This is a genomic window from Kitasatospora sp. NPDC033851, from assembly GCF_055576085.1.
In genome coordinates, this window is sequence record NZ_JBVIRL010000004.1 from 168,657 (window position 1) to 226,327 (window position 57,671).

Genomic DNA, 57,671 nt, shown 5'->3' on the forward strand with positions numbered 1-57,671 from the left:
CGGCAGAGCGAGGAGCTCGTGGTCGGCACGAGCGGGACCCCGTCCGACGTCCAGGTGTACGTCGAGGTCCAGATGTTCCCGGGCCGCACGCCGGAGGCGAAGGCGGCGCTGGGCGCGGGTGTCCTGGCGCTGCTGGCCGAGCACGTGAAGCCGGCGCCGGGCGCCCGGCTGTTCACCGCCGTCAACCTGGCGGACATCGAGCGGGAGAGCTACCGGAACGCGGTCGTGGCCGGCTGACGCCGGTCGGGCCGGCCGGTGACACCCGGTAACGTAGCGGCCCGTGACTACCTGGATCTGGGCCGCCGTGGCCGTGGTGCTCTTCGGCATGTACCTGAGTTGGACGGCCGGTCGCTTGGACCGGCTGCACGCCCGGATCGACGCCGCGCGGGCGGCGTTGGACGCGCAGCTGGTCCGCCGGGCCTCGGTGGCCATCGAGCTGGCGACGTCCTCGCTGCTGGATCCGGCGGCCTCGCTGCTGCTGCTGGACGCGGCGCACGCGGCCCGGCAGGCCGAGGACGAGCATCGCGAGGTGGCGGAGAGCCAGCTGAGCCTGGCGCTGCGGGCGGTGCTCGAGGAGCCGGAGCAGGTGGCGGCGCTGGTGGCCGAGCCGGGCGGCGATGACGCGGTTCGTGACCTGACGGCCGCGGTGCGCCGGGTGCCGATGGCCCGCCGGTTCCACAACGACGCGGTGCGGGCGGCGCGCGCGGTGCGCGAGCACCGGCTGGTGCGGTACTTCCGGCTGGCCGGGAAGGCCCCGTTCCCGATGGCGTTCGAAATGGACGACGCCCCGCCGCCCGCTCTCACGCCGGAAGGGGCGCCTGCTTAGGGTGTCCACGGATACGGCCCGTTTGTCGTATCCCTTCGCCCTGGCTGGACTCGGTGGCGCATGGAGGGGCCACCCGTTCCGCCTACCATAGGGCGATAGCACTGGTTCATCTTCGAGTGAGGTCTCACGTGTCCACCACCCCCACCACCGCAGACCAGCCCCAGATCGGCACCGCCCGGGTCAAGCGGGGCATGGCCGAGCAGCTCAAGGGCGGTGTGATCATGGACGTGGTCAACGCCGAGCAGGCCAAGATCGCCGAGGACGCCGGCGCGGTGGCCGTCATGGCGCTCGAGCGGGTTCCGGCCGACATCCGCAAGGACGGCGGCGTGGCCCGCATGTCCGACCCGAACATGATCGAGGAGATCATCGCCGCGGTCTCCATCCCGGTGATGGCCAAGTCCCGCATCGGCCACTTCGTCGAGGCCCAGGTCCTGCAGTCGCTCGGTGTCGACTACATCGACGAGTCCGAGGTGCTCACCCCGGCCGACGAGGTCAACCACTCGGACAAGTTCGCCTTCACCACCCCCTTCGTCTGCGGCGCCACCAACCTGGGCGAGGCGCTGCGCCGCATCGCCGAGGGCGCGGCCATGATCCGCTCGAAGGGTGAGGCCGGCACCGGCAACGTCGTCGAGGCCGTCCGCCACCTGCGCCAGATCAAGAACGAGATCGCCAAGCTGCGCGGCTTCGACAACAACGAGCTGTACGCCGCCGCCAAGGAGCTGCGCGCCCCGTACGAGCTGGTCAAGGAGGTCGCCGAGCTCGGCAAGCTGCCGGTCGTGCTGTTCTCCGCCGGTGGCGTGGCCACCCCGGCCGACGCCGCGCTGATGCGCCAGCTGGGCGCCGAGGGCGTCTTCGTCGGCTCCGGCATCTTCAAGTCGGGCGACCCGGCCAAGCGCGCCGCCGCCATCGTGAAGGCCACCACCTTCTTCGACGACCCGAAGATCATCGCGGACGCCTCCCGCAACCTCGGCGAGGCCATGGTCGGCATCAACTGCGACACCCTGCCGGAGACCGAGCGCTACGCCAACCGCGGCTGGTAGTCGCCCCGCAGGTTCCGAGGGCCCGGGCCCGCCCCAGCGCTTCGGCGCTGCGGCGGGCCGTGCCACGTACTTCCGTAGTAACGATCGATTGAGGTTGAAGACCGTGAGCACTCCAGTCATCGGTGTCCTCGCCCTGCAGGGCGACGTCCGCGAGCACCTGGTGGCGCTGGCCGAGGCCGACGCGCTCGCCCGTCCGGTGCGCCGTGCGGAGGAACTGGCCGAGGTCGACGCGCTGGTGATCCCCGGCGGGGAGTCCACCACCATGTCCAAGCTGGCGCTGCTGTTCGGCGTGATGGACCCGGTGCGCGAGCGGGTCGCCGCCGGCATGCCGGTGTACGGCACCTGCGCGGGCATGATCATGCTGGCGGACAAGATCCTGGACGGCCGCGAGGACCAGGAGAGCGTCGGCGGCATCGACATGACGGTGCGTCGCAACGCCTTCGGCCGCCAGAACGAGTCCTTCGAGTCCGGGATCGCCTTCAAGGGCCTGGACGACGCGCCGGTGCACGGCGTCTTCATCCGCGCCCCCTGGGTCGAGGCGGTCGGCGCGAGCGTCGAGGTGCTGGCCGAACTGCCCGCCGCGGACGGTCCGGACAGCCGGATCGTGGCCGTGCGCCAGGGCAACCTGCTGGCCACCTCGTTCCACCCGGAGCTGACCGGTGATCACCGGGTGCACGCGTACTTCGTCAAGATGGTCGAGGAGCACCTCGCGGCGGCCGCGCGCTGAGCGCGTCCTGACAGCGTGCTGACCGTGTGCGCCTTACCGGTGACGACACCGGTAAGATCTCATCTGTTCATTTCCCTTTGGCGACGTAAAGGAGCTGGCGATGTCCGGCCACTCTAAGTGGGCTACCACCAAGCACAAGAAGGCCGTGATCGACGCCAAGCGCGGCAAGCTCTTCGCCAAGATGATCAAGAACATCGAGGTGGCGGCGCGCACCGGCGGACCCGACCCGGCGGGCAACCCGACCCTCTACGACGCCATCCAGAAGGCGAAGAAGAGCTCGGTCCCGATCGACAACATCAACCGCGCCGTCAAGCGCGGTGGCGGTCTGGAGGCCGGCGGCGCCGACTACCAGACCATCATGTACGAGGGCTACGGCCCGAACGGTGTCGCCGTCCTGATCGAGTGCCTCACCGACAACCGCAACCGGGCCGCCTCCGACGTGCGCGTCGCGATGACCCGCAACGGCGGCTCGATGGCCGACCCGGGCTCGGTGTCGTACCTGTTCACCCGTAAGGGTGTCGTCATCGTCCCCAAGGCCGACGGCGTGGACGAGGACAAGCTGTTCGAGGTCGTCCTCGACCAGGAGCCCGAGGAGATCAACGACCTCGGCGACTCGTTCGAGATCGTCTCCGAGGCCTCCAAGATGGTCGCCGTGCGCACCGCGCTGGTGGACGCCGGCGTCGACTACGACTCGGCCGAGGCCAACTTCCTCCCGAGCATGCAGGTCGAGCTGGACGTCGACGGCGCCCGCAAGATCCTCAAGCTGATCGACGCCCTCGAGGACAGCGACGACGTGCAGAACGTCTTCGCCAACTTCGACATCTCCGACGAGGTCGGTGCGGAGCTCGACGCCGAGTGATCCTCGGCGGCTGATCCTCGCTGAGTGATCGTTCCCACTGCCCGGCCCGGTGGTCCCAGGACCGCCGGGCCGGTGTCGTCGGTCGGGTTGTCGGACCCGGACGGTAGCCTTCGCAGGTCGGAGACGGAAGGCGGGGCGAGTGGTGCGGGTACTGGGTGTGGACCCGGGGCTGACCAGGTGCGGGGTCGGCGTGGTCGAGGGCGCGCCGGGCCGGCCCCTGCGGATGGTCGGGGTCGGGGTGGTTCGCACCCCCGCCGAGGCCGAGATCGGGCAGCGGCTGCTCCAGATCGAGGAGGGCATCGAGGCCTGGCTGGACGAGCACCGGCCCGATCTGGTCGCGGTCGAGCGGGTCTTCGCCCAGCACAACGTGCGCACCGTGATGGGCACCGCCCAGGCCAGCGCGGTCGCGATGCTCTGCGCCACACGCCGCGGCATCCCCGTCACCCTGCACACCCCCAGCGAGGTCAAGGCGGCCGTCACCGGCTCCGGCCGGGCCGACAAGGCCCAGGTCACGGCCATGGTGCAGCGCCTGCTGCGGCTGGACGCCCCGCCCAAGCCCGCGGACGCCGCCGACGCGCTGGCGCTCGCGATCTGCCACATCTGGCGCGGCGGGGCGACCAACCGCCTGGAGGCCGCCGTCCGGGCCGCCCGCGCCACAACGCGCTCCACCCCCGTGAAAGGAACCTTCCGGTGATCGCCTTCGTGCAAGGGCCCGTGGCGGCCATCTCCTCCGGGCTCGCGGTGGTCGAGGTCGGCGGGGTGGGCATGGCGGTGCAGTGCACCCCGAACACGCTGGCCGGCCTGCGCCTGGGCGAGCCGGCCCGGCTGGCGACCTCCCTGGTGGTCCGGGAGGACTCGCTGACCCTGTTCGGCTTCGCGGACGACGACGAGCGCGCGGTCTTCGAGATCCTGCAGGCCGCGCCGGGCGTCGGCCCCAAGCTGGCGCAGGCGATCCTCGGCGTGCACAGCCCGGACGCGCTGCGGGCCGCGGTCGCGAACGGCGACGAGAAGGCGCTGGTCGCCGTCCCGGGCATCGGCAAGGCGAAGGCGGCCAAGCTGCTGCTGGAGTACAAGGACAAGCTGGGCGCCCCGCACGGCTCGGTGCCGGCGCAGAAGCCGGTCGCGGCCGGCCCGGCGCCGTGGAGCGAGCAGCTGCACTCCGCGCTGACCGGCCTCGGCTACGCCCCGCGCGAGGCGGACGACGCGGTCGCGGCCGTCACCCCGGAGGCGGAGGCCCAGTCGACGCCGGACGTCGGCGCCCTGCTCCGACTCGCGCTGCGCGGCCTCAACCGCGCCCGCTGAGGCCATCTGACGATCTGTCCGTTTGTCGACTCTGGAGACTTGGGAGCCCGTAACGATGTACGACTCGGAACCCGCCGACCGGCTGGTCACGGCCGCCGCCGACGGTGAGGACCAGGCGGTCGAGGCGGCGCTGCGCCCCAAGCTGCTGGACGAGTTCATCGGTCAGGAACGGGTGCGCGAGCAGCTGTCCCTGGTGCTCCAGGCCGCCCGCAAGCGCGGCAGCGCGCCCGACCACGTCCTGCTGAGCGGGCCTCCCGGGCTGGGCAAGACCACCCTGTCCATGATCATCGCGGCCGAGCTGGGCGCCCCGATCCGGATCACCTCCGGCCCGGCCATCCAGCACGCGGGCGACCTCGCGGCGATCCTCTCCTCGCTCACCGAGGGGGAGGTGCTCTTCCTCGACGAGATCCACCGGATGTCCCGGCCCGCCGAGGAGATGCTCTACATGGCGATGGAGGACTTCCGGGTCGACGTGATCGTCGGCAAGGGCCCGGGCGCCACCGCCATCCCGCTGGAGCTGCCGCCCTTCACGCTGGTCGGCGCCACCACCCGGGCCGGCCTGCTGCCGCCCCCGCTGCGTGACCGCTTCGGCTTCACCGGCCACATGGAGTTCTACGCCCCGGCCGAGCTGCAGCGGGTGGTGCACCGCTCGGCCGCGCTGCTGGACGTGGAGATAGACACGGCCGGCGCCGCCGAGATCGCCGGGCGCTCGCGCGGCACCCCGCGCATCGCCAACCGGCTGCTGCGCCGGGTCCGCGACTACGCGCAGGTCCGGCACGACGGCCAGGTCGACGCCGGGATCGCCGCCCAGGCGCTGGCCGTCTACGAGGTGGACGCCCGCGGCCTTGACCGGCTGGACCGTGCGGTGCTGGACGCGCTGCTGCGGCTGTTCGGCGGCGGACCGGTCGGTTTGTCGACACTCGCGGTCGCGGTGGGGGAGGAGGCCGAGACGGTCGAGGAGGTCGCCGAGCCCTTCCTGGTCCGCGAGGGCCTGCTCGCCCGGACTCCGCGCGGGCGGATCGCCACCGCCGCCGCCTGGCAGCACCTCGGCCTGACTCCTCCGGCGCAGACCTCGCGGGCGCAGACCCCGCCGCTCCAGGCGACCCGCGTCGGCGTCCCGCCCCAACCGGAGCTCTTCCCGGCCGACGAAAGTTGACCGTCATCGGCTGAACGGGTGAGCCGTACCGGGCCGTCCCCGCCCGTGCAGCCGCCGCACCGCAAGGAGGAGTCACGAGGGAAGCCCGGGGAATCTGTGCAGGCGGAGGCTCGCCACTTTCGGCAACAGGATGCGATGCTTGGCGTTGTCCGATCGATTCGGGGTTGCATAGACTCCGCCGGACCGCCCCTCTCACCTGACGGGCCGACCAATACCACACAGGCCGCCGGCCGGCGGCCCGTAAAGGACCCTGGCTGCAGTGAACCTCATCATCCTTCTCCTCCCGGTCGTCGCGATCGTGCTCATGTTCCGATCGCAGAAGAAGCGCCAGCAGCAGCAGCAGAGCATGCAGACCGCGCTGGAGCCCGGGGCTGGAGTGCGCACCATCGGCGGTCTGTACGCCCAGGTGAAGGCGGTCAACGAGGAGACCGTCGAGCTGGAGATCGCGCCCGGCGTGGTCACCCACTTCACCAAGAGCGCGATCGCGGCCGTCCTGGACCCCCAGGAGTACGACGCGATCATCAACGGTCGCCCCGCCGACGACGAGCTTCCCGAGCCGGAGGCCGAGGACGCCGACGCCGAGCCGGTCGAGGACAAGCCGCTGTCGCTCACCAAGGACGGCGCCGAGAAGGGCGACGTCGAGGGCGGGGCTCCCGCGAGCAAGTAGTACGGCCGGGCAATCCGCTCGGCCGCGCGGCGCAGTGCCGCGAGCCCACAGGACCTCAGGGCCGCAGAACCTCCGTACCCCCGTTCAGCCACGAGCCGGACGGGGGTCCGGTCGGGGAGGTGGCATGGACAGGGAGAAACGAGCAAGGTGGCAACACCCAAGTCGCGCCCGCGCGACGGCTACCCAGGGCGGGCGCTGGCCCTCATCCTGGTCGTCACCGTCGGACTGGTCGCCCTCATGTTCGGGACGGGCAACACCAAGCCCCGACTCGGGATCGACCTCGCAGGCGGCACCAGCATCACGCTGACCGCGAAGTCGACCGACCCCAAGGCGATCACCAAGTCCAACATGGACATCGCCACCGGGATCATCGAGCGCCGTGTCAACGGTATGGGTGTCTCCGAGGCGGAGGTCCAGACCCAGGGCGACAACACGATCATCGTGAACATCCCCAAGGGCGGCAACCAGCAGAACGCGGCGGACCAGGTGGGTACCACCGCCAAGCTGTTCTTCCGCCCGGTCCTGGCCGTGGCTCCCAGCGGTGTCACCGCTCCGACGCCCACCGGCACCCCGTCCGCCGCCGCCACCGGCACCCCGGGCGCGACCCCGTCGGCCGGTGCCACCCCGCCGGCCGGTGCCGCGACCGGCACGCCGTCCGCGACCGCGAGCGCCACCAAGCAGGGCCGCACCGTCGGCGAGGCGCTGGCCGCCGAGGGCGCCAGCCCGTCCGCCCCCGCCACCGGCAGCGCCGCCCCGGCCGCCACCGGCGCTCCGAGCGCCCCGGCCACCCCGCCGAGCGCCGCCGACCTGAGCGCCGCGATGACCCAGGGCACCGTCCCGCCGGAGCTGTCCGCCGCCTTCGCCGCCCTCGACTGCACCAAGCCCGAGGTCCGCGCCACCCAGACCGGCCCCGAGGACAAGGCCGTCGTCGCCTGCTCCCAGAAGGCCGAGAACGGCTACTACGAGAAGCTGGCCCTCGGCCCCGTGGCCGTGAAGGGCTCGGACGTCACCAAGGCCCAGCCCTCGCTCGACACCCAGACCGGCGCCGGCTGGCAGGTCCAGCTGCAGTTCAACGGCACCGGTACGGACGCCTTCTCCAAGATCACCGGCCAGCTGGCCACCCAGGCCCCGCCGACCAACCAGTTCGCCATCGTGCTGGACAACCAGGTCGTCTCGCACCCGCAGGTCAACGGCCCGATCCCGGGCGGCAGCGCGGTCATCACCGGTCGCTTCTCGCAGACCGAGGCGCAGGACCTCGCCAACGTGCTGGGCTACGGCGCCCTGCCGCTGGAGTTCGCCAAGAGCGACATCACCACCGTCTCCCCGGCGCTCGGCAGCGACCAGCTCAAGGCCGGCCTGGTGGCCGGCGCGATCGGCATGCTGCTGGTCGTCGCGTACTCGCTGGTCTACTACCGCGGCCTCGGCCTGGTCTCGATCGCCGGTCTGATCGTCTCCGCGATCCTGACCTACTCGATCATGAGCCTGCTCGGCGGCGGGATCGGCTTCGCGCTGAACCTGCCCGCGGTCTGCGGTGCGATCGTCGCGATCGGTATCACCGCCGACTCCTTCATCGTGTACTTCGAGCGCATCCGCGACGAGGTCCGCGAGGGCGCCCCGCTGCGCCCGGCGGTCCAGCGGGCCTGGCCGCGCGCCCGGCGCACCATCCTGGTCTCGGACTTCGTCTCCTTCCTCTGTGCCGCCGTGCTCTACGTGGTCTCGGTCGGCAAGGTCCAGGGCTTCGCGTTCACCCTGGGGCTGACCACCGCGCTCGACGTCGTGGTGATCTTCCTCTTCACCAAGCCGCTGATCACACTGCTGGCCCGCCGCAAGTTCTTCCTGAACGGCCACCCGTGGTCCGGCCTGGACCCCAAGCGGCTGGGCGCCCGCCCGCCGCTGCGCAGCAGCCGTCGCCGTAACTCCTCCTCTGCCGCCGTGAAGGAGGCCTGACACCGTGTCGCGCTTCTCCAATCTGGGTCACCGGCTCTACCAGGGCGAGGTCAGTTTCGACTTCGTCGGGCGCCGCAAGCTCTGGTACTCCATCTCCGGTGCGATCGTGCTGGTCGCGGCGATCGGCCTGGCCATGGGCCTGCACCTGGGCATCGAGTTCAAGGGCGGCTCGGTCTACACCGTGGCCAAGCCCGGCCTGTCCGTCTCGCAGGCGCAGGAGAAGGCCGACCAGGTCGTCTCCTCGCACCCGCTGGTGCAGTCGACCGACAACGGCAAGATCCGCATCCAGGTCAGCACCGAGGAGCCGAAGAGCTCGGACGAGGTGCGCTCGCAGCTCGCCGAGAAGATCGGCGTTCCGCTGGACACCGTCGAGGCCCAGGTGATCGGCCCCAGCTGGGGCAAGCAGATCTCCAACAAGGCGCTCACCGGTCTGATCGTCTTCATGATCCTGGTGACGGTCTACCTGGCGATCGCCTTCGAGTGGCGGATGGCGGTGGCCGCCCTGGTCGCCCTCATCCACGACCTCCTGATCACCATCGGCGTCTACGCCCTGGTGGGCTTCGAGGTCACCCCCGGTACGGTGATCGGCTTCCTGACGATCCTCGGTTACTCCCTCTACGACACGGTCGTCGTCTTCGACACCGTGAAGGAGAACACCAAGGGGCTCACCAAGCAGAACAAGCTCACCTACAGCGACGCGGCCAACGCGGGTCTCAACCAGACCCTGGTGCGCTCGCTCAACACCACCGTGGTGGCGCTGCTGCCGGTGGCCGCGCTGCTGTTCATCGGCGGCGGCTTCCTGGGCGCCGGCACGCTGAACGACATCTCGCTCGCGCTGTTCATCGGTCTCGCGGCCGGTGCCTACTCCTCGATCTGCGTCGCCACCCCGCTGCTGGCGCAGCTCAAGGAGGAGCAGCCGACGATGAAGGCGCTGCGCAAGCGGGTCCTGCAGCACCGGGCCTCGGCCGCCAAGGCCGAGGACGCGGTGCCCGCGGACGAGCTCGCGGACGAGGGCCAGCCTGCGGGTATGGTCGGTCAGCGTGGTCGCTCGGCCGGCACCCGTGCCAAGGGCCGTCCGTCCACCAAGAGCTGAGCCCCGACCCTAAGGACCGACACCGTGACCACCGCCGACACCGCACTGGCCGAGCTGCTGAACAGCCGGATCCGGGACGTCCCGGACTACCCGAAGCCGGGTGTGCTGTTCAAGGACATCGCGCCGCTGCTCGCCGACGCCGCGGCCTTCGGCGCCCTCACCCGGGCGCTGGCGGACCGGGCGAAGGAGCTCGGGGCGACCAAGGTGGTGGGCCTGGAGGCGCGCGGCTTCGTGCTGGCGGCCCCGGCGGCCTTCGCGGCCGGGCTCGGCTTCGTGCCGATCCGCAAGCAGGGCAAGCTGCCCGGCGAGGTGTTCCGGCGCTCGTACGAGCTGGAGTACGGCGCGGCGACGCTGGAGGTGCAGTGCGACGCCTTCGCACCGGGTGAGCGGGTGCTGGTGGTGGACGACGTGCTGGCCACGGGCGGCACCATCGGCGCCTCGCTGGACCTGGTGAAGGAGGCCGGCGCCGAGCTGGCGGGCGTCGTGGTGCTGATGGAGCTGGGCTTCCTGGACGGCCGCGCGCGGCTGGCCGGGCACCTGAACGGTGCTCCGCTGGAGACGCTGGTCACGGTCTGAGGCAACTGCGGAAGGGCGGCGGTCGGAACATCCGACCGCCGCCCTTCCGTTTCGTGGCCCGGCCGGATGAACACCGGGGCGCCCGGCTCGGTACCATGAAGATTCATCCCCTCCCGGTTGTGTCCGTCCGTTCGGGCCACGGCAGGGGTCGGCCCGGTGCCCCGAGGAGTAGTCCTTGCCCGACGAGGTTGTGCCCACGGCCGCAGCGGCCGCCCCCGAAGACAGTCCCACGCCCTCGGGGGCCACCCCGGCACGCCCGGCGCCGACCTCCTCGCGTTCGCTCGCCCCGTCCGGCCGGGGCTCCACCGGTGGCATGCGCGCCCGCCTGGCCCGCCTCGGCGGCCAGCGCACCAGCGTGCTCAACCCCGTCCTGGAGCCGCTGTTCCGCTCGATCCGGGCCAACGACCCCAAGGCCGACCCGGCGCTGCTGCGTGACATCGAGAAGGCGTACGCGGTGGCCGAGAAGTGGCACCGCGGGCAGAAGCGCAAGAGCGGCGACCCGTACATCACGCACCCGCTGGCCGTCGCGACGATCCTGGCCGAGCTCGGCATGGACGCCCCGACCCTGATGGCCGGGCTGCTGCACGACACCGTCGAGGACACCGACTACGGCCTGGAGACCCTGCGCAAGGACTTCGGCGACTCGGTGGCCCTGCTGGTCGACGGCGTCACCAAGCTGGACCGGGTCAAGTTCGGCGAGGCCGCGCAGGCCGAGACCGTCCGCAAGATGGTCGTGGCGATGGCCAAGGACCCGCGCGTCCTGGTGATCAAGCTGGCCGACCGCCTGCACAACATGCGCACGATGCGCTACCTCAAGCGGGAGAAGCAGGAGAAGAAGGCCCGCGAGACGCTGGAGATCTACGCTCCGCTGGCGCACCGGCTGGGCATGAACACCATCAAGTGGGAGCTGGAGGACCTCGCCTTCGCGATCCTCTACCCCAAGATGTACGACGAGATCGTCCGGCTGGTCGCCGAGCGCGCCCCCAAGCGGGACGAGTACCTGGCGACCGTGATCGACCAGGTCCAGGCGGACCTGCGCGGCGCCCGGATCACCGCCTCCGTCACCGGTCGGCCGAAGCACTACTACTCGGTCTACCAGAAGATGATCGTCCGGGGCCGGGACTTCGCCGAGATCTACGACCTGGTGGGCATCCGGGTCCTGGTCGACACCGTCCGCGACTGCTACGCGGCGCTGGGCACCATCCACGCGCGGTGGAACCCGGTGCCGGGGCGGTTCAAGGACTACATCGCGATGCCCAAGTTCAACATGTACCAGTCGCTGCACACGACGGTGATCGGCCCCGGCGGCAAGCCCGTCGAACTCCAGATCCGCACCTTCGACATGCACCGACGGGCCGAGTACGGCATCGCCGCGCACTGGAAGTACAAGCAGCGCGCGGTCGCCGGGGCGTCCAAGGTCCGCACCGACACCCCGACCCAGGTCCGCAAGGACGACAAGGCCGGCGCCGTCAACGAGATGGCCTGGCTGCGGCAGCTGCTGGACTGGCAGAAGGAGACCGCCGACCCGGGCGAGTTCCTGGAGTCGCTCCGCTTCGACCTGGCCAGCAACGAGGTCTTCGTCTTCACGCCCAAGGGCGACGTGATAGCCCTGCCGGCCGGCGCGACCCCGGTCGACTTCGCCTTCGCGGTGCACACCGAGGTCGGCTACCGGACGATAGGCGCCCGGGTGAACGGGCGGCTGGTGCCGCTGGAGTCGACCCTGGAGAACGGCGACACCGTCGAGGTGTTCACCTCCAAGGCGGAGAACGCAGGGCCGTCCCGGGACTGGCTGGGCTTCGTCAAGTCGCCGCGCGCCCGCAACAAGATCCGCGCCTGGTTCTCCAAGGAGCGCCGCGAGGAGGCGATCGAGCACGGCAAGGAGGCGATCGTCCGGGCGATGCGCAAGCAGGGCCTGCCGATCCAGCGGATCCTGACCGGCGACTCGCTGGTCACCCTGGCCCACGAGATGCGCTACCCCGACATCTCCTCGCTCTACGCCGCGATCGGCGAGGGCCACGTCGCCGCGCAGAACATCGTCCAGAAGCTGGTCCAGGCGCTCGGCGGCGAGGAGGGCGCGACCGAGGACCTGGCGGAGACCGCCACCCCGACGCACGACACCCGCCGCGCGGCGCGCCGCCGGGCCAAGGGCGACCCGGGCGTGATCGTCAAGGGCGTCGAGGACGTCTGGGTCAAGCTCTCCCGCTGCTGCACGCCGGTGCCGGGCGACCCGATCGTCGGCTTCGTGACCCGCGGCAACGGCGTCTCGGTGCACCGCGCCGACTGCGTCAACGTCGAGGCGCTGAGCCAGCAGCCGGAGCGCATGATCGACGTCGAGTGGGCGGCCACCCAGTCCTCGGTCTTCCTGGTGGCCATCCAGGTCGAGGCGCTGGACCGCTCCCGCCTGCTCTCGGACGTCACCCGGGTGCTCTCCGACCAGCACGTCAACATCCTGTCGGCGGCGGTGCAGACCTCCCGCGACCGGGTGGCGATGAGCCGTTTCACCTTCGAGATGGGCGACCCGAAGCACCTCGGCCACGTGCTCAAGGCGGTGCGCGGCGTCGAGGGCGTGTACGACGTCTACCGCGTCACCTCCGCGCGCAAGTAGCCGCGCGCGAGCAGCCGCACGCGAAGGGGCCCCGGGATCGACCCGGGGCCCCTTCGGTGTTCCTGCGGCGTCCGATCAGCCGCTGAACTCCTCCTGGCTGCGGTGCGCCTGCTCCAGCAGGGTCTGCACGCCGGTCAGCTCGGACTCCAGCTTGGCGACCCTGGAGGCGTTGCCGGCGGCGCGGGCCTTGTCCAGGTCGGCCTGGATCTTGTCGGCCTTGGCCTGGAAGAGGCCGACCATGCCGGCCGCGCGGGCCTTGGCCTCCGGGTTGGAGCGCTTCCAGTCGGCGTCCTCGGCCTCGCGGATGGCCCGCTCGACCGCGTTCAGCCGGCCGTCCAGCTTCGGACGGACCTCGCGCGGCACGTGCCCGATCGCCTCCCAGCGCTCGTTGACCTCGCGCAGCGCGGCCTTGGCGGCCTTCAGGTCGGTGATCGGCAGGATCGCCTCGGCCTCGTCGGCCAGCGCCTCCTTGAGCTTCTGGTTCTCCACCTGCTCGGCGTCCCGCTCGCTGAACACCGCGGAGCGGGCCTGGAAGAAGACGTCCTGCGCGCCGCGGAACCGCGCCCACAGCTCGTCCTCGATGTCCCGCTGGGCCCGGCCGGCGGACTTCCAGCGCGCCATCAGGTCGCGGTAGGAGGCCGCGGTGGTGCCCCAGTCCGTGGACGAGGACAGCGCCTCGGCCTCGGCGACCAGCGCCTCCTTGGTCTGCCGGGCCGTCTCGCGCTCGGCGTCCAGGGTGGCGAAGTGCGCCTTGCGGTGCTTGGAGAAGACCGAGCGGGCGTGCGAGAAGCGGTGCCACAGCTCGTCGTCGCTCTTGCGGTCCAGGCGCGGCAGGCCCTTCCAGGTGTCCACCAGGGCGCGCAGCCGGTCCCCGGCCTCCCGCCACTGGGTGGACTCGGCGAGCTGCTCGGCTTCGGAGACCAGGGCGTCCTTGGCCGCGCGGGCCTCGTCCTGGGCCTTGGCGCGGGCGGCCTTGCGCTCCTCGCGCCGGCTCTCGATCTCGCCGGCGAGCGTGTCCAGCCGCTTGGCCAGGGCGTCCAGGTCGCCGACCGCGTGCCCCTCGACGACCTGCGCGCGCAGGTGCTCCAGCGCGGTCTGGGCGTCCTTGGCGGCCAGGTCGGTGGTGCGCACCCGCTTCTCCAGCAGGCCGATCTCCACCTCGATGCCCTGGTACTTGCGCTCGAAGTAGGCGAGGGCCTCCTCGGGCGAGCCGGCCTGCCAGGAACCCACGACGCGTTCGCCGTCGGCCGTCCTGACGTAGACCGTGCCCTGCTCGTCCACACGGCCCCACGGGTCGCTGCTCATAGCGCGTCCTCCACATGACGTCGCGCCCGCGCCGGGGCGGCGCGCGTCCGTCGTCCACAGTTGATGTGCGGCGGACCGATGAGTCCGCCGTCCCCGTCCGCCGTGCCTTTCTGCCGAGGGTGACGGCCAGGCGGGTGCGGGCACCCTATACAACGCCAACATAGGCGACCAGGCCCGGTGCTGTCCGCATCCGGGCCGGGCGATTTCGGTCCGGGGCCGGGCGATTTCGGTCCGGGGCCGGGCGGGGGCGGCGCGGACGCCGGCCGCCGACGGCCCCGGAGCCTATCAACCCTTCGACACCGTAACGGAGTTGAAGGTCACGTCGGCCATCGGGTGGCCGTCCGGGGAGCCCTCCAGGGTGCCGGCGGCAGCGATCTTCTGCACCGCGTCCAAGCCGCCGCTGATCTTGCCGAAGGGGGTGTAGTTCGGCGGCAGCTTGGTGTCCTTGTAGACCAGGAAGAACTGGCTGCCGTTGGTGCCCGGGCCGGAGTTGGCCATCGCCACGGTGCCCGCCGGGTAGGTCGCGCCGGCCAGGTTCTCGTCCGCGAACTTGTAGCCGGGGCCGCCCGTGCCGCCCGGGACGGTCGCGCTGGCGGTCGGGTCGCCGCACTGCAGCACGAAGATGCCGTCGGTGGTGAGGCGGTGGCACTTGGTGTGGTCGAAGTACTTCTCGCCGGCCAGGAAGGCGAAGGAGTTCACGGTGTGCGGGGCCTTGGCCGCGTCCAGCGCGATCGTCACCTTGCCGCAGTTGGTGTCCAGCGCCATGGTGTACGCGGCGCCCGGGTCGACCGACATGGCCGGCTCGGCCTGCCACTTCTTGCCGTTGGGGGCGCCCGGCGCCGGGTCGACGCAGCCCTCGACCGGCTTGCGGGTCGGGGTGGTCGGCTCGCCGGCCTGGGTCGGCGCGGCCTGCGGGGTGCTCGCGGCCGAGGTGCTCTTGTCCTTGTCGTCCGAGCTGAACGCGCCGGTGGCGATCAGGGTCCCGCCGCCGGCCAGGACCACGACGGCCAATGAGGAGCCCAGGATCGTGTTGCGGCGCCTACGCGCGGCCGCCGCCTCGACCCGGCGCTCCAACTGGCGCTCGTACTTCTCGCGGGCGAGCTGCCGCCGCCGCTGTTCGCTACTGACCACCGGCCGTGTCTCCTACGGATGTGCGGGGAAAAAGTGGATGGATTCCGGAGCGGATCATCGCATCCCTCGGCGGCCAAGTGTAGGGACCGGGCCCGTAAGGACGCGGTGAACCTGTCAGAAGGCCGCGTCCCGCCACCCCCATCTGGTTCGCAACCGGAGCCGTACCGCCGGTAGGCTGCCCGTACACCACTTGACTTCCATCCTCGTCGCCACCGACCGCATCACGAAGGACGCGCGTGTTCATCGCCGGATTCCCCGCTGGAGCCTGGGGCACCAACTGCTACCTGGTCGCTCCGGCGGCGGGCGAGGAGTGCGTCATCGTCGACCCCGGCCACCAGGCGGCTTCCGGCGTCGAGGAACTGATCCGCGAACACCGGCTCAAGCCCGTCGCCGTGCTGCTCACGCACGGCCACATCGATCACGTGGCCTCGGTGGTCCCGGTCTGCGGCGCCCGCGGCGTCCCGGCCTGGATCCACCCCGAGGACCGGTACATGATGTCCGACCCGGAGAAGGCGCTCGGCCGCTCCCTGGGCACCCAGCTGATGGGCGAGCTCACCGTCGGCGAGCCCGACGACGTGCGCGAGCTCACCGACGGCAGCGTGCTGGAGCTGGCCGGCCTGCATCTCACCGTGGACCACGCCCCGGGCCATACCGGGGGGTCGGTGACCTTCCGGACGCCCGGTGCCGAGGACCTCCCCCCGGTGCTGTTCTCGGGCGACCTGCTGTTCGCCGGCTCCATCGGGCGTACCGACCTCCCGGGCGGGGACAGCGAGGCGATCATGACCTCGCTGGCCCGGGTGTGCCTGCCCCTCGACGATTCCACCGTGGTCCTCTCCGGCCACGGCGGTCAGACCACCATCGGCCGCGAGCGCGCCACCAACCCCTACCTCCGACAGGCAGCGGGGGCGGTCGGCGCCCCGGCTTTCCCGCGACGAGGAATGTGACGGAAGAGAAGTTGAGCACCTTCACCGCCCCCAAGGGCACCTACGACCTGCTGCCCCCCAGCTCCGCGACCTTCCTGGCGATCCGCGAGCGCATCGCCGCGCCCGCCCGCCGGGCCGGCTACGGCTACGTCGAGACCCCGGTCTTCGAGGACGTGAAGTTGTTCTCCCGCGGCGTCGGCGAGTCCACCGACATCGTCACCAAGGAGATGTACAACCTCACCACCAAGGGTGGCGACGAGCTCGCGCTGCGCCCGGAGGGCACCGCCTCGGTGCTGCGCGCCGCGCTCCAGGCCAACCTGCACAAGCAGGGCAACCTGCCGGTCAAGCTCTGGTACTCCGGCTCGTACTACCGCTACGAGCGCGCCCAGAAGGGCCGCTACCGCCAGTTCTCCCAGGTCGGCGCGGAGGCGATCGGCGCCGAGGACCCGGCGCTGGACGCCGAGCTGATCATCCTCGCCGACGACGCCTTCCGCTCGCTGGGCCTGAGCGACTACTCGCTGCTGCTCAACAGCCTCGGCGACAAGCAGTGCCGCCCGGTCTACCGCGCCGCCCTGATCGAGTTCCTGGCCGGCCTGGACCTGGACGAGGACACCCGCCGCCGCGCCGAGATCAACCCGCTGCGCGTCCTCGACGACAAGCGCGAGTCGGTGCAGGCACAGCTCACCGACGCCCCGAAGCTCCGCGACTACCTGTGCGAGGAGTGCAAGGCGTACGACGAGAAGGTCCGCGAGCTGCTCACCGCGGCCGGCGTGGCCTTCGTGGACGACCCGAAGCTGGTCCGCGGCCTGGACTACTACACCCGCACCACCTTCGAGTTCGTGCACAACGGCCTCGGCGCCCAGTCCGCGATCGGCGGCGGCGGCCGCTACGACGGCCTGTCCGAGATGATCGGCGGCCCGGCGCTGCCGTCCGTCGGCTGGGCCCTCGGCGTGGACCGCACCTTCCTCGCGCTGGAGGCCGAGGGCGTCACCCTCGACCTGCCCGCCGCCACCGCCGTGTACGCGGTCGCGCTCGGCGAGGAGGCCAAGAACATCCTGTTCGCCAAGGTGATCGAGCTGCGCCGGGCCGGCGTCGCCACCGACCTCGCCTTCGGCGTCAAGAGCATCAAGAACGCCATGAAGTCCGCCGACCGGTCCGGCGCCCGCTTCGCCCTGATCGCCGGGGACCGGGACCTCGCCGAGGGCGTCGTCCAGCTCAAGGACCTGAGCACCGGCGAGCAGACCCCCGTCGTCCTCGACGCACTCGTCACCACCCTGAAGGAGAAGCAGCTGTGATCCGCACGCACGACGCGGGCACGCTCCGCCCGGAGCACGCAGGCACCACCGTCACCCTGGCCGGCTGGGTCGCCCGCCGCCGCGACCACGGCGGCGTGGCCTTCATCGACCTGCGCGACGCCTCCGGCACCGTGCAGATCGTGGTCCGCGACCTCGACTCGGTGCACGGCCTGCGCGCCGAGTACTGCGTCAAGGTCGTCGGCGACGTCCGCGTCCGCCCCGAGGGCAACGAGAACCCCGACATCCCGACCGGTGCCGTCGAGGTCGTCGTCAGCGGGATCGAGGTGCTCTCCGAGGCCGCCCCGCTGCCCTTCCCGGTCGCCGAGTACGAGCCGGGCACGGTCAACGAGGAGGTCCGGCTGCGCTACCGCTACCTGGACCTGCGCCGTGAGGGCCCGGCCAAGGGCCTGCGGCTGCGCTCCAAGGTCAACAACATCATCCGCCGGGTGATGGAGGAGAACGACTACCTCGACATCGAGACGCCGTACCTCACCCGCTCCACCCCCGAGGGCGCCCGCGACTTCCTCGTCCCGGTCCGCCTGCAGCCCGGCCACTGGTACGCGCTGCCGCAGTCGCCCCAGCTGTTCAAGCAGCTGCTGATGGTGGCCGGCATGGAGCGCTACTACCAGATCGCCCGCTGCTTCCGCGACGAGGACTTCCGCGCCGACCGGCAGCCGGAGTTCACCCAGCTGGACATCGAGGCCTCCTTCGTCGACCAAGAGGACATCCTGGCCCTCGGCGAGAAGATCATCGGTGCCGTCTGGCGCGAGGTGCACGGCTACGAGATCCCGAACCCGCTGCCCCGGATGACCTACGCGGACGCCATGGGCCGCTACGGCTCCGACAAGCCGGACGTCCGCTTCGGCCAGGAACTCACCGACCTCACCGAGTACTTCAAGGGCACCGAGTTCCGCGTCTTCCAGGCCCCGTACGTCGGTGCCGTGGTCATGCCCGGCGGTGCCTCGCAGCCGCGCAAGCAGCTGGACGCCTGGCAGGACTGGGCCAAGGCGCGCGGCGCCAAGGGCCTGGCCTACGTGCTCATCGACGCCGAGACCGGCGAGCTGCGCGGCCCGGTCGCCAAGAACCTCTCCGAGGAGCACCTGGCCGGCCTCGCCGCCGCCGCGGGCGCCAAGAACGGCGACGCGGTCTTCTTCGCGGCCGGCAAGGAGCGCGCCTCGCAGGAGCTGCTCGGTGCCGCCCGTCTGGAGATCGGCCGCCGCTGCCAGCTGATCGACGAGTCGAAGTGGGCCTTCCTCTGGGTGGTCGACTTCCCGATGTTCGAGCCGATCGAGGACGACAAGGGCGCCTTCCAGGGCTGGCACGCGGTGCACCACCCGTTCACCGCCCCGACCGCGGAGTCGCTGGACACCTTCGACACCGACCCGGGCTCGGCGCTGTCCAACGCGTACGACCTGGTCCTCAACGGCTCGGAGCTGGGCGGCGGTTCGATCCGTATCCACCAGCGCGACGTGCAGAAGCGGGCGTTCGACGCGATCGGCCTCTCCGAGGAGGAGGCGGCCTCGCAGTTCGGCTTCCTGCTGGACGCCTTCAACTACGGCCCGCCGCCGCACGGTGGTGTCGCCTTCGGTCTGGACCGGATCGTCACCCTGCTCGGCGGGTACGACACCATCCGCGACGTCATCGCCTTCCCGAAGACGTCCACCGGTGGCGACCCGCTGACCGGCGCCCCGACCCCGATCACCCCGGCGCAGCGCCGCGAGGCCGGCGTGGACGCCCAGCCCAAGGTCCGCGAGGACGCCAAGTCCGAGGCTCAGCCGAAGTCCTGACGAAGCGTCATCCGCTAACCTGCAACGGCCCCGGACGGTCCACCCACCGTCCGGGGCCGGTCCACAACGACGTGTGACACAGGGAGGGTTGACTCATGCAGGTCACAGAAGTCACAGAAGTCACCACGAGAGTCGAGTGTCCGCAGGACGCCCCGGCGACCAGACGCGTCCACATGGCCGCGTTCCCCGGCCCGGACGAGGCGGACCTGGTGGACGCGCTGCGTCGCGATCCCGCCTGGCTGCCCGGGCTGTCCCTGGTCGCGGTCGACGAGACCGGACTGGTGATCGGCCACGCGCTGCTGACCCGGCTGTGGGTCGGGGACGGTGAGGCGCTGGCGCTCGCACCGGTCGCCGTGGCGCCCGAGTGGCAGCGCAGGGGCGTCGGCGAACTCGTCGTCCGGGCCGCGCTGTCGGCGGCCGAGGAAGCCGGGGAGAAGCTCGTGGTCGTCCTCGGCGATCCCGGGTACTACGGGCGGTTCGGCTTCGCGCCGGCCGGGCGGTACGAGGTCGCCGGCCCGTTCGAGGTGCCGGAGGCCTATTTCCAGACGCTGCCGCTGGCGGCGTACGACGGCGGCCCGCGCGGGCTCTGCCGCTACCCCGAGCCCTTCGTCGCGGTCTAGGCCGCCGCTCCTCGCCGTCGGCCCTGTTCCGTTCCGGCCTGCGAATCCGCCGTGCTGCGCCTACGGTGAGTGTGCATCAGCGTCGGTCGGACGGAGGAGCAGAGCGTGGCCGCGAAGCCGGAGCGACTGGCGAGGAAGCCGTACGAGCGGGAGCTGCTGCGGCTGCAGCACGAGCTGGTGAAGCTCCAGGAATGGGTGCGGGTCGAGGGCGCCCGGCTGGTGGTGGTCTTCGAGGGACGTGACGCCGCGGGCAAGGGCGGAGCGATCAAGCGGGTGACGGAGTACCTGAACCCGCGCATCGCCCGGGTCGCGGCGTTGCCCACGCCGACCGAGCGGCAGAAGAGCCAGTGGTACTTCCAGCGGTACGCCGAGCAGTTGCCGGCGGCCGGGGAGATCGTGCTGTTCGACCGGAGCTGGTACAACCGCGCCGGGGTCGAGCGGGTGATGGGCTTCTGCACCGACGAGGAGTACTGGCAGTTCCTGCACCACTGCCCGACCTTCGAGCGGATGCTGATCGAGGCGGGCATCCTGCTGCGCAAGTACTGGTTCTCGGTGAGCGACACCGAGCAGGAGCAGCGCTTCCGGGACCGGCTGGAGGACCCGATGAAGCGCTGGAAGCTCTCCCCGATGGACATCGAGTCGATCATCCACTGGGAGGACTACTCGCGGGCCAAGGACGAGATGTTCGTCCACACCGACATCCCCGAGTCGCCCTGGCACGTGGTGGAGAGCGACGACAAGCGCCGGGCCCGGATCAACATGATCGCCCACCTGGTCTCCAGCCTGCCGTACCACGAGATCAAGGCGCCGCGGATCGAGCTGCCGCCCCGCCCGGCCTCGCGCGGCTACCAGCGGCCCCCGCGCGACCTCCAGAAGTACGTTCCGGACCACGCTGCCAAACTGGACTGAAGACGGGGTTTCTCCGGACGCCGCATCCGAGAAACGGCCCCGCGTGGCGTCCGGACGTCCTCAGGAGGCACGCTCATGTTCGTTCGCACTGTCTATGCCACCGGGAACCCGGACCGGATCGAGCAGACCCTCGACGCGCTCCGCACCGAGGCCCTCGCACTGCTCTCCGGCCGGCCGGGCTACCGCGGCTACGGGCTGTTCGCCGACCGGGAGCTGGGCAAGATCGCCATGGGCTCCTGGTGGGAGTCCGCCCAGGCCGAGCGCGACAGCGACCGGGAACTGGGCGGCCGCCGCGCCGAGCTCCTGGCGACACTCGCGGGCACCGTGACCACCGAGGTCTGGGAGGCCGTGGTGGTGGCCCCGCCCGGCGAGGCCGGACCGGGCGCCGGGTTCCGGCTGGTGCGGGTCGACGTCGACCCGGCCGGGGTGGACCGGCTGGCCGACGTCTTCCGAGAGCGCGCGCTGCCCACGCTGGAGAAGATGCCGGGATTCGTGACCGGCGCGCTGCTGGTCGACCGGGCGACCGGCCACGGCTCTGTGGGCGCGGTCTTCGCGGACCGGGACAGCCTGGTGGCCTCCCGCGGACCGCAGGCCGACGCCCGGGCCCAGGCGATCGCCGTGGCCGGCGCCACCCTGCGGTCGGTGGAGGAGTTCGACGTCGTCCTGATGGACCGCCGTCCGCCGCAGCAGTGAGCGGTGAGCGGTGAGCGGTGAGCGTTGAGCGGTGGGCGGTGAGGAGCGGGCAGTGAGGAGTGTCGCAGCCCTCGCATAGGCTTCCGGTGTGGACGAACCGGACCTCTTCACCGCCGCCGCCGAGGAACGCCAGGCCAAGGAGCCCGGGCGGGCGCCCCTGGCCGTACGGATGCGCCCGCGCACCCTGGACGAGGTGGCCGGGCAGCGGCAGCTGCTGAAGCCCGGCTCGCCGCTGCGGCGGCTGGTCGCGGGCTCGCGCGGCCCGGCGGCCACCAGCTCGGTGATCCTCTGGGGGCCGCCCGGCACCGGGAAGACCACCCTGGCGCACGTGATCAGCCAGGCCGTCGAGGGGCGCTTCGTCGAGCTGTCCGCGATCACCGCCGGGGTCAAGGAGGTCCGGGCGGTGATCGACGGCGCCCGGCGGGCGGTCGGGATGTCCGGCCGGGAGACGGTGCTCTTCCTGGACGAGATCCACCGCTTCTCCAAGGCCCAGCAGGACTCGCTGCTGCCGGCCGTGGAGAACCGCTGGGTCACCCTGATCGCGGCGACCACCGAGAACCCGTACTTCTCGGTGATCTCCCCGCTGCTGTCCCGCTCGCTGCTGCTCACCCTGGAGTCGCTGACCGACGAGGACATCCGCGCGCTGCTGCGCCGCGCGGTGGCCGACGAGCGCGGCCTGGGGGGCGCGCTGGAGCTGACCGAGGAGTCCGAGGACCACCTGGTGCGGCTGGCCGGCGGGGACGCCCGGCGGGCGCTCACCACGCTGGAGGCGGCGGCCGGGGCGGCGCTGGAGAAGGGTGAGTCCAGCATCACGCTGGCCACCACGGAGACGGCCGTCAACCAGGCCGCGGTGCGCTACGACAAGGACGGCGACCAGCACTACGACGTGGCGAGCGCGCTGATCAAGTCGATCCGGGGCAGCGACGTGGACGCCACCCTGCACTACCTGGCCCGGATGATCGAGGCGGGGGAGGACCCGCGGTTCATCGCCCGCCGGCTGATGATCTCGGCCAGCGAGGACATCGGCCTGGCCGATCCCACGGCACTGCAGACGGCGGTGGCGGCCGCGCAGGCGGTGGCGCTGATCGGTTTCCCGGAGGCGCGGATCATCCTCTCCCAGGCGGCGATCGCGCTGGCCCTGGCACCCAAGTCCAACGCGGCCTACCTGGCGATCGACGCGGCGCTGGCGGACGTCCGGCAGGGCCTGGCGGGCGCGGTCCCGGCTCACCTGCGGGACGCGCACTACGGCGGCGCGGGCAAGCTCGGCCACGGCCAGGGCTACCAGTACCCGCACGACCTGCCGGAGGGCATCGCCACCCAGCAGTACGCCCCGGACGCGGTGCACGGCAAGGAGTACTACCAGCCGACCCGGCGCGGCGGCGAGGCCCGCTACGCGGACGTCGTGGACTGGACCCGGGGGCGGCTGCGCGGGGAGCGCCGCAGCGAGAAGCAGACGGAGCGCAAGCCCGGGAAGTCGGCCGAGAAGGCAGTCGAGAAGGCGGCCGAGCAGACGCCCGGGGAAAAGGGCGAGTGATCGGCGGCTATACTCGATCGGAGTGCCATGTCTCGGGACGGCGGCGGGGGAGACCCCACCGACCGGCCGCACCAGCGGGACATCGGCGGTAGGCCTCTTCCGAGGGGCCCGCAGCAGGAGCGTCGCGCACCGTTTCGGTGTCGCGGGCGGCCCGGATTCCGGGCCGGTCCGTGTGACAAGCACTTTCGTGCCCGGCTCCGGAGAGCGGCTGATCCCATCGCGCAGGCGGCGGGGTTTTCTCCGGGTCGCGACGTGCGACCTCCGTCAACACCTGGTGAAGCCGTATTCGTAAGCAAGGAAGGTTTGGTTCATGGCGAACCAGAAGCGTCCCAAGGTCAAGATCGCGCGTGCGCTCGGCGTGCCGCTGACCCCGAAGTCCGTCAAGTACTTCGAGGCCCGCCCGTACCCGCCCGGCCAGCACGGCCGTGGTCGCAAGCAGAACTCGGACTACAAGGTCCGTCTGCTCGAGAAGCAGCGTCTGCGCGCTCAGTACGACCTGAGCGAGAAGCAGATGGCGCGCGCGTTCGACCGCGCGAAGAAGGCCGAGGGCAAGACCGGTGAGGCGCTCGTCGCCGACCTGGAGAGCCGTCTGGACTCCCTGGTCCTGCGTTCGGGCATCGCCCGCACCATCTACCAGGCCCGCCAGATGGTCGTCCACGGCCACATCGAGGTCAACGGCGGCAAGGTCAACAAGCCGTCGTTCCAGATGAAGCCGGGCTTCGTGGTCACCGTCCGCGAGCGCAGCAAGGAGAAGGTCCCCTTCCAGGTCGCCCGTGAGGGTGGCTACGCGGGTGAGGGCCAGACCCCGAAGTACCTCGAGGTCAACCTGAAGGCCCTGGCCTTCCGCCTGGACCGCGCGCCGCAGCGCAAGGAGGTCCCGGTGATCTGTGACGAGCAGCTCGTCGTCGAGTACTACTCGCGCTGACCCGCGAGCGGTTCCGCTCTTCGCAGGACCACAAGCGAGCCCCCGTCGCCTTTCGAGGCGGCGGGGGCTCGCCCCTTTTCCGGTGCCGGCCGTTCAGGCGCTCACCTTCCGGTGCTCGCCGCTCAGACGGCCTCGCCGGCCATCGCGGCGGCCAGCCGCAGGTGCGGGCGGGCCTCCGCGGCGCGGCCCTGGCGCTCCAGGGTGCGGCCGAGCATCATCCGGGCGTAGTCCTCGGTCGGGTCGGCATCCAGGATCCGGAGCAACTCGGCCTCGGCGCGGCCGAGTCGGGCGGAGTGGTAGTAGCTGCGGGCGAGCAGCAGCCGGACGGAGAGGTTGGCCGGCTCCTCGGCCAGTACGCCCTCGAGCATGCGGGCGGCGTCGGTGTACGCCTTGGAGTCGAAGTAGAACGTCGCCATGCGGTACTCGTCGGCGGTGTTGTGGACGGCCATGGTGCTCCTTCCGGGTGGATCCTTGCCCCCTCAAGCAATGGACAAGTTTCAACTATTCCGGACCTCAGCTGTTGCGGACCGGCGAGGGAGCGGGAGCGGGCGGCACCGAGCAGGGACCCGGGCCCGGCTCCGGACCGTCCGCCGAGCCTCCGCCGCCGAGCGCCCGGGAGACGGCCTCGTCCAGGTCCAGTCGGGTGCCGGCCTCGTAGCACTCCTCATACTCCCGCTCGGTCAGCCCGGCCCGAGCCCGCTCGGCGCACTCCTGGTGGGTGCCGAAGAAGTTCCGCGAGCCGAGGAACGGGGTCCCGACCGTGCGCCAGATCCGGTGCGCGGCACCCTGCAGCACCCGGGCCTCGCGCAGGTTGCCCGGCTCGCCCGGGCCGCTCGGCTCGGTCTCCAGAAGCGCCAGCAGGTCGATCCCCAGCACGATGCCGAGCAGGTCGTGGAAGCGGTGGTTCAGCCGCACGCACTCCCGGGCCAGCGCGCGGGCCGGCTGGACGGCGCCGTCCAGCCAGTGCGAGTAGGCCGTCGCGTACAGCACGTACGCGTACGCCCACTGCTCGCCGTGCTCCTCGCACAGCTCGCGGGCCTGGCCGAACCAGAGCTCGCCGCTGTCGAGGTCGCCCTGGAACAGGTAGGCCAGGCCGAGTTCCAGCATGGCCATCACCACGTTGCTGTTGAGCTCGCCGATGGTCCGGTAGTGCCAGAGCGCCTCCTCGAACAGCTCGGCGGCGCGGTCCGGGTCGTCGCCGATCAGGGCGGCGCAGCCCTGGCGGTGGACGGCGTAGGCGAGGGCCCGGTCGTCGCCGGTGTCCAGGGCCTGGCGGCGGCACTCCTCCAGGGCCGGACGGGCGACGGCCAGGTCGCCCTGGAGGGTGGCCATGTAGCCGGTCACCCAGAGCGCCTTGGCGCGGGCCTCGGTGGGTTCGCGGTCCAGGGCGAGCGCGCGGTCCAGCCAGTGCCGACCCTCGCCGAGGTGGCCGCAGCCGACCCAGTAGAACCAGAGCGTGCCGGCCAGCAGCAGGGCGATCTGCTCCTCGCCGGGCTCGGCGAGGCAGAACTCCAGCGCCGCGCGGAGGTTGGTGTGGGCGAGTTCGGTGCGCTCGGCGGTCTCCGCCTGGCGGGGGCCGAACCACTCGACCTCGCCCCAGGTGGCGACGCCCAGGTACCAGTCGCGGTGGCGGCGCAGCAGCCGCTGCTCCTCGCCGGCGGCGCGCAGCCAGTGGCCGCCGTACTCGCGCAGGGTGTCCAGCAGGCGGAAGCGGACGCCGAAGCTGCTGTCCTCGCGCAGCACCACGGACTTGGCGACCAGTTCGTCGAGCAGGTCCAGGACGTCCTCGGGTTCGACGCCGTCGCCGGCGCAGACGTACTCGGCGGCCTCGAGGTCGAAACTGCCGGCGAAGACCGACAGGCGGGCCCAGAGTAAACGTTCCTGCACCGTGCAGAGCTCGTGACTCCAGCCGATCGTCGTGCGCAGTGTCTGGTGCCGCGGCAGGGCCGTCCGGGAGCCGCCGGTGAGCAGCCGGAAGCGGTCGTCCAGACGGGCGGTGATCTGCTCCACCGACAGCGCGCGCAACCGTCCGGCCGCCAGCTCCACGGCCAGCGGGATGCCGTCCAGCCGTCGGCAGAGCAGACCGACCGCCTCAGCGTTGGCCTCGGTCACCTCGAAGGAGGGCAGCACCGCCTTGGCCCGGTCGGCGAACAGCCGCACCGCGTCCGGCAGCGAGCCGGGCGCCGGGGGGTCGCCGGGCGACGGGTCGACCGGCAGCGGCGTCAGGGTCAGCAGGTGCTCGCCGGAGGCCCGCAGGGCGGTGCGGCTGGTGGCCAGCACCCGCAGGCCGGGCAGCGCCCGCAGTAGGGCGTCCGCCAGCTCGGCGCAGGCCTCGACCAGGTGCTCGCAGCCGTCCAGCACCAGCAGCAGACGCCGGCCTGCCAGCCGCTCGGCCAGCACGTCCAGCGGCGGACGGGCGGTGCCGTCGGTCAGCCGCAGCGCCTCCAGCACGGCGTGGCCGAGCAGCAGCGGGTCCTGCACCGGCGCGATGTCCACCAGCCAGGTGCCGTCCGGGAAGACGCCGTCCGCGCGGGCCGCCGCGCGCAGTGCCAGCCGGCTCTTGCCCACCCCGCCCGGGCCGGTCACCGTCACCAGCCGGGCGGCGGCCAGCAGGTCCGCCAGGTCGGCCAGTTCCCGCTGCCGCCCGACGAAGCCGGTCACCTCGGCCGGCAGCCGGCCGTGCTCCGGCTCGCGCGGCCCCGCCGCGGTCTCCCAGGGCTGTGCTGTCCAGTCGCCGGCCAAGCGCTGCTCCCCGTGTTCCAGGCCGGACCGCTCGCGGTCCGGACGTGCTCGGGCCGTCCGCGCGACGACCTGCCTGGCAGAACGAGGTGACCGGACGGTAGGTTACGCGCGCGGTTCGCACACCCGGTCGGGTCGCCCGCGCCGACCACCCGGTCCGGAAACCGGGCGTGGGCGCGATAGGGTTCCGTCTGGGAGAACAGCAAGGCGAGGGAGCGCGCAAAGGTGTCCGTGGGAGAGCTGGCCGGGTTGCTCGTCGCCGTGTTCTGGGCGGTCCTGGTCACCCTGCTCGCGGTTGTGCTGGTCCGCCTCTCACGCGTGCTGAAGGAGGCCGCCGTCCTGGTCTCCGCGGTCACCGAGCAGGCCGTGCCGCTGCTGACCGACGCGGGCGCCGCGGTGCGCAGCGCCAACGAGCAGCTGGAGCGGGTCGACGAGATCACCGCCAACGTGCAGGACGCCGCCGCCAACGCCAACGCGCTCTCCTCCACCGTGGCCGCCACCCTGGGCGGACCGCTGGTGAAGGTCGCGGCCTTCAGCTACGGCGTCCGCAAGGCGGTCTCCAAGCAGCAGGGCAGCCTGCCCTCCGTGCCGCTGCAGACCGGTGAGCGCGAGGAACTGGCCCGGCTGATCCGCGCCGAGGTGCGTGCCGCGACCGCGCCCAGGGGCGGCCTGCTCTCCAGGGTCCGGCGAGCGGTGAGGGGCTGACGGCATGGTGCGACGCATCTTCTGGATGGCGGTCGGCGCCGGCGCCACCGTCTGGGCCATGAACAAGGCCAACGAGGCCGTGCACCGGCTCACCCCGGACAGCCTCTCCGGCACCGCGGCGCGCGGTGCGCTGCACCTGGGCGACCTGGCCAAGCAGTTCGCCCAGGACGTGAAGGCCGGCATGGTCGAGCGCGAGGAGCAGCTGAAGGACGACCTCGGACTGCGCGGCACCGCCGTGGTGGAACCCCGGAGCGCGCGCCGCGTCCTGCGCGGCGAGCCGCAGTACCGAGCTATCTCGGCGGCGCCCGGCAGCCCGGCCGCCGCCCTGCCCCCCGCCCGCAGTGCCCGCACCACCCCCCATGCCACTGAAGAAACGCCCCGCCGCGCTCTGCCGCCGCGGGGCGGCACCCCGAACCGGAAGGACCACTAATGGAGTCGGCTGAGATCCGCCGCCGCTGGCTGCGCTTCTTCGAGGAGCGCGGCCACACCGTCGTTCCGTCGGCGTCCCTGGTCGCCGACGACCCCACCCTGCTGCTCGTCAACGCCGGCATGGTGCCGTTCAAGCCCTACTTCCTGGGCGAGGTCAAGCCGCAGTTCTCGCGCGCCACCAGCGTCCAGAAGTGCGTGCGCACCCTGGACATCGAGGAGGTCGGGAAGACCACCCGGCACGGCTCCTTCTTCCAGATGTGCGGCAACTTCTCCTTCGGCGACTACTTCAAGGAAGGAGCCATCAAGTTCGCGTGGGAGCTGCTCACCACTCCCGTCGCGGACGGCGGCTACGGCCTGGAGAAGGAGAAGCTCTGGATCACCGTCTACAAGGACGACGACGAGGCCGAGCAGATCTGGCGTGACGTCATCGGCGTCCCCTCCGAGCGGATCCAGCGCCTCGGCATGAAGGACAACTTCTGGTCGATGGGCGTCCCCGGCCCCTGCGGCCCGTGCTCGGAGATCAACTACGACCGCGGCCCCGCGTACGGCGAGGAGGGCGGCCCCGCCGTCAACGGCGAGCGCTACCTGGAGATCTGGAACCTGGTCTTCATGCAGTACGAGCGCGGCCACGGCGACGGGAAGGACGGCTTCGAGATCCTCGGCGACCTGCCGAGCAGGAACATCGACACCGGCCTCGGCCTGGAGCGCCTCGCCGCCATCCTGCAGGACGTCGACAACCTCTTCGAGATCGACACCAGCCGGATGATCCTCGACCGCGCCGCCGAGCTCACCGGCCACACCTACGGCGCCGACCACAAGTCGGACGTCTCGCTGCGCGTGGTCACCGACCACGTCCGCACCGCGCTGATGCTGGTCGGCGACGGCGTCACCCCCGGCAACGAGGGCCGCGGCTACGTGCTGCGCCGCATCCTGCGCCGCGCCATCCGCAACATGCGTCTGCTGGGCGCCACCGAGCCGGTGGCCAAGGAGCTCATCGACGTCGCCATCAAGGCGATGGCCCCGCAGTACCCGGAGCTGGAGACCGACCGCAAGCGCGTCGAGACGGTCGTCGTCGGCGAGGAGGTGGCCTTCCTGCAGACCCTGAAGGCCGGCACCAACCTGCTGGACGTCGCGGTCACCGAGACCAAGCAGGCCGGCGGTGCGGTGCTCTCCGGCGAGCAGGCGTTCAAGCTGCACGACACCTACGGCTTCCCGATCGACCTGACCCTGGAGATGGCCGAGGAGCAGGGCCTCCAGGTGGACGAGGCCGGCTTCCGCCGCCTGATGCAGGAGCAGCGGGACCGCGCCAAGGCGGACGCCAAGGCCAAGAAGATGGGCCACGCCGACGTCGCCGCGTACCGCGAGGTCGCCGACAAGTCCGGCGCGAGCGTCTTCACCGGCTACGCCCTCACCGAGGGCGAGGCCTCCGTGGTCGGCCTGCTGGTGGACGGCGTTCCCTCGCCGGCCGCCTCCGAGGGCGACGAGGTCGAGATCATCCTCGACCGCACCCCGTTCTACGCCGAGGGCGGTGGCCAGCTCGCCGACCACGGCCGGATCCGGCTGGAGTCCGGCGCGGTGGTGGAGATCCGGGACGTGCAGCAGCCCGTCCCGGGCGTCATCGTGCACTCGGGTGGCGTGCTGTTCGGCGAGGTCGTGCTGGGCGCCTCGGCGTACGCCACGATCGACATCGAGCGCCGCCGGGCGATCGCCCGCGCCCACTCGGCCACCCACCTGACCCACCAGGCGCTGCGCGACGCGCTCGGCCCGACGGCCGCCCAGGCCGGCTCCGAGAACGCCCCCGGCCGCTTCCGCTTCGACTTCGGCTCGCCCGCCGCCGTCCCGGGCAGCGTGCTGGTCGACGTCGAGCAGAAGATCAACGACGTGCTGGGCCGCGAGCTCGACGTCACCGCCGAGGTCATGACGATGGACCAGGCCCGCAAGGCCGGCGCCATCGCGATGTTCGGCGAGAAGTACGGCGACGAGGTCCGGGTCGTCTCCATCGGCGACTTCTCCAAGGAGCTGTGCGGCGGCACCCACGTCGGCAACACCGCCCAGCTGGGCCTGGTGAAGTTGCTCGGCGAGTCCTCGATCGGCTCCGGCGTGCGCCGCGTGGAGGCGCTGGTCGGCGTCGACGCGTACAAGTTCCTGGCCCGTGAGCACACCGTGGTCTCCCAGCTCACCGAGCTGGTCAAGGGCCGCCCGGAGGAGCTGCCGGAGAAGATCTCGGGCATGCTCGCCAAGCTCAAGGACGCCGAGAAGGAGATCGAGCGCTTCCGCGCCGAGAAGGTGCTGGCCGCCGCGGCGGGCCTGGCCGACTCGGCCGAGGACGTGCACGGCATCGCCGTGGTCGCCGCGCAGGTCGCCGACGGTGTGGGTGCGGACGAGCTGCGCAAGCTGGTCCTGGACGTGCGCGGCCGCCTCGGCGCGCGCCCGGCCGTGGTCGCCGCCTTCACCGTGGCGAACGACCGCCCGCTGACCGTGATCGCCACCAACGAGGACGCCCGCGGCCGTGGCATCAAGGCCGGCGAGCTGGTCCGGACCGCCGCCAAGACCCTCGGCGGCGGCGGTGGCGGCAAGGACGACGTCGCCCAGGGCGGCGGCTCCAACCCGGCCGCGGTCGGCGAGGCCATCGCCGCGGTGCGCGGCCTGGTCGCGGAGCGCGCCAGCTGATGGAGCACGAGGAGAGGCCCTTCCGGCGTGGGCGGCGGATCGCCGTCGACGTCGGTGACGCCCGGATCGGGGTCGCGTCCTGCGACCCCGACGGGGTGCTCGCCACGCCCGTGGAGACCGTCCCGGCCGGCGTGAAGTCGCAGGCCAGGATCGCCGCCATCGTCGAGGAGTACGACGCGATGGAGGTGATCGTCGGGCTGCCGCGCTCGCTGAGCGGCAAGGAGGGCCCGGCGGCGGAGAAGGTCCGCGCCTACGCGGCGCGGCTGGCCAACCGGCTCTACCCGGTGCCGGTGCGGCTGGTGGACGAGCGGATGTCGACCGTCACCGCGACCCACGGGCTGCGCGCCTCGGGCGTCAAGGCGAAGAAGGGTCGCTCGGTGGTCGACCAGGCCGCCGCGGTGGTGATCCTGCAGACCGCCCTTGAGTCCGAACGGGTGAGCGGACGCCCGCCCGGTGAGAGCGTCGAGGCGCTCGGCTGAGGAGCCTGATCTAACGTCCCGGTTGAGGGGTCCGTGCGGACGCGTTCGCACGGACCTCTTTTCGTTCGTTTCCGATTCCGTTTTGGATCGATTTGAGATCGATCCGGATCGATCTGGGACCGTTGAGGGGCGCGAGCCATGACCGACCAGGACTTCCACCCCGGGCTCACACCCGGACACCTGGGTGCGCCGGTACTGGAGCCGGAGGGCCGTCCGCCGTCCGCGCCCCGTCCGCGCTTCGATGCGCCGGATCCGCACCGACGGCGCAACGGACTGGCCTGCGGGCTCACCGCGCTCGCGCTGATCGCGGTGTTCGGCGGCATCGGGCTGACCGGATACACCTGGCTCCAGTCACAGCGCAAGCCCCCGGCCGCCGCCGACTTCGCGGGGCAGGGCACCGGCAGCGTCCAGGTCTCCGTGCCGGAGGGCGCCGGCCTGTCCCAGATCGCGTCCGCGCTGGTCCGCAACGGCGTGGTGGCCAGCTCGCTCGCCTTCACCCGGGCCGCGAAGGGCAGTGCGGCGGCCGCCGGACGGATCCAGCCCGGCACGTACACGCTGAAGCAGAAGATGTCCGCCGTCGCGGCGCTGGCCATCCTGATCGACCCGGCCAACGCCAACGGCCTCACCATCCCCGAGGGCTGGCGCGGCTACCAGATCTACGCCGCCATCGACAAGAAGCTCGGCCTGCCCGACGGCACCACCCAGCGCACCGCCCAGGACCAGGGCGCCGAACTGGGCCTGCCCGACTTCACCAACGGCAGCCCCGAGGGCTACCTGTTCCCGGCGACGTACAGCGTCACCGACGGGACCACCGCGATCGACCTGCTGAAGCAGATGGTGGAGCGGGCCGGCAAGGAGTTCACCCGCGACGACGCCAACGTCGTCGCGCAGAACCTCGGGCAGAGCGTCTACGGGCTGGTCACCGTGGCCAGCATGGTGCAGGGCGAGGCCGACAACACCGAGGACATGGGCAAGGTGGCCCGGGTGATCTACAACCGGCTGGCCAAGCACATGCCGCTGCAGCTGGACTCCACGATCAACTACGCGCTCGGCCGATCGACCCTGAACACCACGGTCACCGAGACCAAACTGGACTCCCCGTACAACACCTACCTGCACCCCGGGCTGCCGCCGACACCGATCTCCAACCCGGGGCGGCAGGCGATCATGGCGGCGCTGGACCCGACACCGGGGGACTGGCTGTACTTCGTCACCGTGAAGCCCGGCGACACCCGGTTCACCGACAACTTCGACGTGCAGCAGCGCAACGTGGCCGAGTTCAACGCCAACCGGGCGGCGAAGCCGAGCGCCTCGGCTTCCACTTCGGCGGCCGCCTCGGGTTCCGCCTCGGGTCCCGCGTCGGCTCCTGGCTCCGCGTCCGCGCCCGGTCCGGCGCCCGAGGCCGGTTCCGGTTCGGGTGCGGCGACTCCGTAACGGTGTTGTGTGCCGTCCGTGAGGTCGCCCACTGACGGTGCGTCCGCCCGGGCGGGGGCAAGGCTGCGGTACGGTAACGTCTCCCTCCAGGCGCTGCGCTAGCACGCCGGTTCGAGAATCAGCCGGGACGGCGTCGTCCCGGACGGCCGGTCCGATCCGCCGGCCGTCACCGTCGGTTAAGGGGATCAATGACCGATCTGGGTGGGGGCTACGCCCCCCAGGGCGAGCCGTGGCACCCCGGTGATCCCGGGTACGACGGCCGGCAGCCGGTCCCCGGCCAGCAGGACGGCCAGTGGCAGCAGCAGTACCCGCAGCAGGGCCAGCAGGTTCAGCAAGGCCAGCAGGTCCAGCAGCCGTACGGGGACGTGCAGCAGGGCTACCCCCAGCAGCAGATGTCCCAGCAGGGCTACCCCCAGCAGCAGATGCAGCAGCAGGGGTACCAGCAGCAGGGGTTCCCGGGCACCCAGCAGGGATATCCGCAGCAGCAGATGCCGCAGGGCCACCAGCAGCCGATGCAGCAGCAGGGCTACCAGCAGCAGATGCCCCCGCAGCAGATGCCGCAGGGGGGCTACCAGCAGCAGATGCCGATGCAGCAGCAGGGCTACCAGCAGCAGGGATTCTCGGGCGCCCAGCAGCACGGCATGCAGGAGCAGCCGGGGATGCAGCAGCAGCCCGGCGCACAGCAGCAGGCGGTGCCGCAGCAGCAGATGGCCCAGCAGCAGCGGGCCCGGCCGCAGGCGGCGCCGGCACCCGCGCCCGCTTCGGGCCCCGGGCCGGACGGCATCGACTGGGAGGCCGAGGCCGCCGCGCTGGAGTCCGGCGCCGACCCGGTCGGCGGCGCGCGCGAAGCCGGGACCGGCGAGTGGGACGGCCAGGAGGACGGCCACCACGAGGACGACGGGTACCCGGAACAGGAAGCCGAGCACCCCGAGGGCGGCTTCCTCGGTGAGCAGGACGAGTCCCGCGAGGCGAAGAAGAAGCGCAAGGAGAAGGGCAAGAAGTCCGGGCGCCGCAACGGTGGCGCGTGCCTGCTGGTCGCGGTGGTGCTGCTCGGCGCCATGGGCGGGGCCGGTTGGTGGGGCTACGGCTTCTACCAGGACCACTTCGGCCCGCCGCCGGACTTCACGGGCGCGGGCACCGAGTCCGTCCAGGTCGAGGTCAAGAAGGACGCGGTCGCCGGGCAGATCGGCCTGGCGCTGAAGAACGCCGGCGTGGTCAAGAGCGTCGACGCGTACACCAAGGCCTGCAACGCCGAGCCCAAGTGCACCACGGTCCAGCCGGGCTTCTACGGCCTGAAGAAGGAGATGCCGGCCGCCGACGCGCTCAAGGAGCTGCTCGCCCAGGCGGGCGGCGCGGCGATCGTGATCCCGGAGGGCAAGAACTCCTCCGAGATCTACGCCAAGATCGACGACAAGCTGAAGCTCCAGAATGGCACCACGGCGGGCGTCGCCAAGGCCCAGCTCAACGACCTCGGCCTGCCGGCGTATGCGAACGGCAACATCGAGGGCTTCCTCTGGCCGACCCGCTACAACATCGCCGACGGCATGAAGCCCGAGGACCTGCTCAAGCAGATGGTGAAGAACGCCGTCGACAAGTACGCGAACCTGGACGGCCAGGCCGCCTCGGTGGGCCTCAAGAACGGCTACGAGGTGATCATCGAGGCGAGCATCCTGCAGCGCGAGGGCAACAACGTGGGGGACTTCGCCAAGATGGCGAAGACCATCCAGAACCGGCTCGCCAACGAGCCCGAGACGCACCACCGTCTCGGCATGGACACCACGCTCCAGTACTCGCTGGGCCGCAAGGACCTCACCAAGAAGGACATGGACGACGCGTCCAACAAGTACAACACCTACATCAATGCGGGCCTGCCGCCGACGCCGATCTCCAACCCCGGCGACGACGCCATAAGCGCGGTGCTCCACCCGGCGGACGGCAAGTGGCTGTACTTCATCGCGATGGACCCGCAGCACACCAGGTTCGCCGAGACGAGCAAGGAGCACTACGCCAACGTCAAGGAGTACTGCCAGGCGGCCGGGCAGGGCTTCGACGAGGCGCGCGGCCATTGCACCACCAAGTAGCCCTGGCCGTAAGGCAGTCCATGGAGAGGCAGCGTTGACCAGCAAGCACCGGGCGGCCGTCCTCGGCTCGCCGATCGCCCACTCGCTCTCGCCGGACCTGCACCGGGCCGCCTTCGCGGCGCTCGGGCTGGACGGCTGGCGCTACGACCGCTTCGAGGTCGACGAGGCCGCGCTGCCCGGCTTCCTCGCCGGGCTGGACGAGGCCGAGTGGGCCGGGCTGTCGCTCACCATGCCGCTGAAGCGGGCGATCATCCCGCTGCTCGACGAGGTCAGCGCGACGGCCCGCTCGGTGGACGCCGTCAACACCGTGGTGTTCACCGCCGACGGCCGCCGGACCGGGGACAACACCGACATTCCCGGGCTGGTCAACGCGCTGCGCGAGCGCGGGATCACCGACGTGCCCGGCGCCGCCGTCCTGGGCGCCGGGGCCACCGCCTCCTCGGCGCTGGCGGCGCTCGCCCAGATCTGCACCGGCGAGGTGACGGTCTACGTGCGCAGCGCCGAGCGGGCCCGGGAGATGGCCGAGCTGGGCGAGCGACTGGGCCTGGTCGTGCGCACCGCCGACTGGGAGCGCGGGGCCGAGGCGCTGGCGCAGCCGCTGACCGTCTCCACCACACCGGTCGGTGCGACCGACGCCTTCGCCGGTTCGCTGCCCGCCGAGCCGGGGGCGCTGTTCGACGTGCTGTACCACCCGTGGCCGACGGCGCTGGCCGCCGCCTGTGCCGAGCGCGGGTCGACCGTCCTGGGCGGTCTGGACCTGCTGGTGCACCAGGCGGTGCTGCAGAGCGAGGCCTTCACCGGGCGGACGCCCGGGCCGCTGGCGGCGATGCGCGAGGCTGGGGAGAAAGCGCTCACCGGGCACTGAGCCGGGGCCTCCGGCTGTCCGTCGGCTGCCCGTCGGCGGTCTCCTCGTCGCCTCCCCGCAGTCTCCCCGCAGTCTCCCGGCCGGATCGTGACCGGTTGCCGTCCGTCACGCGGACTGCGCCCCCGGGTGCCGCCGGCTCATGAAAGGATTCAGGCAGAAGGCACGCTCGGGCGGGCCCCGGCGGTGCCGTGGGCCGGTCCGCTGATGAAGGAGCTCCGTTGGGTACGTTGCGCTGGCTGACGGCGGGGGAGTCGCACGGCCCCGCACTCGTCGCGACGCTGGAAGGCCTGCCCGCCGGTGTACCGGTCACCACCGCCGTGGTGGCCGACGCGCTGGCGCGCCGTCGGCTCGGTTACGGCCGCGGGGCGCGGATGAAGTTCGAGCAGGACGAGGTGACCTTCCTCGGCGGTGTCCGGCACGGCCTGACCATGGGCAGCCCGGTCGCGATCATGGTCGGCAACACCGAGTGGCCGAAGTGGGAGCAGGTCATGTCGGCCGACCCGGTCGACCCCGAGGTACTGGCGGGCCTGGCCCGCAACGAGGCGCTCACCCGCCCCCGGCCCGGCCACGCCGACCTGGCCGGCATGCAGAAGTACTCGATCGACGAGGCCCGGCCGATCCTGGAGCGCGCCAGCGCCCGCGAGACGGCCGCCCGGGTCGCGCTGGGCGCCGTCGCCCGCTCGTACCTCCGCGAGGTGGCCGGGATCGAGATCGTCAGCCACGTGGTCGAGCTGGCCGCCGCCAAGGCGCCGGCCGGCGTGCTGCCGCAGCCCTCGGACGAGGCCAAGCTGGACGCCGACCCGGTCCGCTGCCTGGACGCGGACGCCTCGAAGGCGATGGTCGCCGAGATCGACCAGGCCCACAAGGACGGCGACACCCTCGGTGGCGTGGTCGAGGTGCTGGCGTACGGCGTGCCGGTGGGCCTCGGCTCGCACGTGCACTGGGACCGCCGCCTGGACGCGCGGCTGGCCGCCGCGCTGATGGGCATCCAGGCGATCAAGGGCGTCGAGGTCGGCGACGGCTTCGACCTGGCCCGGGTGCCGGGCTCCAAGGCGCACGACGAGATCGTCCCGACCCCCGAGGGCGTCAAGCGCACCTCCGACCGCTCCGGCGGCACCGAGGGCGGCCTGTCCACCGGCGAGGTGCTGCGGGTGCGCGCCGCGATGAAGCCGATCGCCACCGTGCCGCGGGCGCTGCAGACCCTGGACGTGCGCACCGGCGAGCCGGCCAAGGCGCACCACCAACGCTCGGACGTCTGCGCCGTGCCGGCCGCGGGCATCGTCGCCGAGGCGATGGTCGCCCTGGTGCTGGCCGACGCCGTCAACGAGAAGTTCGGCGGCGACAACGTCACCGAGACCCGCCGCAACGTGCAGGGCTACCTCGACCACCTGATCATCCGATGACCTCTCCTGTTGTGGTGCTGGTCGGCCCGCCCGGCAGTGGCAAGTCCACCGTCGGGCGGGCCCTGGCCGAGCGCCTGGGCCTCGGCTTCCGGGACACCGACGCCGACATCGAGGCGACGGCCGGCAAGCCCATCCCGGAGATCTTCATCGACGAGGGCGAGCCGCACTTCCGCGCGCTGGAGGTCGCGGCCGTGCGCGCCGCCGCCACCGGACACGACGGGGTGCTGGCGCTCGGCGGCGGCGCGGTGATGGCCGAGGCCACCCGTGAGCTGCTGCGCGAGCTGCCGGTGGTCCTCCTCGAGGTCCCCCTGGCCGACGCGGTCAAGCGGGTCGGCCTGGACGCCCCGCGCCCGCTGCTGGCCGTCAACCCGCGGGCCCGCTGGCGCGAGCTGATGGACGCCCGCCGCCCCCTCTACCTGGAGGTGGCCACCGCCGTCGTCGACACCGCCGGGCGCACCCCCGAGCAGGTCGCGGACGCCGTACTGGAAGCACTGGAGCTGAAAACCCCCCATGACTGACACCACCGTCAGGATCCACGTCGGCGGCAGCGCCGGCCACGACCCGTACGACGTGCTGATCGGGCACCAGCTGCTCGGCGAGCTGGCGCCGCTGATCGGCACCCGGGCCAAGCGGGTCGCGATCATCCACCCGGAGGCGCTGGAGGCCACCGCCGACGCCATCCGCGAGGACCTGCTCGGCGAGGGCTACGAGGCGATCGCGCTGCAGGTGCCCAACGCCGAGGACGCCAAGAGCGCCGAGGTCGCCGCGTACTGCTGGTCGGTGCTCGGACAGACCGGGTTCACCCGCAGCGACGTCATCGTCGGCCTCGGTGGCGGCGCCACCACCGACCTGGCCGGCTTCGTCGCCGCCACCTGGCTGCGCGGGGTGCGCTGGATCGCCATGCCCACCACGCTGCTCGGCATGGTCGACGCGGCCGTCGGCGGCAAGACCGGCATCAACATCGCCGAAGGCAAGAACATGGTCGGCGCCTTCCACCCGCCGGTGGGCGTGCTGGCCGACCTCGGCACCCTGGAGACCGTGCCCAAGCACGACTACGTCTCCGGCCTCGCCGAGGTCATCAAGTGCGGCTTCATCGCCGACCCGGCCATCCTCGACCTGATCGAGGCCGACCCCGAGGGCGCCAAGACCCCGGCCGGGGCGCACACCGTCGAGCTGATCCGCCGCGCCATCCAGGTCAAGGCCGACGTGGTCTCCGGGGACCTCAAGGAAGCCGGGCGGCGCGAGATCCTCAACTACGGCCACACCCTCGGCCACGCCATCGAGCGCAACGAGCGGTACAAGTGGCGGCACGGCGCCGCGATCTCCATCGGTATGGTCTACGCCGCCGAACTCGGCCGCCTGGCCGGCCGGTTGGACGACGAGACGGCCGACCGGCACCGCACCGTGCTGGCCTCGGTCGGCCTCCCGCTGAGCTACCGCGCGGACGCCTGGCCGAAGCTGCTGGACGCGATGAAGATCGACAAGAAGTCGCGCGGCGACCTGATCCGCTTCATCGTCCTGGACGGCCTCGGCAAGACCTCCGTGCTGGAGGGCCCCGACCCGTCCCTGCTGGTCGCCGCCTACGCGGAGGTCTCGGCGTGACCCGGGTGATGGTGCTCAACGGCCCCAACCTCGGCCGGCTCGGCAGCCGCGAGCCGGACGTCTACGGTGCCACCTCGTACGCCGGTCTGGTCGAGCGCTGCACCGAGCTCGGCAAGGAGTTCGGCTTCGAGGTCGAGGTGCACGAGACCAACTCCGAGCAGCAGATGGTGGAGTGGCTGCACGAGGCGGCCGACGGGCAGGTGCCCGTGGTGATCAACCCGGGCGCGTTCACGCACTACTCGTACGCGATGCGGGACGCCGCCGCGCAGCGCACCGCGCCGCTGATCGAGGTGCACATCTCCAACCCGTACGCCCGGGAGACCTTCCGGCACACCTCGGTGATCGCCGCGGTGGCGTCGGGCACCATCGCCGGTTTCGGGCTGGGCTCGTACGAGCTGGCGCTGCGCGCGCTGGCCGAGCAGCTCACCACGCGCTGAGGGGGCGGCCCGGTCCGACTCCCGCAGGTGGGGTCGGACCGGCCGCACGGCCGGGGCCCGGCGGCGGGCTGGGCCCGCCCCCGGGCCGCCGGGTTGTGTGCCCGCGGGGAGGGGTGGGGGGGGTGCCGTGACGCAGTAAGCCGGAGGTGGGGAGGTCCCCGCGCGGCCCCCCCCGCCCCCCGGGGGGGGGGGGGGGCCCCGGCCCCCCGCCGGGGGGGGGGGGCCCCCCGCCCCCCCGGCGGGGGCCCGGCGGCGGACTGGGCCCGCCGCCGGGCCGCCGTGTAGTGTCCCCGCTGAGAGGTGTCGGGAGGGTGCCGTGACGCAGTACGCCGGAGGTGGGCAGGTCCCGCCGCGTCCCGCCGCTCCGCCGGTGCCGCCGGGGGGCGGTACGGGGGTGAACCCCTCGGGAGCGCCGGTCGCACCGCCGCCTCCGCCGCCGGTTCAGCCCGCACCGGTTCGGCCCGCGCCGGTTCCGCCCGCGCCGACTCGTTCGCAGGCACCCGTTGCTCCGCCGGCCCCCGGGCAGGCTCCCGTGCCGGCCGCCGGCCCGGCTCCGGCCCCCGCCGCGGTCCCGGCGCCCGCTCCGATGCCCAGCGCGCCGGTTCCCGCAGGAGGCACCGGGCACTTCGTGCTGCCGTCCGGGACGCCGGTCCAGCTGCCCGCCCACCCGCCGCAGCAGCACGCGCCCACCGGCCCGATCGCCGTCCTGCTGATCGGTCCGGCCGGGGCCGGCAAGACCACCGTCGCCCGGTACTGGGCCGAGCGTCGGCCCACCCCGACCGCGCACATCAGCCTGGACGACGTACGGGAATGGGTGCAGTCCGGCTTCGCCAACCCGCAGTCCGGCTGGAACAACGCCTCCGAGGCGCAGTACCGGCTGGCCCGCCGCACCTGCGGCTTCGCCTGCCGCAACTACCTGGCCAACGGCATCTCCTGCATCATCGACGACGCCGTCTTCCCGGACCGCCCGGCGATCGGCCTCGGCGGCTGGAAGCGGCACATCGGCCCCGGCATGATCCCGGTCGTCCTGCTGCCCAGCCTGGACTCCGTGCTGCGCCGCAACGCCCGGCGCAGCGGCAACCGGCGCCTCGGGGACGAGGAAGTGGCACGCATCCACGGGCGGATGGCCGGCTGGTACAACTCCGGGCTGCCGATCATCGACAACTCCTACCTGGACGTGGCCGGGACGGCCGCCGAGCTGGACCGCGTCATCCTGGCCCGGCTGATGGGCATGCCGGTCCGCTGACCTGCGCACTTCGCCGATCCGTTGATCTGTCGATCCGTTGATCCGAGGGGCCGCGGTGGTGTCGGAGCCGGCTGCGATGATGGACATGTCCTCGGGCCCGCCCAGCGGCCCGTCCTGTCCAACGACCCGGGGGAGCTGACGCCCGTGCCGGAAGGCCACATCATCCACCGCCTCGCCGCCGAGAACCGGAAGGCCTTCGGCGGGCGCCCGGTCCGGGTCTCCAGCCCGCAGGGCCGGTTCGCCGACGAGGCCAAGGTGATCGACGGGCAACTGCTCACCGGTGCCGAGGCCACCGGCAAGCACCTCTTCCTCGGCTTCGAGGAGGGCGCCTGGGTGCACATCCACCTCGGGCTCTACGGCGGCTTCGCCTTCGGCACCGGCCCGGCGCCCGCGCCGGTCGGCCTGGTCCGGCTGCGGCTGGAGAGCGAGGACGGCTACGCCGACCTGCGCGGTCCCAATACCTGCGTGCTCGTCACCGACGCCCAGAAGGCCGCCGTCGCGGCCCGCCTCGGCCCCGACCCGCTGCGCGCCGACGCCGACCCGGAGGCCGCCTGGCGCCGGATAGCGGGCAGCCGGACGACGGTCGCCGCGCTGCTGATGGACCAGAAGGTGCTGGCCGGGGTGGGCAACGTCTACCGGGCCGAGGTGCTGTTCCGCCACGGCATCGACCCGCACCGGGCCGGGCGCGACCTCACTCGGAAGGAATGGGACGCGATCTGGGCCGACCTGGTGGCGCTGATGCGCGAAGGCGCCGCGGTCGGCCGGATCGACACCGTCCGTCCCGAGCACACCCCCGAGGCGATGGGCCGCCCGCCCCGCGTGGACGACCACGGCGGCGAGGTGTACGTCTACCGGCGGGCGGCCATGCCCTGCCTGGTCTGCGGCACGGACGTCCGCACGGAGGCGCACGCCGCGCGCAACCTCTTCTGGTGCCCGACCTGCCAGGCGGCCTGAGGCCCTGACCTGGTGGGCCGTTGATCCGGCGGGCCACTGATCCGGTGGGCCGCCGATCCGCACTCCGGCTCGCCGATCCGCCTTCCGGCCCGGTGCCCAGCCCGTAGGCTGGGGCCGGCCGACCGGGCGGAGGGAGCGGGTGGATGGAGCGTCACGAGGTGGCCAACACCGTGTCAGGTGCCACGGTGGGCGGCCATGTGGTGCAGGCCCGGGACATCGGGTCGCTGCACATCCACCCGGCCGGTGCCGATCCGAAGCCGGTGCCGAGGCCTCGTCAGGTACGTGAGCCGCACGGCCCGTTCGTCAACCGTGAGCCGGAACTCGGTGCCCTGATGGCGGCGTTGGGTCGGGTCGAGGCGGGCGGACTCGGGCTCGTGGTGTTCACCGGCCTGGGTGGGGTCGGGAAGACCGAGCTGATCGCCAAGTTCACCGAGGAGCACCGGGCGAGCTTCCCGGACGGCGACCTCTACGCGGACCTCCTGGCCTACCGGCACCAGGGCGGGGTGGACCTCCCCGAGCTGCTGGCCGGCTTCCTGCGGGCCCTCGGCACCGAGCCCCCGGCGGCGGAGGCGGAGCGGTTCACCACCTTCCGAACCGTGACCGCCGAGCGCCGCTGTCTGTTCTTCCTGGACAACGTCGAGCACGCGGCCGAGGTCCGGGCACTGCTTCCCTCCAGCGGGCTGGTGGTGGTCGCGAGTCGGCGGCGGCTGCCCGCGCTGCGGACGGACGGCGCGGAGGTGCGGCAGCTCGGGCCACTGAGCGCGACGGCCGGCACCGACCTGGTGCGGGCCTGGCTGGGCTCCGGGCGGGGCACCGACGCGGAGCTGGCGGAACTGGTCGAGCTGTGCGGCGGGCTGCCGCTCGCGCTGAACGCGGTCGGGAGCCAGCTGCTGGACCAGGACCACCTGCCGGTCGACCGGGTGGTGGCCGAACTGCACGACCGGGAGGGCAGGTTGGCGATGCTGGAAGACGAGGACAGTGATCTCGGCGCGACGTACGACCTGGTCTACGAGCGGCTGTCGTCGGAGGCCCGGGCGCTCTACCACCTGATCGGCGTGCACCCCGGCCCCTTCGTGTCGGCCGAACTGGCGCATGCGGTCGGCGTGGCGCGGGCCGGGCAGGCGATCAAGCAGCTGCGGGCCGTCCACCTGGTGGACGAGGTGCTGGACGACGACCGCGAGGCCCGCTTCCGGGCCCACGACGTGGTGCGGCTGCACGCCTACGCCCGGGCGCGCGAGCTGCCCGACCACGAGGAACTCCTCGCCGGCGTCGTGGCGTACTACCGCGGCCGGGCCTCACTCGCCGACCGTGCGATGGCCAAGCAGCGACTCCGGTTGCAGGACCCGAGCGGCGACGACCTGCCGCGCTTCGCCTCCGAGACCGCGGCCCTGGAGTGGCTGTACGCCGAACGGGCGAACTTCCGCGCGGTCGTGGAGGCGGCGGCCGAGCAGGGCTGGCACGGCGAGGTGTGGCGGCTCTGCGAGTCGCTCTGGCTGCTCTACCACGACCGGAAGCTCTTCCAGGACTGGATCGCCACCCACCGGCTCGGCATCGAGTCGGCACAGTGGGACAACCAGCCGGACGCCGTGGTGCGGATGCGCAACCAACTGGCCCGCGCCTACCTCGACCGCAAGGAGTACCCGCTCGCCGCCGAACAGTTCGCGCTCGCCACGGAGCAGGCGCCGCTGGTCACCAACCGCCAGGTCGTCGGCGTGCTCTACGAGATGGACGGCCTGCTGTGTCTGGCCGACGGTCGCCCGGGCGACGCGGTGGAACGGTTCACCCTGGCCCTGGCGGAGAACCGGGGCGACGACCACGGCGAGATCGTCCAGGCCTACCACCTTGGCGCAGGCGTTGATCGCCGACGGCCGGCCGGAGGAGGCGCTGGCCGTCCTGGCCGAGGCCACGGCCCAGGCCGAGGAGTCGCACGACAACGACATGCTGATGAAGCTGCCGCTGGTCCGCGCCCGGGCCCACCGGGCGCTCGGACAGCTGGACCTCGCCGTCGCCCAGGCCGAGGACTGCGCCCGGCAGGCCGGGCAGCGCAGCCAGTACGCGAAGGAGGCGCAGGCCCACACCCTGCTGCTCACCCTCGCCGAGGAGCAGGGCGACGAGGAACTGGCGGAACGCAGCCGCGAGCGGCTGCGCCAACTGTCGAGCTAGGCCTTACGGTCCGGGCTCTATGGTCTGGGCCCTACGGTCCGGTACGGAAGGACACCCGGGTGTGGCGCTCGCCGGTGCGGATGGTGAGCCCGTGCTCGGGGAGGGCGGCCGGGTCGCCGCCGTCGGCGAGCCAGCAGGCGACGGCGGAGCCGAGCAGCAGCGGATCGACGCTGGGGGCGGTGCCCGTCCAGTCCGGTTCGGCGCAGGCCGCCAGCAGCAGGCCGGTGCGCAGCCGGAGCAGGTGACGGTCCGGGCCGAGGGCGGCCACCGCGACGGCGAGGCCGGGGAGTTCGGCGGCGGAGTCGGCGAGCCAGCGTTCGGCGGGGCGCTCGGCGTGCACCTCGGTCCGGGCGAGGACCTCGGCCGTGTAGCGCAGGGCGTCGCCGGGGTGCTCGTCGGTGAGGGCGTGGAAGCCCCGTGGGCTGTGGTCCTTCGGGTCGAAGGGGTAGCGCCGCAGGCTGACCTCCGTCCCCTCGCTCGCGCCCTCGACGTCGTAGGCGGTGGGCCGGTCGGCGGCTCCGGGGCCGAGGACGGGCTTGGGGTAGGGCGGCAGGGCCGGTTCGTCCCCTGGTTCGTCCAGTTGCTCCAGGAAGGAGTAGAGCAGCGGGCGCAGCACCCGGGCGGATTCGCCGCGGCGGGCGAGTGAGCGGTCGGTGATCTCGCGCAGGTCGGCGGGGTCCCGGGCCAGGGCCTTCTCGACCTGGGCGGGGAGGTCTCCGTCGGGGTCGAGCACGGGTGCGGCCTGGCCGAAGGCGTAGCTGGGGGAGCGCGGGTCGAGCTCGGCGGCGCCGGTGGCGACGAGCATGGTGGGGCGTTCCAGGGCGGCGCCGTAGAAGGAGACCGAGCCGTGGTCGCCGATCAAGACGTCGGCGGCGACCAGGGCGGCCTGCCAGCCCTGGTGCGGCGGGATCAGGCGCAGGCCCATCCGGCGGGCGGCGTCGAGCAGGGACTCCGGGTCGTGCCGACTCCAGATGTTGGGGTGCAGGACGACGGCCACGGTGTACTCGTCGGCGGGCAGCCGGCGGACCAGGCGCTGGGGCAGGTCGGGGCGGCGGCCGAATAACGAGTGCTCGCTCCAGGTGGAGTTGACGACGACGAGCCGTCGGCCGTCGACGGCGCCGAGTGCGGCGCGGTAGGTGTCGCGGGAGCGTCGGCTGTGCAGCATCCGGTCGAAGCACGGGTCGCCGACCACGTGGGCGACGTCCAGTGCCTCGGGGCAGGAGTCCCGCAGGCGGTCCAGTTGCTCGGGGTGGGAGAGGCCGAGGACGTCCACGAACACCCGCCCGCGGTGGGTGAGTTCGTTGCGGGACAGGCCGGCGGCGCTGACCGTGTCGCCGGTGGACTCGGTCACCAGGCGGTTGTAGCCGGCGCCGTGCGGGAGGACGACGAGCCGGGCGTCCAGGCGGTGCATGGAGGAGTGGACGGCGCAGGCGACGGCCAGGTCGAAGCGGTGCCGGACGGCGTCCTCCCAGTCCAGCACGGTGAAGCCGGGCAGGCCGTGCAGGTACTCGTCGAGGGCGCGGTCGGCGAAGGCGGAGCCGGGGTTGACGGTGAAGTACCGGGCGATGCCGTCGGGGTTCAGCAGGGTGAGGACGTCCAGGACCCGGGTGGCCGAGGTGAGGGTGCGGGCGACCGCCAGCACGCGGGCCTTGACCGGTCGGGTGTTCCAGCGGTCGGCGGGCCAGACGTGGGGGTGGGACGGCACACCATGATCGTACTCATCCGGGGTGGCGCGCCGGGTGCTGTTTCCCGAGTGTCGGTCAGCCCGCCGCTGCGGTGGGCTCGTGGTGCTCGGCGGCGGCGCACGCGTCGAGGAGGGGGCGCATGTCCTCGTCCACGAGCCGGTAGCGCACCACACGTCCGTCCTTGTCGCCGGTGACCACACCGGCCGTGCGGAGCAGCCGCAGGGCCTGGGACACGGCGGTGTCGCGCATGCCGGTGGCGACCGCGAGATCGGTGACGGCGAGCGGGCCGGCCCGGTGGAGGGCGAGCAGCAGGGCGAGCCGTCCGGGGTCGGCGAGCAGGGAGAACCGCTCGGACCAGGACCGGACGTGCGCGGCGTCGCCGATCGCGGCGATGGCCTCGCAGACCCGGTGTCCGTCGATGGTGCGGTGGCCCGCGCGGTCGGCCGGTACGAGATGCATGCGGACATTCTTGCAGGCGGCGTGCTGTGATCCTGGACACCTGCGCAGGTGCGCAGCCTTGCATGGGTCGGGGCGTGGCCCCTACGGTGTTGCCCGCCGTGGTGCTCGGGAAGACCGGTGACGGACCCTCAGGGGTCCGGATTCCGGAGCGGCCCTCGCCACTGTGATCGGGTCACTCCTCCGTCCCCGGAGGAGTGTCGTCCGTACCCACGACGCCACTGGGTGCCTCGCGCACCTGGGAAGGCGGGTACGGACGTCCCGTAAGCCAGGAGACCGGCCACGGCATCTCACGAAGTGATTCCACGAGGTGCTGGAGCGTGATCCGAAGATGACCCTGCCCGAAACCGCCGCCGCAGACGTGAAAGCGGGCGTGAGAACGGTCCCGTCCGTGCTGCCCACCTTCCGGTGGAAGCGCGAGGACACCGTCCGTACGGCCGGGCTGATGGGGGTGATCCTGGCCATGCACGTGGTGGCCTTCGGGACGCTCATCTTCCTGGTCGCACCCGAACGGTACGCGGTCGGTACCCAGGTCTTCGGGGTGGGCCTGGGTATCACCGCGTACACCCTCGGCATGCGGCACGCCTTCGACGCCGACCACATCGCGGTGATCGACAACACCACCCGCAAGCTCATGGCGGACGGCAAGCGGCCGGTCTCGGTGGGCTTCTGGTTCGCCCTCGGGCACTCCTCGATGGTGGTCCTCATGTCCGCCCTGGTGGCGGGCGGCGCGCAGCTGGCGAGCACGCTGATGGACGACGACTCGGCCACCCACAAGTGGCTCGGCATGATCGGGACGACCACCTCCGGCGTGTTCCTCTACCTGATCGGCGCGCTCAACCTGGCGGCGCTGCTCGGCATCATCAAGGTGTTCCGGGCGATGCGGGCCGGGCAGTACGACGAGGCGGAGCTGGAGGCGCACCTCGACTCGCGCGGCTTCATGGCCCGGGTGCTGAACCGGGCGACCCGCTCGATCACCCGGCCCGGGCAGATGTTCCCGGTCGGCATGGTGCTGGGCCTGGGCTTCGACACCGCGACCGAGGTCACCCTGATGGTGATGGCGGGCTCGGGCGCGGCCTCCGGGCTGCCCTGGTACGCGATCGTCTGCCTGCCGCTGCTGTTCGCGGCCGGGATGAGCCTGTTCGACACCCTGGACGGGACGTTCATGAACTTCGCGTACCAGTGGGCCTTCGCCAACCCGGTTCGCAAGGTGTACTACAACCTGACCATCACTGGGCTGTCGATCGCGGTGGCCTTCATCATCGGCACCATCGAACTGATCGGCGTGCTGCACGAGAAGCTCGACCTGACCGACCCGGTGACCGGCTGGATCGCGGACATCTCGCTGGACAACGTCGGCTACGCGATCGCCGGGCTGTTCGTGGTGGTCTGGGCGGTGGCGATCGGGTACTGGAAGCTCGCCCGGGTCGAGAAGCGCTGGGCACCCGAGGGGTCGTGAGCCGGAGGGCATGAGAGTGGCTCATGGGGCCGGGGCATGAGCCGCGCTCATGCGGCAGCGCCATGAGCTCGACTCATGAGCTCGACTCATGAGGTCGGGCCATGAGGACGGCTCATGCGGCCGCCCCATGAGGACAGCTCATGCGGCAGCGCCATGAGCGTCACTCATGCGGCCGCGAGCAGCACCCGGCCGGAACGGTGGAGATCATCCGGGTCGACGAGGGCGAGCCGGCCCTGGTGCACGACGAGCGCGGACACCCGGTGCCGGTCGGCAGCACGGTCTTCTTCGGCGCCTCCTACCCGCACGTCTGCCGCAACCCGGGGCGGCGGATGCCGGCGCTGACCATGGTGGTCTCCGCCCGGCCGCCGCGCTGACCCCTGTCCTCGCGCGCCGAACGGCGCCTGCCCGAGGTGTCCCGGGGTTCCGTCGGGAGTGCTCGGCGGGCGGTTCGGCCCGGGGGTTCGTAGGCTCGACGCATGGCGGATGCGTACGCGGGTCGGCGGGAGCGGGTGAGGGAGCACTGCAGTGCGGCCGGGGCCGATGCGGCGCTGATCACCCGGGCGGCGAACGTGCGGTATCTGACGGGCTGCGCGCCCTGTGGAGCGACCTTGCTGCTGACCAGGGAGCGGGTGTTGCTCGCGCTGCCGGACGACCTGCCGCCGGACGACTCCGGGGAGCACCTGATCGCCCCGGACGTCCCCCAGCTGCCGGTGGCGGCCGGGGCGGACACCGCGCTGGCCGCCGCGGCCGCCGCGGCGAGCTTCGGGGTGGCGGCTCTGGCGGTGGAGGAGCACGACCTGACCGTCAGCCGCCACCGGGCGGTGGCGGGCCTGGCCGAGCGGGCCCGGTTGGTCGACCTGGGGCAGGTGGTCGAGCGGCTGCGGGTGGTCAAGGACGAGCACGAGATCGCCGATCTGCGGATCGCCGCCGAGATCGCCGACCAGGCGCTCGGCGAGCTGCTGGAGTCGATCCTGGTCGGCCGCACCGAGCGGCACCTGGCGATGGAGCTGGAGCGCCGGATGATCGACCACGGCGCGGACCGGGCCGCCTTCCCGGTGTCGGTCGGCACCGGCAGCCACTCCGGCCAGGCCGCCCACCAGCCGACCGACCGCCGGGTGGAGGAGGGTGACTTCCTGACCGTCGTGATGGGCGCGCAGTACCGCGGTTACGGCGTTTCCACCGCCCGCACCTTCGTGATCGGGGCCGCGCCCGCGCCCTGGCAGGTGGAGCTGCACCGGCTGGTCTTCCGGGCCCAGCGGGCCGGCCGGGAGGCGCTCGGACCGGGCGTGGAGCAGTGCGTACCCGACCGGGCCGCCCGGCAGGTCCTGGAAGCGGCGGGCCACAGCGAGGCCTCGCCGCACCCGGTGGGCCACGGCATCGGGTTGGAGATCCGGGAGGCGCCGCGCCTCGGTCCGTCGGACATGGGTAAACTGGACAGCCGCGTGCCGGTCACCGTCGGCCCAGGGGTTCATCTCCCGGGCAAGGGTGGTGTCCGGATCGAGGACACGCTCGTCGTCCGCCCCCTCGAAGAGGGCGGGCCCGAGTTGCTCACCATCACCACCAAGGAGCTCCTCGCCCTGTGACCGCGGCCGCTCGACGGCCGTGGGCGGCAGGACGCAATCCCTTGGTTCCTTGACAGCTATATCCAGGAGTAAGTGCGCCCGTGGCTTCCACGAACGATCTCAAGAACGGCATGGTCCTCAAGCTGGACGGCGGCAAGCTCTGGTCTGTCGTCGAGTTCCAGCACGTGAAGCCCGGCAAGGGCCCGGCCTTCGTGCGTACCAAGCTCAAGGAGGTCCTGACCGGCAAGGTCGTCGACAAGACCTTCAACGCGGGCACCAAGGTCGAGACCGCCAACGTCGACAAGCGCGGCATGCAGTTCTCGTACATGGACGGCGAGAACTTCGTGTTCATGGACATGGACACCTACGACCAGCTGACCATCGAGAAGGCCGTCGTCGGCGACGCCGCCAAGTACCTGCTGGAGGGCTTCGAGGCCCTGGTCGCCACCAACGAGGGCGCGGTGCTGTACATCGAGCTCCCGACCTCCGTCGAGCTGACCATCGCCGAGACCGAGCCGGGCGTCCAGGGTGACCGCTCGACCGGTGGCACCAAGCCGGCGACCCTGGAGACCGGCGCCGAGATCCAGGTGCCGCTCTTCGTCACCACCGGTGAGAAGGTCAAGGTCGACACCCGCGACGGCAGCTACCTCGGCCGGGTGAAGTAAGTCCGTGTCGGCCGCACGTAGCAAGGCCCGTACCCGGGCCTTCCAGATCCTCTTCGAGGCCGACCATCGCGGGGTCGACCCGCAGCAGGTCCTCGCCGACTGGGTGGCCCGCGCCCGCGAGCCGAAGCCTGACGAGGGCACCCCGCAGATCGGCGAGTACACCATGGAGCTGATCGAGGGGTACGTCCAGCACGCTCGCCGGATCGACGACCTGATCTCGCAGTACGCGGTGGGTTGGACGCTCGACCGGATGCCGATCGTGGACCGCAACGTCCTGCGACTCGGTGCTTACGAGCTGATCTGGGAGGACGGTGTCCCGGACGCGGTCGTCCTGGACGAGGCCGTCGAGATCGCCAAGGAGTTCTCCACGGACGACTCCCCGGCCTTCGTCAACGGCCTGCTCGCCCGCTTCCTGGAGCTGAAGCCGAGCATCCGCCGATAACCGGACGATGCCCCGCAGACGGCCGCCGGACCCGAAATTTCGGGTCCGGCGGCCGTCGCGCGTTTCACCCGCTCGGCGTAAGGTGGGAACCTACTCGTCAGTAACTTGGCGTTCGGAACCACGTGCGAAGGGCAGGTCCCCCCCACATGACCACCGCGACCCGCAGCGAGTTCGACCAGGGCATCGCCCTGACCAGACACCCCGAGGAGGCCGGCCGCTACGAGGCCGAGCTGGGCGCCGGCTGGCAGATCGGTGGCGGGGTGAACGGCGGGCTGCTGCTCGCCGTGGCCGGACACGCGCTGTCGCTGGAGCACGGCACGCACCCGGACCCGGTGTCGATCAGCGGTTACTACCTGTCCGCCTCCACCCCCGGGCCGGCCACCGTCCGCACCGAGGTGCTGCGCGCCGGGCGCGGGCTCTCCACCGGCACCGCCTCGCTCAGCCAGGACGGCGTCGAGCGGCTGCGCGTGGTGGCCAGCCACGGCGACCTCTCCACCGCCGACGGCGAGGTGCGCACCAGCGCGCAGCCTCCGCAGCTGCCGCCGCCGGACCAGTGCATCGGCGTGGAGCACGCGCCCAAGGAGCTGATCGCCCAGGCCGCCCTGCTGGAGCGCTTCGACCTGCGGCTGGACCCGGCGACCGTCGGCTGGGCGCTCGGACAGCCCTCCGGCAACGGGCGGATCCAGGGCTGGTTCCGGCTCGCCGACGGCCGCGAGCCCGACCCGCTGCTGCTCCTGCTGGTCGCCGACGCGCTGCCGCCGGTCACCTTCGACCTCGGCATGCCGGGCTGGGCCCCGACCATCGAACTGACCGTCCACCTGCGGGCCAAGCCCGCCCCGGGCTGGCTGCGCGTCACCCACGCGACCCGCAACCTGGCCGGCGGGTACTTCGAGGAGGACGCCGAGGTCTGGGACGAGTCCGGCCGCTTGGTCGCGCAGTCCCGCCAGCTGGCCCGGGTGCCGCGGTAGCTCCCGACGCCGATGCTATTACCGGTGGTTACATTCCTGTGACACGCCGTACGTGTGCGGCGTGCGGGGGGTGGGGAGGAAGGCGGTCAGCGGCGAGCCCGCCGCCGACCGTCACCGCCGAAGCCAGGAGCCACCGATGAGTCATAAGGGTCGCGCCCGCCGTAACTCCGACTGCACCGCCGGCGGCTCGCGGCCCGTGGTGCGGGCGCCGCACCGGCCGCAGCGGGCCGAGGGGGCCGACCAGGCGTTCGTCATCGGGGTGCTGGCCGACGCGGCGGACTTCGCCCGGGCCCGCGCCTGGGGGATCTCCGACGCCCCCGACTTCGAGCGCTACCTGGCCGACACCGCCGAGCTGCTGGCCGACGCGCTGGAGCGTTTCGAGACCGTCCGGGCCCGGATGTTCCACCCGCAGGACTTCGAGGAGTTCTGCCTGCTCAACGGGCTGGACCCGGCCGAGCCCGCCGCCCGGGACCGCTACCTGGTGAACCCGCCGCTGCAGTCCCAGCTGCTGGCCTATCAGGGCGAGGAGCTGGCCGGGGACTTCGTGCCGCGCCTGGTCCGGGCCCGGGAGAACGGGCTGACGCTCTGCCACGTCGACCTGCTGCTCGACGGGGCCCTGTACGGGGGCGCGGGCGAGCAGGACGAGGAGCACGCGGGCTGGGTGCGCGCCGCCCACCAGCGCGGGAGCGAGGTGTTCCGCCGGATGCTGGTCGGCGCGGGCGCCGGGGTGTACGAGCTGCGCCTGCGGGTGGACGCGCCCGGCGGGAAGCTGACCGCGGCGGCGCGGGTGCTGCAGTGGGAGGACGGCGTGGTGCGGATCAACGACGAGGACCTGGAGCTGGTCTGCGCGGTGCTGTGCGCCGGGCTGGCCCTGGAGCTGCCGGGCGTCGCGGTGCTGCACGGCTCGCAGGGCTCGGCCGCCTCCTGCGGGGAGTACCTGCCGGCCTCCTGGGCGTGGTCGAGCGGCGGGCAGGACTGGGCGCCGGCGGACCGGCCGGTCCGGCTGGACGGGGTGGCGGCGCAGCCCGGCTACAGCCTGGGCACCGTCTGCTGACGAGTGACCCGCCGCGCCCGGACACGCCGCGGCGCGGCCCCCCGTTCGGGGTGCCGCGCCGTGACGTTTCTGCTTCCCAGCACGGGTGAAAAGCATGCTGGAAGCTGCAAGGATCCGCTGGCGGGAGCCGGTGCGGTGAGCCTCAGCTCGCGTCCTCCTCGCGCACCGCACGGCGCGCGTCGGGGTTCAGCACGCCCCAGGAGATGAGCTGCTCGGTGAGGATCGACGGCGACTGGTCGTAGATGACCGCCAGGGTGCGCAGGTCGTCCTGGCGGATCGACAGCACCTTGCCGTTGTAGTCGCCGCGCTGGCTCTGGATGGTCGCCGCGTAGCGCTGCAGCGGGCCGGCCTTCTCGGAGGGGACCTGGGTCAGTCTCTCCAGGTCGAGGACCAGGCGCGGCGGCGGCTCGGCCGCGCCGCCGGGGGTGCCGCCGGGCAGCAGCTCCTGCACCGGGACGCCGTAGAACTCCGCCAGTTCGGCCAGCCGCTGCACGGTGACCGCACGGTCGCCGCGCTCGTACGAGCCGACGACGACTGCCTTCCAGCGCCCCTGGGACTTCTCCTCGACACCATGCAGGGAGAGACCCTGCTGAGTGCGGATCGCTCGGAGCTTGCCTCCGAGTTGCTTCGCGTAGTCGCTGGACATTGATCTCCCCGGACGAGATTGCTTCGCGTTCAGTGGTGGGTCACGGGCGATTGTCGACGCCGTTACCGGTGGGTTCGAACTCCGTCTCGTAACTCACTGTGAGGTTACGTAGAGTAAGGTAGTTGCGTCAAGCCGAATGGGGCAGTCGTGCGAATGGCCCGCATCGTCGGCGCGTCCGGGGTGTTAACCCCCGGAAGCGGAATGGTGGACTTCTGTTTGCCGTCCCGGGCGCTGCTAGGATGACCCGAAGCCCACGCCGACCCGGCGGGGGCGATCCCAGACATCCTTTAAGGCCCGTCCAGTGAGGCGGGGAAGGAGGTCCGCTTCGGCATGACCGCACACCGAGAATCCACGCTGCAGGAACCGACGCCGCGGCCGCCGCACCAGGTGCTGGACGGCACGGACATCGCCCGGGTCATCACCCGGATAGCACACGAGATCGTCGAGCGCGCCAAGGGCGCGGAGGACGTCGTGCTGCTCGGCATCCACACCAGGGGCGTCCACCTCGCCCGCCGCCTGCACGGCCGGCTGGCCCAGATCACCGGGCGCGAGATCCCGCTGGGCACCCTGGACATCACCATGTACCGGGACGACCTGCGGCTGAAGCCCGCCCGGGCCCTGGAGCACACCGAGATCCCGCCCGGCGGCATCGACGGCAAACTCGTCGTCCTGGTCGACGACGTGCTCTTCTCCGGCCGCACCATCCGCGCCGCGCTCGACGCGCTGAACGACATCGGCCGGCCGCGCGCCGTCCAGCTCGCCGTCCTGGTCGACCGCGGCCACCGCGAGCTGCCGATCCGCGCGGACTACGTGGGCAAGAACCTCCCCACCTCGCTGCGCGAGGCCGTGCAGGTGCGCCTCTCCGACAGCGACGGCGTGGACGCCGTCCTGGTCGGGGACCGCGACTTCGCGTCACGCTCCTCGCAGGCCATGGCCGCCAAGCCGTCCGAACCGCACCTCCCGGAGTAACCCGCGTGAAGCGCCACCTCGTCTCCGCCGCCGATCTCAGCCGCGACGACGCGCTGCTGATCCTGGACACCGCCGAGGAGCTGGCCCAGCTCTCCGGCCGGGCCGTCAAGAAGCTGCCCACGCTGCGCGGCCGTACCGTCGTCAACCTCTTCTTCGAGGACTCCACCCGGACGAAGACCTCCTTCGAGGTCGCCGAGAAGCGCCTCTCGGCCGACGTCATCAACTTCTCCGCCAAGGGCTCCTCGGTCTCCAAGGGCGAGAGCCTCAAGGACACCGCGCTGACCCTGCAGGCCATGGGCGCCGACGCGGTGGTCATCCGCCACCACGCCTCGGGCGCGCCGGCCCGGCTGGCCCAGTCCGACTGGCTGCACGGCAGTGTGATCAACGCGGGTGACGGCACCCACGAGCACCCCACCCAGGCACTGCTCGACGCCTTCACCATGCGTCGCCACCTCAACCCGGGCGCCGGCCACGATCTCGCGGGCCGCCGGGTGACGATCGTCGGCGACGTCCTGCACAGCCGGGTCGCCCGCTCCAACGTCCACCTGCTGAACACCCTCGGTGCCCAGGTCACCTTCGTCGCCCCGCCGACGCTGCTGCCGATCGGCATCCGGAACTGGCCCTGCGAGGTCAGCTACGACCTGGACAGCGTGCTCCCCAAGACGGACGCGCTGATGATGCTGCGGGTGCAGCGCGAGCGGATGAACGCCGCGTTCTTCCCGACCGAGCGCGAGTACAGCCGCCGCTACGGCATGAACGGCCTGCGGCTGGCCCAGCTGCCGGAGCACGCGATCGTGATGCACCCCGGCCCGATGGTCCGCGGCATGGAGATCACCGCCGAGGTCGCCGACTCGCCGCGCTGCACCGCGGTCGAGCAGGTCGCCAACGGCGTCTCCGTCCGGATGGCCGTGCTCTACCTGCTGCTCGGCGGAGCCACCCTCGCCGACGCCCCCGCCGACGCCCCCCGCACCGAGACCGTGGAGACCGCTCAGTGACCACCTACCTGATCCGCAACGCCCAGATCCTCGGCGGCGCCCCCCAGGACCTCCTCCTCGCCGACGGCGTGATCAAGGAGATCGGTACCGGCCTGACGGCCGAGGCGGACATCGAGATCGACGCCACCGGGCTGGTCGCGCTCCCCGGCCTGGTCGACCTGCACACCCACCTGCGCGAGCCCGGCCGCGAGGACGCCGAGACCGTGCTCACCGGCACCCGGGCCGCCGCGATGGGCGGCTTCACCGCCGTGCACGCGATGGCCAACACCACCCCGGTGGCCGACACCGCCGGCGTCGTCGAGCAGGTCTGGCGGCTCGGCCAGGAGGCCGGCTACTGCGACGTGCAGCCGGTCGGCGCCGTCACCGTCGGCCTGGAGGGAAAGAAGCTCGCCGAGCTCGGCGCGATGCACGAGTCCGCCGCCAACGTCCGGGTCTTCTCCGACGACGGCAAGTGCGTGGACGACGCGGTGCTGATGCGCCGCGCCCTGGAGTACGTCAAGGCCTTCGACGGCGTCGTCGCCCAGCACGCCCAGGAGCCGCGGCTGACCGAGGGCGCCCAGATGAACGAGGGCCAGGTCTCCGGCGAGCTCGGGCTCGGCGGCTGGCCGGCCGTCGCCGAGGAGTCGATCATCGCCCGCGATGTGCTGCTCGCCGCGCACGTCGGCTCCCGGCTGCACGTCTGCCACGTCTCCACGGCCGGCTCGGTCGAGATCATCCGCTGGGCCAAGGCCAAGGGCTGGGACGTCACCGCCGAGGTGACCCCGCACCACCTGCTGCTCACCGACGAACTGGTCCGCTCCTACGACCCGGTGTACAAGGTGAACCCGCCGCTGCGCACCGCCGAGGACGTCCAGGCGCTGCGCAAGGCGCTCGCCGACGGCACCATCGACGCCGTCGCCACCGACCACGCGCCGCACCCGGCCGAGGACAAGGACTGCGAGTGGGCCGTCGCCGCGATGGGCATGGTCGGCCTGGAGACCGCGCTGTCGGTCGTCCAGCAGACCATGGTCGATACCGGCCTGCTGAACTGGGCGGGCGTCGCCGACCGGATGTCGCACCGCCCGGCCCGGATCGGCCGTCTCACCGGGCACGGCCGGCCGATCTCGGTGGGCGAGCCTGCCAACCTGGTGCTGTTCGATCCCGCGTACCGTGGTGCCGTGAACCCGGACAGCTTCGCCACCCGCAGCCGTAACACCCCCTACAAGGGCCTGGACCTGCCCGGACGGGTGCACGCCACCTTCCTGCGCGGGCGCGCCACCGTGCTGGCCGGCGAGCCGGCCGAGCGGGACGGCGCGCAGTGATGGACTACGCCACCCTCGCCAAGGAACAGGCGAAGGTCACCAACTGGCCCGGGTACATCGGCTGGTCCGTCGGCCTGCTGATCCTGATCGGCCTCGTCTACTGGCTGATGCGCCAGGGCTGGAACTGGCGGCGCACCCTGCAGTCCGGGATCCCGCCGCTGCCCGCCGTGCCCGACCGGGCCGGGCGCACCATCCTGGAGACCAGCGGCCGGTACCACGGCACGACCACCGCCGGGAACTGGCTCGACCGGGTCGTCGCGCACGGCCTGGGCACCCGCAGCCGGGCCGACCTCACCCTCGGCGAGGACGGCCTGCTGGTCCGCCGCCCCGGCGACGTCGACCTCTGGATCCCGGCCGCGAACCTGGCCGGTGCCCGCACGGACTCCGGGATCGCCGGCAAGGTCGTCCCGTCCGGGCTGCTCGTCGTCACCTGGACGCTCCCCCAGCCTTCGGCCGGGGGGACCCCCATGGGCACCATTGAGCTGGACTCCGGCTTCCGGGCCGACCACCCCGACGAGCACGCCGCCTGGGTCGAGGCGATCGCTCACCTTGCCACACGTACGCAGACGAAGATGACGGAAGAGGCCGCGCAATGACCGCACCTGCCCCCACCACGCAGCGCCGACGGCGGGAGCGTGTCGCCGCCGTGCTCGTCCTGGAGGACGGCCGGACCTTCCGCGGCCAGGCCTACGGCGCGATCGGCGAGACCTTCGGCGAGGCGGTCTTCAACACCGGCATGTCCGGCTACCAGGAGACCCTGACCGACCCGTCGTACCACCGCCAGGTGGTCGTGATGACCGCCCCGCAGATCGGCAACACCGGCTGGAACGACGAGGACGACGAGTCCCGGCAGATCTGGGTCGCCGGCTACGTCGTGCGCGACCCCGCCCGGATCGCCTCCAACTGGCGCTCGCGCCGCTCGCTCGACGAGGAACTGGTCCGCCAGGGCGTCGTCGGCATCAGCGGCATCGACACCCGCGCGCTGACCCGCCACCTGCGCGAGCGCGGCGCGATGCGCTGCGGCATCTTCTCCGGCGAGACGCTGGCCGACCCGGCCACCCTGCTCGCCCGGGTGCAGCAGTCGCCCGAGATGAAGGGCGCCGACCTGTGCGCCGAGGTCGCCACCACCGAGCCGTACGTGGTGCCCGCCATCGGTGAGAAGAAGTTCACCGTCGCCGCGCTGGACCTCGGCATCAAGGCGATGACCCCGCAGCGGATGGCCGAGCGCGGCATCGAGGTGCACGTGCTGCCCGCGAACTCCACCCTGGAGGACGTCTACGCGGTCAACCCGGACGGCGTCTTCTTCTCCAACGGCCCGGGCGACCCGGCCACCGCCGACCACCAGGTCGCCGTGGCGCAGGGCGTGCTGGAGCGCAAGACCCCGTTCTTCGGGATCTGCTTCGGCAACCAGATCCTCGGCCGCGCCCTGGGCTTCGGCACCTACAAGCTCAAGTACGGCCACCGCGGCATCAACCAGCCGGTGCAGGACCGCACCACCGGCAAGGTCGAGGTGACCGCCCACAACCACGGCTTCGCCGTGAACGCCCCGCTGGACAAGGTGAGCGACACCCCGTACGGGCGGGTCGAGGTCTCCCACGTCTGCCTGAACGACGACGTGGTCGAGGGCCTGCAGGCGCTCGACGTCCCCGCCTTCAGCGTGCAGTACCACCCCGAAGCGGCCGCCGGTCCGCACGACGCCGCCTACCTGTTCGACCGCTTCGTGAAGCTTCTGGAGGGCCAGCGTGCCTAAGCGCACTGACATCAAGTCCGTCCTGGTGATCGGCTCCGGCCCGATCGTGATCGGCCAGGCCGCCGAGTTCGACTACTCGGGTACGCAGGCGTGCCGGGTGCTCAAGGCCGAGGGCCTGCGGGTCATCCTGGTCAACTCCAACCCGGCCACGATCATGACCGACCCGGAGATCGCCGACGCCACCTACGTCGAGCCGATCACCCCGGAGTTCGTCGAGAAGATCATCGCCAAGGAGCGCCCCGACGCCCTCCTGCCGACCCTCGGCGGCCAGACCGCGCTCAACACCGCGATCTCGCTGGACGCCAACGGCGTGCTCGCCAAGTACAACGTCGAGCTGATCGGCGCCAAGGTCGAGTCGATCCACAAGGGCGAGGACCGCGAGCTCTTCAAGGGCGTCGTCGAGGCCGTCAACGCCAAGATCGGCCACGGCGAGTCCGCCCGCTCGGTCATCTGCCACACCATGGACGAGGTGCTGGCCGGCGTCGACACGCTCGGCGGCTACCCGGTCGTCGTGCGCCCCTCCTTCACCATGGGCGGCGCCGGCTCCGGCTTCGCCCACGACGAGGAGGACCTGCGCCGCATCGCCGGCCAG

The 57,671-nt window shown here is 72.1% G+C and carries 54 protein-coding genes, 1 pseudogene and 1 riboswitch (2 of these 56 cut by a window edge); of the genes and pseudogenes, 48 read left to right on the forward strand and 7 right to left on the reverse strand.

Features of this window, described 5'->3' with window-relative positions:
• The 13 genes from ACZ51D_RS10255 to ACZ51D_RS10315 form a co-directional block, all read left to right on the forward strand.
• Positions 1-237, forward strand: the 3' portion of a protein-coding gene (locus ACZ51D_RS10255; RefSeq protein ID WP_360498459.1) for a 5-carboxymethyl-2-hydroxymuconate Delta-isomerase. Its footprint begins 132 nt before the window's first position; 237 of the gene's 369 nt are visible here — the last part of the coding sequence; its start codon lies beyond the left edge, outside the window; the stop codon is at positions 235-237.
• Between the two features lie 88 nt (positions 238-325).
• Positions 326-826, forward strand: a complete 501-nt coding sequence (locus ACZ51D_RS10260) for a hypothetical protein (RefSeq protein ID WP_360498543.1) — start codon at positions 326-328, stop codon at positions 824-826.
• 128 nt (positions 827-954) lie between these two features.
• Positions 955-1,866, forward strand: coding sequence for a pyridoxal 5'-phosphate synthase lyase subunit PdxS (gene pdxS, locus ACZ51D_RS10265; RefSeq protein ID WP_030300161.1), 912 nt, complete (start codon positions 955-957; stop codon positions 1,864-1,866).
• A gap of 103 nt (positions 1,867-1,969) precedes the next feature.
• Complete coding sequence (gene pdxT, locus ACZ51D_RS10270; protein WP_465661833.1) at positions 1,970-2,593, forward strand: pyridoxal 5'-phosphate synthase glutaminase subunit PdxT; 624 nt, start codon at positions 1,970-1,972, stop codon at positions 2,591-2,593.
• Positions 2,594-2,693: 100 nt separating this feature from the next.
• Positions 2,694-3,452 (forward strand): YebC/PmpR family DNA-binding transcriptional regulator, encoded by a 759-nt coding sequence (locus ACZ51D_RS10275; protein WP_350521269.1) that lies wholly within the window; start codon positions 2,694-2,696, stop codon positions 3,450-3,452.
• 142 nt (positions 3,453-3,594) lie between these two features.
• Positions 3,595-4,146 carry a crossover junction endodeoxyribonuclease RuvC gene (ruvC, locus tag ACZ51D_RS10280; RefSeq protein ID WP_360498545.1) on the forward strand — a complete coding sequence of 184 codons (552 nt, stop codon included), beginning with the start codon at positions 3,595-3,597 and terminating at the stop codon, positions 4,144-4,146.
• Positions 4,143-4,754, forward strand: a complete 612-nt coding sequence (gene ruvA, locus ACZ51D_RS10285; protein WP_465617050.1) for a Holliday junction branch migration protein RuvA — start codon at positions 4,143-4,145, stop codon at positions 4,752-4,754. The genes ruvC and ruvA overlap by 4 nt, the downstream gene beginning before the upstream one ends.
• Positions 4,755-4,809: 55 nt before the next feature.
• Entirely contained in the window at positions 4,810-5,910 is a 1,101-nt protein-coding gene (gene ruvB, locus ACZ51D_RS10290; RefSeq protein ID WP_465661835.1) for a Holliday junction branch migration DNA helicase RuvB, read from the forward strand.
• A 259-nt stretch (positions 5,911-6,169) separates the two neighbouring features.
• Positions 6,170-6,577: a preprotein translocase subunit YajC gene (gene yajC / locus ACZ51D_RS10295; RefSeq protein ID WP_465661837.1), complete on the forward strand. Its 408-nt coding sequence runs from the start codon at positions 6,170-6,172 to the stop codon at positions 6,575-6,577.
• A gap of 147 nt (positions 6,578-6,724) precedes the next feature.
• Positions 6,725-8,524 carry a protein translocase subunit SecD gene (gene secD / locus ACZ51D_RS10300; RefSeq protein ID WP_396287728.1) on the forward strand — a complete coding sequence of 600 codons (1,800 nt, stop codon included), beginning with the start codon at positions 6,725-6,727 and terminating at the stop codon, positions 8,522-8,524.
• A gap of 4 nt (positions 8,525-8,528) precedes the next feature.
• Positions 8,529-9,617: a protein translocase subunit SecF gene (gene secF, locus ACZ51D_RS10305; protein ID WP_465617055.1), complete on the forward strand. Its 1,089-nt coding sequence runs from the start codon at positions 8,529-8,531 to the stop codon at positions 9,615-9,617.
• 24 nt (positions 9,618-9,641) lie between these two features.
• Positions 9,642-10,193, forward strand: coding sequence for an adenine phosphoribosyltransferase (locus ACZ51D_RS10310; RefSeq protein WP_465617057.1), 552 nt, complete (start codon positions 9,642-9,644; stop codon positions 10,191-10,193).
• Between the two features lie 175 nt (positions 10,194-10,368).
• On the forward strand, positions 10,369-12,798 hold the full coding sequence (locus tag ACZ51D_RS10315; protein WP_396287727.1) for a RelA/SpoT family protein: 2,430 nt from the start codon (positions 10,369-10,371) through the stop codon (positions 12,796-12,798).
• A 75-nt stretch (positions 12,799-12,873) separates the two neighbouring features.
• On the opposite strand, the gene ACZ51D_RS10320 is transcribed toward ACZ51D_RS10315, so the two are convergent.
• Positions 12,874-14,103 carry a DUF349 domain-containing protein gene (locus ACZ51D_RS10320; RefSeq protein ID WP_360498475.1) on the reverse strand — a complete coding sequence of 410 codons (1,230 nt, stop codon included), beginning with the start codon at positions 14,101-14,103 and terminating at the stop codon, positions 12,874-12,876.
• Between the two features lie 285 nt (positions 14,104-14,388).
• The gene (locus ACZ51D_RS10325) at positions 14,389-15,234 is read right to left on the reverse strand and encodes a peptidylprolyl isomerase (protein WP_465661839.1); all 846 of its coding nucleotides are present in this window, start codon (positions 15,232-15,234) and stop codon (positions 14,389-14,391) included.
• Positions 15,235-15,470: 236 nt separating this feature from the next.
• Between ACZ51D_RS10325 and ACZ51D_RS10330 the strand changes: the two genes are divergently transcribed.
• The 8 genes from ACZ51D_RS10330 to rpsD all read left to right on the forward strand — a co-directional run bounded on the left by ACZ51D_RS10330 (position 15,471) and on the right by rpsD (position 23,920).
• Entirely contained in the window at positions 15,471-16,178 is a 708-nt protein-coding gene (locus ACZ51D_RS10330; RefSeq protein ID WP_360498479.1) for an MBL fold metallo-hydrolase, read from the forward strand.
• A gap of 11 nt (positions 16,179-16,189) precedes the next feature.
• Positions 16,190-17,452, forward strand: a complete 1,263-nt coding sequence (gene hisS / locus ACZ51D_RS10335) for a histidine--tRNA ligase (RefSeq protein ID WP_360498481.1) — start codon at positions 16,190-16,192, stop codon at positions 17,450-17,452.
• On the forward strand, positions 17,449-19,239 hold the full coding sequence (aspS, locus tag ACZ51D_RS10340) for an aspartate--tRNA ligase (protein ID WP_465661841.1): 1,791 nt from the start codon (positions 17,449-17,451) through the stop codon (positions 19,237-19,239). Before hisS ends, aspS begins: the two co-directional genes overlap by 4 nt.
• 173 nt (positions 19,240-19,412) lie before the next feature.
• Positions 19,413-19,859 carry a GNAT family N-acetyltransferase gene (locus ACZ51D_RS10345; protein WP_360498485.1) on the forward strand — a complete coding sequence of 149 codons (447 nt, stop codon included), beginning with the start codon at positions 19,413-19,415 and terminating at the stop codon, positions 19,857-19,859.
• 105 nt (positions 19,860-19,964) lie between these two features.
• Complete coding sequence (ppk2, locus tag ACZ51D_RS10350; RefSeq protein ID WP_465617065.1) at positions 19,965-20,768, forward strand: polyphosphate kinase 2; 804 nt, start codon at positions 19,965-19,967, stop codon at positions 20,766-20,768.
• A gap of 75 nt (positions 20,769-20,843) precedes the next feature.
• Positions 20,844-21,461: a hypothetical protein gene (locus tag ACZ51D_RS10355; protein ID WP_465617067.1), complete on the forward strand. Its 618-nt coding sequence runs from the start codon at positions 20,844-20,846 to the stop codon at positions 21,459-21,461.
• Between the two features lie 88 nt (positions 21,462-21,549).
• The gene (locus ACZ51D_RS10360) at positions 21,550-22,995 is read left to right on the forward strand and encodes a replication-associated recombination protein A (protein ID WP_465617069.1); all 1,446 of its coding nucleotides are present in this window, start codon (positions 21,550-21,552) and stop codon (positions 22,993-22,995) included.
• Positions 22,996-23,305: 310 nt separating this feature from the next.
• A complete protein-coding gene (gene rpsD, locus ACZ51D_RS10365) occupies positions 23,306-23,920 on the forward strand; it encodes a 30S ribosomal protein S4 (protein ID WP_360498493.1) in 615 nt (204 codons plus the stop codon).
• Positions 23,921-24,042: 122 nt separating this feature from the next.
• Here rpsD and ACZ51D_RS10370 read toward each other — a convergent pair whose 3' ends face one another.
• Both ACZ51D_RS10370 and ACZ51D_RS10375 read right to left on the reverse strand, forming a co-directional pair.
• Complete coding sequence (locus ACZ51D_RS10370) at positions 24,043-24,369, reverse strand: tetratricopeptide repeat protein (RefSeq protein ID WP_465617072.1); 327 nt, start codon at positions 24,367-24,369, stop codon at positions 24,043-24,045.
• Between the two features lie 64 nt (positions 24,370-24,433).
• Complete coding sequence (locus ACZ51D_RS10375; protein ID WP_465617074.1) at positions 24,434-26,662, reverse strand: ATP-binding protein; 2,229 nt, start codon at positions 26,660-26,662, stop codon at positions 24,434-24,436.
• A 222-nt stretch (positions 26,663-26,884) separates the two neighbouring features.
• Between ACZ51D_RS10375 and ACZ51D_RS10380 the strand changes: the two genes are divergently transcribed.
• The 14 genes and pseudogenes from ACZ51D_RS10380 to ACZ51D_RS10445 all read left to right on the forward strand — a co-directional run.
• Complete coding sequence (locus ACZ51D_RS10380; RefSeq protein WP_360498499.1) at positions 26,885-27,364, forward strand: DUF948 domain-containing protein; 480 nt, start codon at positions 26,885-26,887, stop codon at positions 27,362-27,364.
• Between the two features lie 4 nt (positions 27,365-27,368).
• Entirely contained in the window at positions 27,369-27,794 is a 426-nt protein-coding gene (locus tag ACZ51D_RS10385; RefSeq protein ID WP_465617076.1) for a DUF6167 family protein, read from the forward strand.
• Positions 27,794-30,463: an alanine--tRNA ligase gene (gene alaS, locus ACZ51D_RS10390; RefSeq protein ID WP_465661843.1), complete on the forward strand. Its 2,670-nt coding sequence runs from the start codon at positions 27,794-27,796 to the stop codon at positions 30,461-30,463. Before ACZ51D_RS10385 ends, alaS begins: the two co-directional genes overlap by 1 nt.
• Positions 30,463-30,942, forward strand: a complete 480-nt coding sequence (gene ruvX / locus ACZ51D_RS10395) for a Holliday junction resolvase RuvX (protein ID WP_360498505.1) — start codon at positions 30,463-30,465, stop codon at positions 30,940-30,942. Before alaS ends, ruvX begins: the two co-directional genes overlap by 1 nt.
• Positions 30,943-31,080: 138 nt before the next feature.
• Entirely contained in the window at positions 31,081-32,376 is a 1,296-nt protein-coding gene (gene mltG, locus ACZ51D_RS10400; RefSeq protein WP_465661845.1) for an endolytic transglycosylase MltG, read from the forward strand.
• Between the two features lie 188 nt (positions 32,377-32,564).
• Complete coding sequence (gene mltG / locus ACZ51D_RS10405) at positions 32,565-34,457, forward strand: endolytic transglycosylase MltG (protein ID WP_465661847.1); 1,893 nt, start codon at positions 32,565-32,567, stop codon at positions 34,455-34,457.
• Between the two features lie 34 nt (positions 34,458-34,491).
• Positions 34,492-35,322 (forward strand): shikimate dehydrogenase, encoded by an 831-nt coding sequence (locus ACZ51D_RS10410; RefSeq protein ID WP_465617086.1) that lies wholly within the window; start codon positions 34,492-34,494, stop codon positions 35,320-35,322.
• Between the two features lie 218 nt (positions 35,323-35,540).
• Entirely contained in the window at positions 35,541-36,725 is a 1,185-nt protein-coding gene (aroC, locus tag ACZ51D_RS10415) for a chorismate synthase (RefSeq protein WP_360498513.1), read from the forward strand.
• A complete protein-coding gene (locus tag ACZ51D_RS10420) occupies positions 36,722-37,243 on the forward strand; it encodes a shikimate kinase (RefSeq protein WP_360498515.1) in 522 nt (173 codons plus the stop codon). Before aroC ends, ACZ51D_RS10420 begins: the two co-directional genes overlap by 4 nt.
• On the forward strand, positions 37,236-38,327 hold the full coding sequence (gene aroB, locus ACZ51D_RS10425; protein ID WP_360498517.1) for a 3-dehydroquinate synthase: 1,092 nt from the start codon (positions 37,236-37,238) through the stop codon (positions 38,325-38,327). The genes ACZ51D_RS10420 and aroB overlap by 8 nt, the downstream gene beginning before the upstream one ends.
• Before the next feature lie 8 nt (positions 38,328-38,335).
• The gene (aroQ, locus tag ACZ51D_RS10430) at positions 38,336-38,764 is read left to right on the forward strand and encodes a type II 3-dehydroquinate dehydratase (RefSeq protein ID WP_360498551.1); all 429 of its coding nucleotides are present in this window, start codon (positions 38,336-38,338) and stop codon (positions 38,762-38,764) included.
• 316 nt (positions 38,765-39,080) lie between these two features.
• Positions 39,081-40,010, forward strand: a complete 930-nt coding sequence (locus ACZ51D_RS10435; RefSeq protein ID WP_465661849.1) for an AAA family ATPase — start codon at positions 39,081-39,083, stop codon at positions 40,008-40,010.
• A 144-nt stretch (positions 40,011-40,154) separates the two neighbouring features.
• Positions 40,155-40,964, forward strand: coding sequence for an Fpg/Nei family DNA glycosylase (locus ACZ51D_RS10440; protein WP_465617092.1), 810 nt, complete (start codon positions 40,155-40,157; stop codon positions 40,962-40,964).
• 143 nt (positions 40,965-41,107) lie between these two features.
• A pseudogene (locus ACZ51D_RS10445) lies at positions 41,108-41,605 on the forward strand (AAA family ATPase); the annotation flags it as partial.
• A 1,553-nt stretch (positions 41,606-43,158) separates the two neighbouring features.
• On the opposite strand, the gene ACZ51D_RS10450 reads toward ACZ51D_RS10445, so the two are convergent.
• Together ACZ51D_RS10450 and ACZ51D_RS10455 are read right to left on the reverse strand one after the other, a co-directional pair.
• Entirely contained in the window at positions 43,159-44,832 is a 1,674-nt protein-coding gene (locus tag ACZ51D_RS10450) for a hypothetical protein (RefSeq protein ID WP_465661851.1), read from the reverse strand.
• Positions 44,833-44,887: 55 nt separating this feature from the next.
• Complete coding sequence (locus ACZ51D_RS10455) at positions 44,888-45,271, reverse strand: ArsR/SmtB family transcription factor (protein ID WP_465617098.1); 384 nt, start codon at positions 45,269-45,271, stop codon at positions 44,888-44,890.
• 82 nt (positions 45,272-45,353) lie between these two features.
• Positions 45,354-45,567: riboswitch (cobalamin riboswitch) on the forward strand.
• Positions 45,568-45,599: 32 nt separating this feature from the next.
• Between ACZ51D_RS10455 and nicT the strand changes: the two genes are divergently transcribed.
• The 7 genes from nicT (at position 45,600) to ACZ51D_RS10490 (ending at position 51,418) form a co-directional block, all read left to right on the forward strand.
• The gene (nicT, locus tag ACZ51D_RS10460) at positions 45,600-46,727 is read left to right on the forward strand and encodes a Nickel transporter NicT (RefSeq protein ID WP_465617100.1); all 1,128 of its coding nucleotides are present in this window, start codon (positions 45,600-45,602) and stop codon (positions 46,725-46,727) included.
• Positions 46,728-46,867: 140 nt separating this feature from the next.
• The gene (locus ACZ51D_RS10465) at positions 46,868-47,101 is read left to right on the forward strand and encodes a cupin domain-containing protein (protein ID WP_465617102.1); all 234 of its coding nucleotides are present in this window, start codon (positions 46,868-46,870) and stop codon (positions 47,099-47,101) included.
• 102 nt (positions 47,102-47,203) lie between these two features.
• Positions 47,204-48,310 (forward strand): M24 family metallopeptidase, encoded by a 1,107-nt coding sequence (locus ACZ51D_RS10470; protein ID WP_360507562.1) that lies wholly within the window; start codon positions 47,204-47,206, stop codon positions 48,308-48,310.
• Positions 48,311-48,390: 80 nt separating this feature from the next.
• The gene (gene efp / locus ACZ51D_RS10475) at positions 48,391-48,954 is read left to right on the forward strand and encodes an elongation factor P (protein WP_360507559.1); all 564 of its coding nucleotides are present in this window, start codon (positions 48,391-48,393) and stop codon (positions 48,952-48,954) included.
• A gap of 4 nt (positions 48,955-48,958) precedes the next feature.
• Positions 48,959-49,396, forward strand: coding sequence for a transcription antitermination factor NusB (gene nusB, locus ACZ51D_RS10480; protein WP_360507556.1), 438 nt, complete (start codon positions 48,959-48,961; stop codon positions 49,394-49,396).
• Between the two features lie 146 nt (positions 49,397-49,542).
• Positions 49,543-50,364: a thioesterase family protein gene (locus ACZ51D_RS10485; RefSeq protein ID WP_360507553.1), complete on the forward strand. Its 822-nt coding sequence runs from the start codon at positions 49,543-49,545 to the stop codon at positions 50,362-50,364.
• A gap of 136 nt (positions 50,365-50,500) precedes the next feature.
• Entirely contained in the window at positions 50,501-51,418 is a 918-nt protein-coding gene (locus ACZ51D_RS10490) for a hypothetical protein (protein ID WP_465661853.1), read from the forward strand.
• Positions 51,419-51,560: 142 nt separating this feature from the next.
• On the opposite strand, the gene bldD is transcribed toward ACZ51D_RS10490, so the two are convergent.
• Positions 51,561-52,064, reverse strand: coding sequence for a transcriptional regulator BldD (gene bldD, locus ACZ51D_RS10495; protein WP_030056198.1), 504 nt, complete (start codon positions 52,062-52,064; stop codon positions 51,561-51,563).
• A 330-nt stretch (positions 52,065-52,394) separates the two neighbouring features.
• Between bldD and pyrR the strand changes: the two genes are divergently transcribed.
• The 6 genes in view from pyrR to carB are tightly spaced (at most 5 nt apart) and all read left to right on the forward strand, a layout consistent with a single transcriptional unit that may run on beyond the window.
• Positions 52,395-53,033: a bifunctional pyr operon transcriptional regulator/uracil phosphoribosyltransferase PyrR gene (gene pyrR / locus ACZ51D_RS10500; protein ID WP_360507547.1), complete on the forward strand. Its 639-nt coding sequence runs from the start codon at positions 52,395-52,397 to the stop codon at positions 53,031-53,033.
• A 5-nt stretch (positions 53,034-53,038) separates the two neighbouring features.
• Positions 53,039-54,028, forward strand: a complete 990-nt coding sequence (locus ACZ51D_RS10505) for an aspartate carbamoyltransferase catalytic subunit (RefSeq protein WP_360507545.1) — start codon at positions 53,039-53,041, stop codon at positions 54,026-54,028.
• A complete protein-coding gene (locus ACZ51D_RS10510) occupies positions 54,025-55,329 on the forward strand; it encodes a dihydroorotase (RefSeq protein ID WP_360507542.1) in 1,305 nt (434 codons plus the stop codon). The genes ACZ51D_RS10505 and ACZ51D_RS10510 overlap by 4 nt, the downstream gene beginning before the upstream one ends.
• Positions 55,329-55,925, forward strand: a complete 597-nt coding sequence (locus ACZ51D_RS10515; RefSeq protein ID WP_465617109.1) for a PH-like domain-containing protein — start codon at positions 55,329-55,331, stop codon at positions 55,923-55,925. Before ACZ51D_RS10510 ends, ACZ51D_RS10515 begins: the two co-directional genes overlap by 1 nt.
• Complete coding sequence (carA, locus tag ACZ51D_RS10520; RefSeq protein WP_360507536.1) at positions 55,922-57,079, forward strand: glutamine-hydrolyzing carbamoyl-phosphate synthase small subunit; 1,158 nt, start codon at positions 55,922-55,924, stop codon at positions 57,077-57,079. The genes ACZ51D_RS10515 and carA overlap by 4 nt, the downstream gene beginning before the upstream one ends.
• A protein-coding gene (gene carB, locus ACZ51D_RS10525; protein WP_465617111.1) for a carbamoyl-phosphate synthase large subunit crosses the window boundary here: on the forward strand, positions 57,072-57,671 show its start. The gene runs 2,709 nt beyond the window's last position; only the first 600 of its 3,309 coding nucleotides appear in the window; its start codon is at positions 57,072-57,074; its stop codon lies off the right edge, out of view. The genes carA and carB overlap by 8 nt, the downstream gene beginning before the upstream one ends.

Coding starts and splice junctions, on each gene's coding strand:
- ACZ51D_RS10260 (WP_360498543.1), top strand. CDS start 326: ATGTACCTGAGTTGGACGGCCGGTCGCTTGGACCGGCTGCACGCCCGG.
- ACZ51D_RS10275 (WP_350521269.1), top strand. CDS start 2,694: ATGTCCGGCCACTCTAAGTGGGCTACCACCAAGCACAAGAAGGCCGTG.
- ruvB (WP_465661835.1), top strand. CDS start 4,810: ATGTACGACTCGGAACCCGCCGACCGGCTGGTCACGGCCGCCGCCGAC.
- ACZ51D_RS10320 (WP_360498475.1), bottom strand. CDS start 14,103: ATGAGCAGCGACCCGTGGGGCCGTGTGGACGAGCAGGGCACGGTCTAC.
- ACZ51D_RS10345 (WP_360498485.1), top strand. CDS start 19,413: ATGGCCGCGTTCCCCGGCCCGGACGAGGCGGACCTGGTGGACGCGCTG.
- ACZ51D_RS10355 (WP_465617067.1), top strand. CDS start 20,844: ATGTTCGTTCGCACTGTCTATGCCACCGGGAACCCGGACCGGATCGAG.
- rpsD (WP_360498493.1), top strand. CDS start 23,306: ATGGCGAACCAGAAGCGTCCCAAGGTCAAGATCGCGCGTGCGCTCGGC.
- ACZ51D_RS10370 (WP_465617072.1), bottom strand. CDS start 24,369: ATGGCCGTCCACAACACCGCCGACGAGTACCGCATGGCGACGTTCTAC.
- ACZ51D_RS10385 (WP_465617076.1), top strand. CDS start 27,369: ATGGTGCGACGCATCTTCTGGATGGCGGTCGGCGCCGGCGCCACCGTC.
- alaS (WP_465661843.1), top strand. CDS start 27,794: ATGGAGTCGGCTGAGATCCGCCGCCGCTGGCTGCGCTTCTTCGAGGAG.
- ruvX (WP_360498505.1), top strand. CDS start 30,463: ATGGAGCACGAGGAGAGGCCCTTCCGGCGTGGGCGGCGGATCGCCGTC.
- mltG (WP_465661845.1), top strand. CDS start 31,081: ATGACCGACCAGGACTTCCACCCCGGGCTCACACCCGGACACCTGGGT.
- mltG (WP_465661847.1), top strand. CDS start 32,565: ATGACCGATCTGGGTGGGGGCTACGCCCCCCAGGGCGAGCCGTGGCAC.
- ACZ51D_RS10420 (WP_360498515.1), top strand. CDS start 36,722: ATGACCTCTCCTGTTGTGGTGCTGGTCGGCCCGCCCGGCAGTGGCAAG.
- aroB (WP_360498517.1), top strand. CDS start 37,236: ATGACTGACACCACCGTCAGGATCCACGTCGGCGGCAGCGCCGGCCAC.
- aroQ (WP_360498551.1), top strand. CDS start 38,336: ATGGTGCTCAACGGCCCCAACCTCGGCCGGCTCGGCAGCCGCGAGCCG.
- ACZ51D_RS10455 (WP_465617098.1), bottom strand. CDS start 45,271: ATGCATCTCGTACCGGCCGACCGCGCGGGCCACCGCACCATCGACGGA.
- nicT (WP_465617100.1), top strand. CDS start 45,600: ATGACCCTGCCCGAAACCGCCGCCGCAGACGTGAAAGCGGGCGTGAGA.
- ACZ51D_RS10465 (WP_465617102.1), top strand. CDS start 46,868: ATGCGGCAGCGCCATGAGCGTCACTCATGCGGCCGCGAGCAGCACCCG.
- ACZ51D_RS10470 (WP_360507562.1), top strand. CDS start 47,204: ATGGCGGATGCGTACGCGGGTCGGCGGGAGCGGGTGAGGGAGCACTGC.
- ACZ51D_RS10485 (WP_360507553.1), top strand. CDS start 49,543: ATGACCACCGCGACCCGCAGCGAGTTCGACCAGGGCATCGCCCTGACC.
- ACZ51D_RS10490 (WP_465661853.1), top strand. CDS start 50,501: ATGAGTCATAAGGGTCGCGCCCGCCGTAACTCCGACTGCACCGCCGGC.
- bldD (WP_030056198.1), bottom strand. CDS start 52,064: ATGTCCAGCGACTACGCGAAGCAACTCGGAGGCAAGCTCCGAGCGATC.
- pyrR (WP_360507547.1), top strand. CDS start 52,395: ATGACCGCACACCGAGAATCCACGCTGCAGGAACCGACGCCGCGGCCG.
- ACZ51D_RS10515 (WP_465617109.1), top strand. CDS start 55,329: ATGGACTACGCCACCCTCGCCAAGGAACAGGCGAAGGTCACCAACTGG.
- carA (WP_360507536.1), top strand. CDS start 55,922: ATGACCGCACCTGCCCCCACCACGCAGCGCCGACGGCGGGAGCGTGTC.